Source organism: Acidovorax sp. SUPP3434 (assembly GCF_030159015.1).
In the GTDB taxonomy this organism is placed as follows: Bacteria; Pseudomonadota; Gammaproteobacteria; order Burkholderiales; family Burkholderiaceae_C; genus Paracidovorax.
The window spans coordinates 168,960-223,718 of the sequence record NZ_BQXL01000007.1 but is presented as its reverse complement, the minus strand read 5'-3'; the positions used below and the strand labels follow the sequence as shown (position 1 = coordinate 223,718).

The window sequence follows — 54,759 nt, the reverse complement described above, 5'->3', positions numbered from 1 at the left end:
CGGAACGCCTGCGATTCGCTCGTCGCGCCGAAGGCGTTGCGCGGGCTGTGGCAGGCCGCGCAATGGCCCAGCCCCTGCACGAGGTAAGCCCCCCGGTTCCACTCGGCCGACTGCTGCGGATCGGGCGCCAGCGTGCCGGGCCGGAAGAACAGCGCGCGCCAGCCGGCCAGCGCGGCCTGCGTGCTGAACGGGAACGCCAGCGCATGGGGCGTGTTGGGCCGCTGCACGGCCGGCAGGCTGCGCAGGTAGGCGTAGATCGCGTCGGAATCCTCGCGCGTGACGTGGGTGTAGTTGGGGTAGGGAAACGCGGGGTACAGCAACCGGCCGTCCCGGGACCGGCCGTGGTGCATCGCGCGCCAGAACTCCGCCGCTGTCCAGCGCCCCAGGCCGGTTTCGGCGTCGGGCGTGAGGTTGCTGGCGAACACCACGCCGAACGGCGTCTCCACGCCCCGGCCTCCGGCGAACGGCGCCCGACCCTGCGCGGTGTGGCACGACATGCAATTGCCCGCACGCGCCAGGTATTCACCGCGCTGCACGGCCTGCGGCGCAGGCTGTGCCAGGGGCACGTCCTGGGGCGGCAAGGGCGCTTCGCCGCGCAGGTTCAGGAACACCACCACGGCGCACGCCAAGGCGCCCAGCAGCACCAGGCCGACCAGCCCTTTCAGCGCGCGCTTCATTGCAAGCCCCCCGATGCGCCTGTGCCGGCGGCGGCCACGCCGCCGCAGGGCATCGGCAGCCGGCCGGGCAAGGCAGCGGCAGGCCGTGCATCGGCGGGCACGGCCTGTGCGGACAGCCAGGCAGTGACCGCGCTCACGTCTTCGGGTGCCAGTTGCCGGGCCACGTGGGCCATGCAGTCGGGCGCCTGGGCGCGCCGCTGGCCGGTCTGCCAGGCGCCGATCTGGCTGTTGAGGTAGTCACGCGGCAACCCCAGCAGGCCGGGAATGGCCGGGGCCACGCCGGTCATGGCGGCGCCATGGCACTGCACGCAGGCCGGAATGCCCAGCGCCGCATCCCCCTGGCGCACCAGCGTGCGCCCGCGATCCAGGGCCGCAGGCGTGGCCCGGGCCGGGGGCGGCGGAGCGTAGGGCAGGTCCAGCGCGGCGAAATGCGCGGCGATCTCGCGCAGGTAGTCGTCGGTCATGTGCTCCAGCAGGTAGGCCATTTGCGGATAGCTGCGGCGGCCGTCCCGGAAATTGAGCAGCTGGTGGTAGAGGTATCCCGCCGGCTTGCCGGCGATGCGCGGAAAGTAGCCCTCCTGGGTGGCGCGCCCTTCCCGGCCGTGGCAGGCGGTGCAGGCCAGCACGCGGTCGCCCAGGGCAGGAGCGGCCGGCCCGTCGGCAGGGGCCGCCGCGGCGGCCGGCCCCGCCGCCATCAGCAGCGCAAGCAGCGACACAAGGGCCGGCCAAGCCAGGCGCCCGGCCCGGCGTGCGGTTTCATTCATGGGGGATCCGTTCGGACGTGGGAAATGCAGCGGGTCTGCCATGGTGCGACTCTACGCACCCCGTGCAAAACAGTACAGATTCAGTTTGCCGCTAAAAATACGGATCAGTTGCATGCCGTCCACGCCGCCACGGTCCATCCACCACCCCTCCCCGGTCCGCTCCCGTCCATGAAACGCTACGAACGCCACGCTGACGCCCTCGCTCAGTTGATCCACAGCGGCGCCCTGCGCGCGGGCGACCGCATGCCCTCGGTGCGGGAAACCAGCCGGACCCGGGGCATCAGCCCCTCGACCGTGTTCGCGGCCTACGACCTGCTGGAAGCGCAGGGCCTGGTGCATGCCCGGCCGCGCTCGGGCTACTACGTGAGCCACCGGCAGCCGTCCGCCACGGACCGCGTCCCAGCCGAGCCCCAGCCTTCGGCGCCGAACGACGGCTCGCGCGGCGTGGAGATCAGCGATCTGGTGTTCGACGTGCTGGGTTCGGCGCGCGAGCCGCACCTGGTGCCGCTCGGGTCGGCGTTTCCGGGCCCTGAGCTCTTTCCGCTGGCGCGGCTGGCGCGCTGCCTGTCCAGCGGCATGCGCCGGCTGGACCCGGCCGCCATCGTGCAGAACCTGTCGCCGGGCGACGAGCGGCTGCGCCAGCAGATCGCGCTGCGCTACGGCCTGCACGGCATGGCGGTGGATGCGGCCGAGATCGTGACCACCAACGGCGCGATGGAGGCGCTCAACCTGTGCCTGGAGGCCACCACGCAGCCGGGCGACATCGTGGTGCTGGAGTCGCCCACCTTCTACGCGGCGCTGCAGGCGCTGGAGCGGCTTCGGCTGCGCGCGGTGGAGATCACCACCCACCCGCGCGAAGGCATCGACCTGGGCGCCCTGGAGCGCGCGCTGCACGCACACCCCGTCAAGGCCTGCTGGCTCATGCCCACGTTCCAGAACCCGCTGGGCAGCACCCTGCCCGAGGAACGCAAAGCGGCGCTGGTGGCGCTGCTGGCCCGCCACGGCGTTCCGCTGATCGAGGACGACGTGTATGGCGAGCTGCACTTCGCCCCGCGCCGCCCGCCTCCGGCCAAGGCCTTCGACACCGGGGGCCACGTGCTGCACTGCAGCTCGTTCAGCAAATGCCTGGCGCCCGGCTACCGCGTGGGCTGGGTGGCTGCGGGACGCTTTGCCGGCGCGGTGCAGCGGTTGAAGCTGATGACCACGCTCTCGACCGCCACGCCGTCGCAGCAGGCGCTGTCGGAATACCTGGACCAGGGCGGCTACGACCGGCACCTGCGCCAGTTGCGCGGCACGCTGGCGCGCCAGCAGGCGCGTGCACGGGCGCTGATTGCCGCGCACTTTCCGCCGGGCACGCGCGTGTCGCGGCCGGACGGCGGGTATTTCCTGTGGGTGGAGCTGCCCCAGTCCATGGATGCCCTGGCCCTGCACCGCGCGGCGCTGAGCCGGGGCATCAGCCTGGCACCGGGGCACCTCTTTTCCACCGACCGGCGCTTCTCGCACTGCGTGCGCATCAACTGCGGCCACCCGGCCGTGGCGCGCTTCGACGAGGCCCTGCGAACCGTGGGCGCACTGGCCGGCGCGCTGTGCCGGGGCGGGTCCCCCGACGCCGCTACCGATTGCTATTAAATCAATAGCAATGGAGGCAATGATGACTAGGGCATCGGCACTTTTTCTTTCAAACCGCCGCCCCGCCATCCTTCCGCGTCAGGGAAGCACGGAAGACGCCCTGGCCTTGGCCACCAGCGCATCCGCATCGCGCCGCAGCAGCAGGCGCCCCGCCACCAGTGCATCGGCCGCCTGGGTGACCGCGGCCACGTACCCGGCCTGCGTGCCGTACAGCTCCTCCAGCGAAGGCCGCGCATCGCCCGCCGCCAGCCGCGCGGCGCGCGTCTTGTGGAAGGGAATGAAGCTGCCGGTGAGGTTGGACAGATCGGTGATGCCCGGCGTGGCCACGTAGTTGAACTCGATGCTCGTGCCCAGCGGGGCGCGCGCTTCCACGCTCGGGATGCCGGCGCGGGCCAGCCCGGTGGACGGGTCCACCTGCGGCACCAGGATGGCGTAGTCGCGGCCCACGGCGCGCGGCGGCTGCAGCGTGGCGATGCCGGACTCGTCCTGCGGCACGTACTGCGGCCCGAAGTCCAGCAGCGAGAAGCCGTTGTAGCGCGCCAGGTAGTCGAACGCCGGGATGGCGGTCGGCGTGCCGCCCACGCTCCAGGTCAATCCCCGCATGGCCGGATACACGAGCTTCGCGGGCGGCACCAGCGTGCCGTCGGCCACCTTGGGCACCTGGCTGGCTGGCGGCTCGGTGCCGCGCACCACCCAGTCTTCCAGCGCGATGAACAGCGCGCGGAAGGTGTCGGTGAAGTGCACCACCGTGCCGGCCGGATAGACATTGCGCGTGGGCGCGTAGCTGATGCTTTCGGTGCCGCCCGTGCCGCCGTGCTGCGTGCTGGCGTAGTAGTAGATGCGCGCATTGGCGGGCTGGGCGAGGTCGCGCAGGCCGTTGGCATCCGTCAGCACCGGCGAGCCCTGCAGTTGCCAGAACTCGGTGCCCGACAGGCCCAGGAAGAACTTCGGGCAGGTGTCGGTGGCCGCGCAGCGCTTCATCACGCCGCCCTGCCGGCCGCTCACCTCGTCGCTGTAGTCCTTGTCCAGCCCGCGCGGCGCCGTCTGGCCGAAGGCCGTGTGGTCGGTGCGCAGCCCGCCGCCGCCGCCCGGCACGGCAAAGCGCGTGTTGATGTTGGTCTGGCGCGCGGCCACGTGGGCGAACATACCGTCGAACACCTTGCCGCCGCGCAGCGACTGGTTGAAGCCCAGGTGCAGGAAGGTCTTCATCGCGTTGCCCGACTGCGAGGTGCCCTGCCCCAGCGTGGACTGGATGCGGCCGGCGACCGGGTTGGCCCGGCCTTCGGCATCGGCGGCCGCGCTGCGGAAAAAGCTCACTGTGTCGCGCAGCGCCGCCAGGCCCACGCCCATGACCTTGGGGTCTTTCGCCACATAGACCAGCTCGTACAGGTACTGCGGATCGAAGCCGCCCTGCAGGCACACGCTGGCCGGGCTGGGCGTGCCCGGGAACGGGTTGGCGGCCGCATCGCAGGTGGCGAACTTCCACTGGCCCGCGGGCACGGGCTCGCGCGCATCGGTCTCGTTGCGCCGGCGGGTGAGCGAATAGCCGGGCTGGGTGTTGTCCAGGCTGGCGGGCTCGTACGGGATCATGGTGCCGTTGAACACGCCGCCCGGCAGCGCCATGGCGGGCACGGTGGCCGTGGGCACGAGTTCGGTGCGGTACGGGCCGGTGATGGTGCTGCCATCCTTGTTCCGGGCCACGGGCACCGTCACGGTCAGGCGCGCAGGCGTGCTCTTGGGCACGTCGCCCTGCCAGGCCGAATACAGCATCACGTAGCCCCGCTCGAAGTACACCGCATCGCCCGGCGTCGCGGCCGGGTTGGGCTGCGTGAGGATGTTGCCGCGGTTGGGAGCGTCGTAGCGCAGCACGCCGCTGGCGCGGGCCATGTCCTTGGGCTTGAGCATCACGAAATCGGCGCTGTACTCCACCATGCCGCGCGCATTGACGGGGGCCAGTTGCAGGTCCTGGATCACCGCATTGCGCGGGTCGGCGGGATCGACCTCGCCGCGCAGGGTGCCGGTCAGTTTCTCGTAGGCGCCCACGCTGCCGTAGGTGCCCGCGACGTCCTCGGTGGCCGTGATGGACAGGCGCATCTGCGGAGCGGTGGCCGAGGGCGGGGAATCGCTGCCGCCGCAGGCGGCCAGCAGCGCCGCGGCCAGCACGGGCGCCATGGCGCGCAGCCGGGGTCGACCCAGCGGGGAAATCGCGAAGGACGGGAATGTCATGGTCTTGTCTCCGAAGTGTTCTTGGGTGTTGTCGTCGGTACAGGGCAAGGCTGCGCCACCCCGCCGTGCGCTGCGGCGGGGACGTGCGCGCCTTCAGGGCGCGGCCCGATGGGCCGTGAGGGGCGAGAGAAAACCTATTCGGGCTGAATGCCCGCGGCCTTGATGACCTGGCCCCATTTCTGGGTCTCGGCGGCCTGGAACTTCGCGAGTTCGTCGGAGGTGGTGGTCCAGGCCTCGGAGCCCGCCATGTCGTAGAACGACTGGGCCGCCGCGCTCTTGGTGGCCTGCCCGAGCAGTTCGTTGACCCGCGCCACCACGGGGGCCGGCGTGCCAGCCGGCACGTAGGCGGCGAACCAGTAGCCCATGTCGTAGCCCTTCACGCCGGCCTCCTCGATGGTGGGCACGTCGGGCAGTTGCGCGCCGCGCTTTTTCGTCGAATAGCCCAGCGCGCGCAGCTTGCCGGCCTTGATCTGCGGCACGCCCGTGGAGGTGTCAGTGATCATCAGATCGATCTGCCCGCCCAGCAGGTCGGTGATGGCCAGGGGGTTGCTCTTGTAGGGCACGTGCAGGATGTCCACGCCGGCCAGTTGCTTGAGCATCTCCCCCGCGACGCGGCTGGACGAGCTGCCACTGCCGAAGCTGAGCTTGCCCGGGCTCTTCCTGGCCGCCGCGATCAGCTCGCCCACGTTCTTGTAGGGCGCCGCGGCGTTCACCACCAGCACCTGGCCGCCCTTGCCCAGGCCGGTGACCGGCACGAAATCCTTCACCGGGTCATAGGACAGCTTTTTGTACAGGTGCTCGTTGGCGGCGTGCGTGGTGTTGGTGGTGATGAGCACCGTGTAGCCGTCCGGCGCGGCCTTGGCCACGGCCTGCGCGGCGATCATGCCGCTGGCGCCGGCCTTGTTGTCCACCACCACCGCCTGCTTGGTGTCGGTGGTGACGGACTGGCCGATAGCGCGCGCGAGCTGGTCGGTGGCGCTACCCGCCGCGAACGGCACGACGAAGGTGATGGGCTTGGACGGATAGGCCGGGGCCTGGGCAGCGGCCGGCCCGGCCACCGCCAGGCCCAGAACCACCGCCACGGTGGCGACGAGCGCATGGCGGCGCGAGGCGCGCCGGTGCGGTTCGGGGCGAGGCTGGGGGTGGAAAAAGGGGTTCATGTCGTCTCCTGTGTGGTTATGGAAAAAGCGATGCAGGACCGCGGGCCCGGCGCATGGCCGGCTGCGGCATTCGAAAGGCGTCACCCGGGCGGTCCCGCCAGGTGCCCGGCCAGGGCGGCAGGCACCTCGACGGGCAAGTCGAGCAGCAGGAACGACAGCGCCTTGCCGTGGCTGTCGAGATTGAGCGCATCGTTCACGCCGCCGTCCAGCACGTCGTCAATGACGAAGTTCATGGCGTGCAGGTTCGGCAGCAGGTAGCGCGCAACGCGGCTGGGCCGGCGCAGCGCGAACTGGCGCGCCACGGCGGCCTCGGTGACCTGCGCGGTCAACACCTCCCACAGCGCGGGATGCCAGGCGATCACGCTGATGTTGGAGCGGTTGCCTTTGTCGCCCGTGCGGCTGTGAGCGAGGCGGTACAGGGGCACGGTCAAGGGCGCGGCGGTGGCAGTAGCGGAGGCCGAAGCGGAAGATGGCGCGGCGGCCGATGCAGGGATCGAAGGGGTGGCGGTGGTCATGGCGGGTTCCTCGGGGCTCGGCGTCAATCCAGCATCACGTGGCCCACGGCCACGGACTCGCGCGGCACCAGGCACGACACCGTGCCCAGGCGCGGTCGCATCGCGGTGCGCACGCCGCCGCCGCCCGCCGGGCCGCAGCAGTACAGGGCCGTCACCTCGCGCACCAGGCGCTGGGCGCTGGCGTGCTCCCGGTGCTGCAACGCCACGCGCAGGCGCACATCGCGGGCATCGCCGGCCGCAGCCGCGTCCCGCCAGTGCCCGGCGTCGTCGCCGAACACGCTGGTCACCCCGATCAGATCGATGCGCAGCGGCGCGACGCCGGCCAGGCGCTCGCGCAGGACCTCGCCCGCCAGCCGCGCGCGTGCTTCGGCACGGGCCCCGGCATAGGAAATCTCGCCCTCGGCGAACCAGCCGGATTCAAAGCAAACATTCACCTTGAGCGACGGCGGCCGCGCATGGCCGCTCACCCCTTCCAGCCGCACACGGTCGGTGCCGGCCGGCAGCACGCGCGCGGTGGTGATGTCGGCCACGACATCGGGCGTGAGGTAGGCGGCGGGGTCGTGCAGTTCGTACAACAGCTGCTCCTTCACCGTGCGCTCGTCGATGCGCCCGCCCGTGCCCGCGGGCTTGGCGATGGTGCAGTGGCCATCGGCGTCGATCTCGGCGATGGGGTAGCCCAGTTGCGCCATGCCCGGCACGTCCTTGTAGCCCGGGTCGGCGAAATACCCGCCGGTGACCTGCGCGCCGCATTCCAGCAGATGCCCGGCCATGGTGGCGCGCGCCAGCCGGTCCCAGTCGTCCGGAGCCCAGCCGAAATGCGCGAGGGCCGGCCCCAGCACCAGCGAGGGGTCCGCCACGCGGCCGCACACCACGATATCGGCGCCTGCGCGCAGCGCGTCGGCAATCGGCTGCGCGCCGATGTACGCATTGGCGCTCACGATGGGGTCGGTGGGCAGGGCTGCGCCCAGCGCCTGGGCCAGCACGGCACGGTGCCCGTCCCCGCTCAGGTCGTCGCCCTGCACCACGGCGATGCGGGGGCGGCGCGCACCCAGCGCTTGGGCCAATTGCTGGATGCGGTGCGCGGCACCCGTCGGATTGGCCGCGCCGAAATTGCTCACGATGCGAATGCCGTGCTGCAGGCACTGCGCCAGCACGGGGCGCAGCAGGTCGTCGAGCAGCGGCTCGTAGCCGGCATCCGGGTTCGTGCGGCGCGCCAGTTGGGCCAGGGCAAGGGTGCGCTCGGCCAGGGTTTCGAAAATCAATACCGCGGGCTGGCCGCTGGCGATCAGGGCCTGCACCACGGGTGCGGCGGCATCGGTGCGGTCGCCCGAGAAGCCGGCGGCGCAGCCGACCAGCAGGTTTTTTGGGGGGGCCATGGTTGTCTCCTGCCGGCCAATGTAGGCCCCGCGCGTTATTCTGTGAAATAGATAATCAGGATCAATTCATCCAATTCTTCAATGAATATCTCCACGCGGCAGATCGATGCCTTTATCGCCCTGGCCGGCCAGCGCAGCTTCACGCGTGCGGCCGCGCACTGCCACCTGTCGCAGCCCGCCTTCAGCGCCCTCATCCGCACGCTGGAAGATGCGATGGGGCTGCGGTTGTTCGACCGCAGCACGCGCCATGTGGCCCTGACGGCGGAAGGCGAGGATTTTCTGGAGTCCGCGCGCCGCATCCGGGCCGAAGTCGACAACGCCTTCGCCGCGGTGCACGACACCGCCACGCTGCGCCGGGGGCGCGTGGCGATCGCCCTGCTGCCCTCGCTCGCGGCGGGCTGGCTGCCCGGTGTGCTGGCGGCATACCGCGCGGCCCATCCCGGCATCGAACTGGACATCGCCGACGTGCTGTCCGAGCCCTGCATCGAGCGGGTGGCCACGGGCAAGGCCGATTTCGCGCTGGCCGCCATCCGGGCCGATACGCCGGAATTGCAGGCCGAACCATTCAGCAGCGACGGCTTTCACCTGGTGTGCCGCGCCGACCATCCGCTCGCGCGTCGCCGGCGCCATGGCGGCAAGGTCGTTGCGCTGCAATCCGCCGACCTGGCAGCATTCCCTTTCGTGCATCTGGCGCGAACCAGCAGCGTGCGCCAGTACCTGGAGGCGGCGCTGCACCCGCAGGCGATGAACACGCTCATGGAAGTGGAACAGCTCGCCACCGTGATGGGCATGGTGCGCGCGGGCCTGGGCATCAGCGTCGTGCCCACGCTCACGCTGTTCCACTTCGACCAACCCGGGCTGGTGACGCGGCCGCTGGCATTGCCGGGGTTGACCCGGCAGATCTATCTGGTGCGGCGCCGGGACCGCAGCCTGTCGGTCGCGGCCCAGGCGATGTATTCCATGGTCATGCAGCACCGGCCTTGAGCGCCATCAGACGCTACTTTTTTCATAGCAAATCATGGCGTGGACAAAGCGGTGAAGGCCGATCGGACTCGGGACCTGTACTCGGCTGCGGCGCGCAGCACCGGCTCAGTGGTGAGGCGGCGGCTCCTGCACGGGCGGCCCATCGCCCCCGGGCGGGTCTTCGACGGGGGGCACAGGCGTCCAGACGGGCTGGGGCGGCGTATCCAGCGGAGGCTGCGGGGTGGTCGGGGTCGGAATGGGGATGGAGGACGCGTGCATCGATGGCCTTTCAAGGGACGGTGAAACGTGGGAGTCGGCGGGGCCGCTGCAGCGGGCGAAACAGGCGCCTTGCAGCATGCGGCAAGCCCTATTCCGTCTTCTTTCGGTCATCGAGCTCGCCGATCAGCGCCGCCCCCTGGCGTGAGGACAACCGGGGCTCTTTGTGCGCATCGCCCCCGTAGTCCAGGCCCAGGCCGCGTGCCGAGCCGGAGGCATCGACGGCGGCGATCGGGCCGGTGGCATGCTCATGCACCGCGTCTTCCGGCGCGCGGTTGGCGTACGTGGATTCGTCACCACTGGCTCCGAAGCGCCGGGGGCCTTCGCCATCGCCGGGGTTCTCGCCGTCCACTTCGCCACGGCCGCGCGCGTCGTCGCGCATTCCATAGAGGTTGAAATGGCCCTGATCGCGCTGGCGATCCTGCTCGGGCGTCAATTTGTCGTGTGCCATTTTTTCGCTCCTGAAAAGGAAGCTGCCAGCCTATGCCGCGCATGGCCGGGCAGGTGTAGGACCAGCGCTTCCAACGGCCGGGCACTAAAAACCCGGATGAAAGTTGGGCCAAAATACTGTAAATTCATACAGCATCAACACAAGGAGCACGCCATGGAAACGGAAGAACTCACCTACACGGTCACCCTGCGCGACTATCCGGAAAACCTGCCCGAACGCGAGCGCACCAACGCGGAACGCCGCTATGCCAAGGCGATGGAAAAGGCCTTCGGCTCCGCCGCCCAGGTCGCCGCGGCACTGGACACGCTGCGCAGCCTGGAAGAGTCGCCGCCCGAAGTGGTGCCACCCGCCGATCTCGCCTTGCTGCGGCAATGGGGCAAGGCCAGTACCGCGGCGCGCCAGGCCGCGTTCCAGGGTTTGGGCGAGGCGGAAAGCGCGTACTTCGACGTTCATCTGGCGGGATGAACCGGCGTTGTTGCCCGTCCTGTCCCCAGCCATTCCCACACCCATGGGCTTCGACCAAATCGCCATCGCGTTGCTGGGCGCCGCCGCGGCATGGCTCTCTCAATCGCGCCACGAGGAACGCCGGCGCTGGGCCTGCATCTTCGGCATGCTAGGCCAGCCCTTCTGGTTCTATGCCAGCTGGACGGCGGGCCAATGGGGCATCTTCGCCGTCAGCGTCCTCTACATGGGGGCGTGGCTTCGCGGCCTGTGGATCCATTGGCTGACCGCCCGCGAGGCACCGCAGGGCATCGGTACCATTCAACTGACCCCGCAGCGCAGGCCTTGACCGCCGCCCATGGCCATCGCGGTCGATGGCATTGTCCTGCCGCAATCGTCCTACGCGAAGACCGCGAGCGGCAGAGCTAGCATGGCGCTCTCATTCCATCAGGAGCCACGCATGTCGGACGACGCCACGAAAACTGCGCAAGACCGCAAGCTCATCAGCCTGGCCGAGGACTATGAGGTGCGCGACTGGGCCCGGTCTCTGAATTGCACCGAGGACGAGTTGCGCATCGCGGTGAAAGCCGTGGGCAATTCTGCGCAGGCGGTGCGTTCCTATTTGGCGAATCGGTAGGTGACCACCATGTGGGAAGAACCGGTTGGAAAATTGGCGGATCTCCGGCAAGTGTGCATGCCGGATGCGCCGGATGATGTGCAGGGTGCCAATCCCGCGCTGCTGCCGCAGCAGGTACATCAGGCACACGAGGCCCGCGTGCAAATGAGCCATTCGGACGCGCCTTCGCGCCAGTTTTCTTGAGGGTTGGGCATTTGCAGCAACGGGGCTGGCAAGGGTGATCGACGCTAGGCAAGCGCTTGACTTTTGCGCACCGCCCCGTGCGCCGTCGAGGTCAACCCGCCATTTTGCACCAATCCACCACTTTCCATGCAGTGGGACAACAAGGGGGCCAACAGCGCCTAATATTGACCTGTCGACACTCCCTGTCGACACCTCCCTTTCTTGCTCTTGAGCAAGTTTCAGCCCGCCTTGTGCGGGCTGCCTTTTTTGTGCTGCCGCTTTCATTCGCACCGTAGCGATTCGATGCGCGAACGATTCACTTCAATGCCAAAGGAAAGCGCTGAATGCGATCGCACCCGCACTCATGCAGGGCATCGCAAACGCCGTGCAATGAATGGTCAACCGGCGTGGCGCCCCCCCCTCCGTCAAACCGGACGACGCATCTTCATTGGCATGTCCAGGCCATGCCGGCCCCGGTACACGTCTGTCCATCCGGCGCCGTCAGCACACCGTTCCCGCTTCGGCCATAAGCGGCACCCCGATCGTCGTAGCAGAACTTGGTGTCGCAGTGCGTCATGACGATCTGCCGGATCACAGGGGGGGGTGGTTCCTGAATGAGCGGTGTCTGCGTACCGCATGAGGCATTCACTCCGCTGATCGCGGCGTTCATGCGTGAACGCTTTTCTGCACCAGACAGGGTGCGGATACTGGAGACGAACTCCAACTCCTTTTGCGCGGCACGGCACTCGACGGTGGGCTGCGTTTGCGCCATGACAGTCGGCGCTGGTGAAGTCGTTGGAGTGGGACGGCGTTGCGCGTCCTGTTCGGCGCGCTGCTGTTGCGCCTTCAGCTGATGGGCCCGAGCCGCCTCCGCGCGTTCCTGCTGCAACACTTCCGCCGTTTTACGCCGTTCGATCTGTGCACCCGCCTGGCTTGCCTGGCAGGGCTGATCGGAGTAGGTGAGCTTGCCTGTGGCATCTGCGCACCGATGAACCTGCGCTGTGCTCGATAGCGTCCAGCCGCACAGCACCATGGCCACCATGGTGAGTCCCTTGATATTCATATATGACCTCCGTGCCGAGACTCTAGCAGGCGAAACGCAGCAACGTCGCGCACTAAAGGCTGAGTTCAGCACGACATTGCAACAGCAGGTTCGAGCGCGAAACGCGCAGTTTCAGTAGCCGCTATAAAGCGCACTGGTCGCCCGCTGCAGAAGAAAGCCCATCACACCCATACAAAGCAAAAAGCGCTGCAACTGGAACAGCTGCAGCGCTTCGCATGATCTGGTGGGACGTGCGGGGGTCGAACCCACGACAAACGGATTAAAAGTCCGCTGCTCTACCAACTGAGCTAACGTCCCAACCTTTGCCACATCGGCCTGGAACCCATGCAGCAAAGCCTCGGATTATAGCGTCTTTTCTATGTGGATCTACCGCTTTGGCACGGTTGCCAGCATGTCCAAGACCCATCCGGCAGCGCATTGGCCAAACGTGGCGGTCACCGCCACCACCGAGCCATAGCCATGGCAATTGAGTGAACCGTCACCATCGCCCGCGATATCACAGGACGCATGGGGAGGTGCCACCGCTTCCCGGCTGAACACGCACTGGACACCGATGCGGCGCCCTTCTTTCGCAGCACCATAGTGTTTGCGCAGCCGGTAACGCATCTGGGCGAGCAGCGGATCGTGCGTGGTGTTGGACAGATCGTCGATGTCCACCTTGTACGCCAGCCGTTTGCCGCCTGCAGCACCCACCACCACCAGCCGATGCTTACCGCGAATCGCCCAGTCAGCGATCAGCGCCTTGGTCTTGACCTGGTCGCAGGCGTCCACCACCGCATCGACTCCATGCGGCAACAAGGCCGGCCAGTTGTCGGCATCCGCAAACTCCTCGATGCACGTCACCTGGCACTCTGGATTGATCTGGCCAATGCGGTCTCGCATGGCTTCGACCTTGGCCTGGCCCACCGTGCTGGAAAGGGCATGGATTTGGCGGTTGATATTGGACTCCGCCACCTGATCCAGGTCGATCAACGTGAGGTGCCCGATACCGCTGCGCGCCAGCGCTTCCGCAGTCCAGGAGCCCACGCCGCCAATGCCCACCACGGCCACATGCGCGTTGCGAATGCGCGCGGCGCCATCCACGCCGTACAGCCGCTCCAGGCCGCCGAAGCGGCGCTGAAGATAGGCAGTGCCGGCATCCTGCATCGCGTGGACGTGCGAATGGATTTCTGCCGAAAGCTCTACCGCGCCGCTCACTTCAGGCGCGACAAGCGTTCTTTGGCCGCTCCAGCCGCTTCGGACTGGGGGTAGACGCGGATCAGGTCTTCCAGCGTCTTGCGGGCGGCGCGCGTGTCCTTCAACTCGATCTGGCAGTTAGCGATCGACAACGCAGCTTCCGGGGCACGCGCATGGTCAGGCGCAGCAGCCAGCAAGGCCTTGAAATTGTTGATGGCTTCTTTGTAATCGCGCGTAGCGTATTGGGCATTGCCCAGCCAGAACCTGGCGGAAGGCGCATAGCCGCTGCGCGGGTACTGCTTCAGGAAATTTCCGAATGCGCTCACGGCATCCGGAAATTTGCCGGTGCGAAAGACCGCCAATGCCGCATCGAAATCCCGCTTTTCGGCGGGATCGGCCTGGAACTCCTGACCATCCATCGTGACCTTGGCAGGTTCGAACTGGCGCAGCCGTTCGTCAACGCCTTGGGCGATGTCTTTCTGGCGGCGCTGCAGCTCGGAGACATCCCGAAGCAACTGCTCGTTCTGCCCACGCAGATTGGCCTGCTCAGCCCTCAGGGTTTCGATCTGCGTCTGCAGATCGAGCAGGCTTCGGCGCATCTGGGAAGTCTCGTCGCCTGAGCGACGAAGATCGTCACCCGCACGCTGATTGGCCTGCTGCAGCGTGTCCACACGCTGACGCAATTCCAGAATGGCGCGGCGTGCTTCTTCGTCCTCGAACAGCGCGGCGTGGCTTGCCGGAGCGAAAGCCGCCGACAGGGCCAAGGCCAGCAGGGCAAGTGCCTTGCGGGGAACCACCATCTGCGCGCTCATCAACGGTAAGACAGCTCAACGCGGCGATTCTGGGCGTACACGTCTTCCGTGCTGCCCTGTGCCGCAGGCTTTTCCTTGCCGAAGCTCACAGCTTCCATTTGCGCTTCCGACACGCCCAGCAAGGCGAGCGAACGGCGCACCGCTTCTGCGCGCTTTTGGCCCAGGGCCAGGTTGTATTCACGGCCGCCACGCTCGTCGGTATGGCCTTCGATCATGACCTTGCGGTTCTGGCCTGCCTTGATAAAACGGGCGTGCTGCTCGATCAGCGACTGGAACTCCGGCTTGACCGCATAGCTGTCGTAGTCGAAGTACACGATGCGGCTCACGCCGACCGGGCCCGCGCCATCGCGCGCCGACTGGCTCAGGTCCACGGGAGCGACGCCGCTTTGCGAAGCGCCGTTGGGGTTGGCGCCGGCATTGCCTGGCATCGTCGACGTGGCGCCCTTGTCTTCGACAGGCACGTCTTCCAGCTTCACGCCGGAGCTGCAGCCAGCAACGATGGCTGCAGCGATGAAGATGGCGGAAATGCGTTTGAAGGGAAAGCGGTTCATTGAAATACTCCTCAAGTCCAAATGATCAAAAAATCGAAAGATGACGGTCACTGTTTTTGGAACGGGCCCCAGTCGGGCTCGCGGATATCACCGCCCTGCCCGGCCAAGCGGGCCTTGATCTTGCCGTCCAGCGTGGTCGTCATGAGCGCTTCACGGCCTTGTTGCTGCGTCGCGTAGACGATCAGGCGGCTGTTGGGTGCAAAGCTGGGGTTTTCATCCGCAGTGGTGTCGGTCACGGCCGTGGCCGTACCCGTCGCCAGATCCATGACGTGCAGCTTGAACGCACCGCCGATGCGCGAGACGTAAGCCAACCACTTGCCATCGGGGCTGATGCTGGGGGAAATGTTGTACGAGCCAGTGAACGTCACACGCTCGGCATTGCCGCCCGAAGCGCCGACCTTGTAGATCTGCGGTGCGCCGCCCCGATCGCTCACGAAGTAGATGCTCCGGCCATCGCTCGAGAACATGGGCTCGGTATCGATGCCGGTGCTCTGCATGAGCCGACGCGGCTCGCCGCCATTGGCATCGATGGTGTAAAGCTGCGAGCCACCGTCACGGCTCAGGGTTACGGCGAGCGTACGGCCGTCGGGAGACCATGCGGGCGCACTGTTGGAGCCCCTGAAGTTGGCGATCAGGCGGCGCCGGCCTGAGGCCACATCGTGTACATAGACAACCGGCTTGCGCGACTCGAAAGACACATAGGCCAATTGCCCACCGCTGGGAGACCAGGCCGGCGAAATGATGGGTTCCGGGCTGGACAACGCCGATTGCGCGTTCTCTCCGTCAGCATCGGCCACCCAGAGGCTGTAGCGCGGGCCGGACTTGGTGACATACGCGATGCGAGTCGAGAACACCCCGCGCTGGCCCGTGAGCTTTTCGTAGATGAAATCAGCGATGCGGTGGGCCACCAGACGCAGGTCGCCCTGCGTGACCACGAAGCTCTGGCCACCGAGGTCCTGACCGCGCACCACGTCCCACAGGCGAAAGCGGATGTCGAAGCGACCATCGGGCAAGCGCGTGATGCTGCCGGTCGTGAGCGATTCCGCCCCCTTTTGCTTCCACAGGGCGACGTCGGGTCGCGACGTTTCGTCGAGCGCCGGACCGGAAGAATCGACCGCCCGGAACTGGCCACTGCGCTCCAGGTCGGCCTGGATGATGGCCGAGATCTTTTGCGGGGACTGCGCCTCGCCACGGAACGGCGAGATCGCAAAGGGAAGCTGGGTCAAACCCACGCCGGTGATCTCGACCCTGAATTGGGCCAGTGCAGGCAGTGCGGAGGAAGAAACCAGCGCGGTGATAGCGTGCCGGCGAGAGAGGTGCGGCAGGGCCGCAGCGAGAATGGAGGATGGATTTCGGTCAATAGTCATTGGCAGCCATCGGATACCGAGCAAATGCCGGTGGACAGACCGTGGATGTTACACACTGGTGGGATACCCCTGTGACAAACTGTGCGAGGTTTGGATGCGGTCCTACGTAGAATCCGCGCCTCATGCACGCCCCAGACCCCCGCCCCCTTCCGGCTCCCGAGCAAACTGCCCGCCTCACCCTGGCCGCGAGGCTCCGGCGGCTTTCCGTTTACTTCGGCAACCAGCGCTCTGCATGGACCCTCGCCGTGCTGGCCACGCTGGTCGGAGCGGTCACTGAGCCCCTCATTCCCGCCCTGCTCAAGCCTTTGCTCGACCAGGGATTCACCGAAGGCTCCTTGAAACTCTGGATGGTCCCGCTGGCCATCATGGGTGTGTTTCTGGTGCGGGGACTGGCGCAGTTCGCGGGTCAATACGCCCTCGCCCGCATTGCCAACGAAGGCATGATGAAGCTGCGCGAGGCGCTCTTCGACCGCCTGCTCGCAGCCGAAATGGCCCTGTTCACGCGGCAGTCGGCCAGCACTCTGTCTAACACGGTGGTGTACGAAGTGCAGACCGGTGCCACGCTGCTCGTGCAGGCGCTGATGGGGCTGTCTCGCGACGGATTCACCCTGATTGCGCTGCTGGGTTACCTGCTCTACCTCAATTGGCAGCTCACGCTCATCGTCGCCATCGTAGTGCCGGGCGTGGCCTGGATCATGAAGACGCTGTCCCGGCGGCTCTATCGCATCACCAAAAGCAGCCAGGAAGCGACCGACCAGTTGGCCTATGTGGTGGAAGAAAACGTGCTGGCCCATCGCATGGTTCGGCTGCACGGGGCACAACCCAGCCAGTCGCGGCGCTTCGGTGTTCTGAGCCAGAGCCTGCGCCGGCTGGCCATCAAGGCAACCATCGCCTCGGCGGCGATGACCCCCCTCACCCAGTTGCTCGCCGCCGCGGCCCTGTCGGGCGTGATTTGCGTGGCGCTCTGGCAAAGCCATGCCAGCGGCGACCGCGATGTGACCGTGGGTGGCTTTGCGGCATTCATCACCGCGATGCTCATGCTGATCGCACCGATCCGCCGCCTGGCGGACGTGGCCAATCCCGTGACCCGGGGAGTCGCGGCCCTCGAACGCGGATTGGCCCTGCTGGGGGACACCCGGGCAGAGGACGGAGGCAACCACGCGCCCGCACGCACCTCGGGAGCCATTACCCTGGAAGACGTCACCGTGGCGTTCGGCGAAGAGCAGGCCATGGCCCTGGACCGTGTGAACCTGACCGTGCACCCCGGAGAAACCGTGGCGCTCGTAGGCCCGTCCGGCGCCGGGAAAACCACTTTGGTAAACCTGTTGCCCCGCTTCATCGCGCCGAGCGCAGGCCAGGTCCTCCTGGATGGCCAGCCTGTATCGCACTGGAACCTGCAAGCCCTGCGGTCGCAATTTGCCATGGTCAGCCAGGACGTGGTGATGTTCAACGACACGGTGGCAGCCAACGTGGCGTTGGGCGGCGAAATCGATGAGCAGCGCGTGCAGGACTGTCTGGCCGCCGCGAACCTGGCCGAGCATGTGGCGGCGCTGCCTTCCGGCATGCACACCGTGGTGGGGCACAACGCGACGCAGCTGTCGGGCGGGCAGCGCCAGCGCCTGGCCATTGCCCGCGCGCTTTACAAGGATGCGCCGATCCTCATCCTGGACGAAGCCACATCGGCACTGGATACCGAATCAGAGCGTCTGGTGCAAGACGCACTGCAGCGCCTCATGCAGGGGCGCACCACGCTCGTGATCGCACACCGCCTGTCCACCATCGAACATGCCGACCGGGTGGTGGTGATGGAGCGGGGACGCATTGCCGAACAAGGCACGCACGCCGAATTGATCGCCCAAGGCGGCCTCTACGCCCGACTCCAGGCCCGCCCTGCGGGGCACTGAACCTCCGCTGCGCTCCGGGCCCGACCCAACCGCGAAACGCTTCGCCGCCCTACCACTGTCCGCGGCGGGGTTGCCGCCGACGCACGGCCTCTGCCACGAGTTCCTCCATGTCCTTGCGGTCGGCACGCCGCGCGAAGTCAGCGGCACCCAGACCGATCTGATTGCGCAGCGTGGGGTCCGCTCCTTCGTCCAGCAGCAGCTTGGCCACGTCGGCCGTGCCGTAGCTCACTGCCATCATCAAGGGCGTGGTGCCATTGGGCGACGCGGCGTCGATGTAGGCATGGTTTTCCAACAGTAGCGTGGTGATGGCCGCCTGCTGCGGCGTGGTGCCGGAGGCCGCATAGTGCAGAGGCGTCCACCCCGTCTTGTTGACATCCGCATCCTTGGCAATGAGCGCGCGCGCCGCCTCGACATTGCCCTTGATCGCGGCCAGCATCAACGGGCTTTCATCCTTGACGTTCCGCTCTTCCACCTTGATGCCCTTGGCCGCCATCAGCGCCGCAAAGGCGCGCATGGAGCCTTCTTTCAACGCAAGCGTGAGCGCGACCTCACCCTTCGGATTGCGCGTATTCGGATCGAATCCCCGGCGTACCAATGAGTTGATGCCGGAGTCGTCGTCGCGCAATACGGCGGTAAAGAAATCCTCATACGCACCGGCGTGGGCACATGCGCCGCACAGCGCCGCGGCGGCCAAAGCAAGGGAAGCGAGCACTCGGCGACGGACCATCATGATGGGGTGGCTCCAGAAAAGAACAGTGTGTCGAAATTGCGGCTCGTGGCCAGCGCCACCTCCTGCACGGGCATCCCCCTGACGTCGGCCAGTTGCTGCGCCACGAAGGGAACGTAGGACGGGTTGTTGGTCTTGCCACGGTAGGGCACCGGCGCAAGGTAGGGGCTGTCCGTTTCGATCAGCATCCGGTCCAAGGGCACGAAAGCCGCCACATCCCGCAAATGCTGAGCGCTCTTGAACGTCACGATGCCGGAAAACGAAATGTAGTAGCCCAGATCGAGGGCTGCGCGAGCCACTTCGGCGGTCTCGGTGAAACAGTGGAACACCCCGCCCGCACGGTTACCGACTCCGTTCTCGCCCTCTTCGCGCAGAATGGCCAGGGTATCGTCCGAGGCGCTTCTCGTGTGGATGACCAAGGGCTTGCCGCACGCGCGGGCAGCACGGATGTGCGTTCGGAAACGATCACGCTGCCATTCCAGATCGGCGATGCTGCGTCCCCCCTTGCGGTCTTCCATGCCGTAGTAATCGAGGCCGGTCTCGCCGATGGCAATCACCCTCGGCAAGGCAGCACGATCGAGCAGATCCTGCTCGGAAGGTTCGGCAACGCCCTCGTTGTCGGGATGCACGCCCACACTGCTCCAGAAGTTGTCGTAGGCCATGGCCAGCCCATGCACATCGGAGAACTCCTCCAGGGTGGTGCAGATGCAGAGCGCACGATCCACGCTGGCATCGGCCATGGCCTGGCGAATGGCTGGCAGTTGGGAGACCAAATCCGGAAAGGTGAGATGGCAGTGGGAATCTGTGAACATGCGCAATCCAAACAAAAATGCCGACCGGCAGTCGGTCGGCATGGCAACGGCGCCGGGCGCTCAGAGGGTCTGCGTCGGCCGATCCGATCCCAGGCTGGTCCCCAGCAACTCTTCGATCTTGAGCTTGAGAATGCGGGATTTTTCGTCCCTCGGAAACTGAATGCCGACCCCCTGTGTCCGATTCCCGGCCGCCCGAGCGGGGGTCACCCAGGCCACTCGCCCCGCGACAGGATAGCGCTGCGTGTCTTCCGGCAACGTCAGCAGCACGTAGACATCATCGCCCAGCTTGTATTCGCGCTGCGTCGGTACAAAGATGCCGCCTTCGGCGAACAAGGGGATGTAGGCCGCATACAGAGCCGCCTTCTCCTTGATAGCCAGCTGCATGACGCTGGGACGGGGCGCGGTAGAGGGGCTGCTCATGGTCTTGGGGACGTCTTCTTCAATGGCGCGAGTGTAGGGTGTTTCGCGCCTGGGCAACAAGCGCTTCCAGCATGAGCCCCGCATTGAAGGGGTGATCGGCGGTACGTGCCTCTTTTGCCAAAGCCTTCGCCCAACGGCTCAATGGCCCGAGGCCCGGCGGCGCCGGCAGGTCCGCCACTGCAAAGTAGCGTGGCGCCGCGCCGACCCGGCACGCCATCAGGTCATGGCAAAGTTTCTGCAACGCGTCCACCGCCTGGGCAGGAGACGCATCGGCCAACACCGTGACATCACCCCTGGCGACCGCCTTGGGCAGTTGCGACCACGATTGCGGGCTGCGCCCGGCACGGGCCAAGCTCAGTGCGTCATCGGGACGACCACCACACGCCCGCAAAAATGCGCTGGCGGCTTCGGATTCCAAACCTTGATGAACCAGCCAATTCACCATGTCGAATTCGGCGGGCCATTGCATCGTGTGCCCCAGGCAGCGGCTTCGGATGGTGGGCAGCAATTGGTGCGCCGCCTCGGTGGCCAGCACAAATCGCACGTCGCCTGCCGGCTCCTCCAGCGTCTTGAGCAACGCATTGGCCGTGACGTTATTCATCTGCTCTGCGGGGTACACGAGCACAGCCTTGCCACGCCCGCGGGCAGAAGTACGCTGCGCGAACTGCACGGCGTCTCGCATGGCATCCACTCGAATCTCGCGGCTGGCCTTGCGCTTCTTGTCGTCGATTTCAGACTGCGCCTTCTCCGGCAATGGCCAGCCGCGCTCCATCATCTGCGTTTCGGGCATGAGTACGCAAAGATCCGCATGCGTTCTCACCTCGACCGCATGGCAACTGCCGCAGTGACCACATGCGCCATCATTTTTGGGCGTATCGCACAACCAGGCCCGTACCAACTCCATGGCCAACGCATATTGGCCCAGTCCAGACGGGCCACTCAGCAGCCACGCATGACCCCGCTGTGCCAGCAGCGTCTGGCGTTGTGCGGCGATCCACGGAGCGATGAATGAAGGATGGCTCATGATGCACTCGCGCCAACGTCTGAAGTGCCCGCCTGCAGCCAGCCTCGCTGAACAAGCGAGCCCGTCAATTGCGACCACACCGCATCCCGGGGCTGTCCTGCGTCCAGGCGCACGAAGCGCTGCGGCGCCGCCGAGGCGCGCTCGGCATAACCCTGCCGCACCCGGCCAAAAAACTCGGCAGGCTGCGATTCGAAGCGATCGGGAGCACGCGCATCGGCCAGGCGTGCAGCGGCCATCTCCGGAGGAAGATCGAACCAGATCGTTAGATCAGGATCGCGCATTTTTTCAGGCTCCAGCGCAATACCTGATTGAGTGATGCGCTCCAAAATAGATAGCACCTTCGCATCGAAGCCGCGTCCGCCGCCCTGATACGCGAAAGTGGCATCCGTGAAGCGGTCGCACAGCACCACCTCGCCCCTTGCCAATGCAGGCTCGATCACGCAGCGCAGGTGGTCGCGGCGACCCGCGAACACCAGCAGCGACTCCGTGAGAGCGTCCATGGCGTCATTCAGCAAAAGCGCGCGAATCTTTTCCGCCAGCGGCGTGCCACCGGGTTCCCGGGTGACCGTGACGGTCTCGCCCAGGCGCCGAAAGGCCGCAGCCAAGGTGTCGATGTGCGATGACTTGCCCGCACCGTCGATGCCTTCGAATGTGATGAACCGGCCCGCGGGCTCCATGGTGGACTTTCTGCCGTGTTGGGGCATGGTCAAGGCTGCCCCCGCTGGTAGCGGTTGACGGCACGGTTGTGCTCATCGAGGGTCGGGCTGAACTGGCTGGTCCCATCGCCTCGGGCAACGAAATACAAGGCGCTGGTCTTCTCGGGCTGGACTGCAGCGATGAGCGAGGCTTTGCCCGGCATCGCGATGGGCGTCGGGGGAAGGCCGGGACGGGTGTAGGTGTTCCAGGGCGTGTCCGCAAGCAGGTCACGCCGGCGCAGGTTGCCGTCGAATTTTTCACCCAGGCCGTAAATCACGGTGGGATCGGTTTGAAGCAGCATGCCCGCCTTCAGTCGGTTGCTGAAGACGCCCGCGATCTGTGCGCGGTCCGAAGAACGGCCTGTTTCCTTTTCCACGATGCTCGCCAGGGTGAGGGCTTCGTCGGCGCTTCGCAAAGGGGTGTCCGCCGCACGTTGCGCCCAAGCCGCCTCCAGGCGCCGGTCCATGGCATGCATCGCCCGGCGAAGCACGGACAAATCGCTGCTGCCTTTGGCATAGGTATAGGTATCGGGGAAAAAGCGGCCCTCCGCAGGCACGCCGGGGCGCTCGAGGCGCGCCATGATGGCGTCGTCAGCGAGGCCTTTGGTATCGGGCTTCAACTGGTCTTCCCGTGCCAGCGCCTGGCGGACCTGCCGAAAGGTCCATCCCTCTACCAGGGTCACGGCGCGCAGAGCCTCTTCCCCACGCACGAGTTTTTGCAGCAGCTCGCGTGGGGTGGTACCTGTCGGAATTTCGTAGTTCCCGGCTTTGATCAGGCGGTCCTGGCCGGACAGGCGAAACCAAGCGTAGAGCAGACGGGGATCGGCGTCGACACCGGCGGCGACCACATCACGCACGACACCGCGGGGCGTGGTGCCCGGCTCGATCGCCAACTCCAGCGGTTGCGCGGAGGACACGCCGCTGCGAACGGACATGGGCTGGTGCAACCACCACACCGCTGCCGCAGCCGCGGAGCAAACAATGACTAGCAACAACGCGAAAAAACGACGCACAACCTTGGCAGCCTGTAGGAAAGGAACCGGGCATCATAATTCAGCCATGACTTATCCCTTGAATGGCATAGCCCCCCTGCCCCACCTCGGCGTGATTCGCGTGGAAGGGGAAGATGCAGCGAAATTCCTGCATGGCCAGCTCACCCAGGATTTCGCGCTGCTGGGCATGGATCAGGCCCGATTGGCCGCATTCCTTTCCGCCAAGGGACGGGTGCAGGCCAGCTTCATCGGCTTCAAGCGCAGCGCCACGGAAGTGCTGTTGATTTGCAGTGGCGACTTGCTCGCTCCCACGCTCAAACGGCTGTCCATGTTCGTGCTGCGTGCCAAGGCCCGGTTGAGCGATGCCACGGCAGATTTCGCCCTGTATGGCTTGGCAGGGGATGCGGTGACTACGCTGACAGCGGGTGAGCCACCTTTACCGTGGTCCAAAGCCGAGCGGGACGTCGCCACTGTGGTGCATCTGTATCCGGCAGTGGGTCAGCCGCGCGCACTGTGGGTGGCACCGTCCACCGCACCTGCGCCGGTCGGGAATTTTCTCGCGCCCGGATTGTGGGAGTGGAGCGAAGTCCAGAGCGGCGTGACAACCCTGACAGCGCCCCTCGTGGATTTGTTCGTGCCTCAAATGTTGAACTACGAATCCATCGGGGGCGTGAATTTCAAGAAGGGCTGCTATCCCGGCCAGGAGATCGTGGCTCGCAGTCAATTCCGTGGCACGTTGAAACGACGCACGTATCTCGCCCACGCAGCCCAACCCATTGCCGTCGGATTGGAGGTGTTCGCCGCCAGCGACAGCGAACAACCTTGCGGTGTGGTGGTGCAAACAGCAGCGTCTCCAGATGGAGGCGTGGATGCCCTGGTGTCCCTCCAAATCGCCTCCACAGGCGAATCGCTGCGCGCAGGCGGCGCTGAGGGAGTGCCCCTTGCGTTAGGCACGCTGCCTTATGCTTTGCTGGAAGACATCTGAACTGAAGACCTGCATGAAGATTCGTGCAGGCCTCTTGCATGCTTGATTTCGCCCCTTCGGCGAGCTAAATCACCTTCTCGTAGTACTTTCCACCTGCGGTTAATCCGGCTTGCGCGCACCGGAAGCAAAATCGGAGAGTGCGACCATGGCTTCGTCGCGGTTAGGCCAATGGCCATCGGGTAGAGGCAAGTTATGGCCGTCTACTTGGATCTGCGCGAAGTAGTAACGCCCTGCCTTGCTCAGGCACAACTCGGCCGTGTAAGTGGCTCCGTCGGCCACCCCAAAAACTGTCTCTTGCGCGTGCTTCTCATGCATTTCCAGCCCTTTCAGAATTTTTCCCATTCTGAGCAGGTGGCCTCATTGTTCTTGTAGGCGGCTTGGCCTTGTACAACGCCAAGCCGTGCTCAATTCATGATCTAACTGAAATTAGTAAACACCACGCGCATAAGAAAAAAGCGCTGCAATCTTTCGATTGCAGCGCTTTTGATGACTTGGGGTGGCTGATGGGGCTCGAACCCACGACAACAGGAATCACAATCCTGGACTCTACCAACTGAGCTACAGCCACCGCAGACTCAAATTATACCCATAAATCAATCGCTATCTGAAGAAACGCCCATCAATTTTCCAGAACAGGCGCAGCCACCGGGCGAGGCACCTTGAACTGCACCTTGAAACGGTCTTTCAGCACTTCGTAATAGGCCAAGGCTTCTGCAGAACCGGCCGCCTGCGCATACTGCTGGTGCTGTTGACGGCTTGCTGCTTCATCAGGCGCAGGACGTGGCATCAAGCGGTTGACCTTCACCACGGCATAGCCCTGGGCACCCAGGCTAACGCCAGTCCATGAAGGCAAAGCATCCACATTGGACTGCAGCGCGGCATCGATCACAGGCCGAGGCAGATTCTGCGGCTGGTCTCGAGAGATGGTGAGCGCAGGCGCGAGGCCTGTGGCCGATGCAGGCGCAGACTTCCAGGCCGCAAGCTTGGCTTCGCCTTCCTTGCGAGCCATTTCCGCAGACTTCTCAGCCACGTACAAATCCTTCACGCGGGCACGAACATCTTGCAGCGGCAATGCACGCGCAGGCGTATACGACGTGATTCGCCCTGCCACCAGGGCGCTGGGCCCGGTTTCGATGGCTTCCGTGTTCCGCTTGTGCTCGAGCGAATCCGGGGAGAACAGCGCTTCCAGGAAGCGCTGATTGGCCAAAGGCCCCTGCGCCCCGGGAGCGGGCGTGCGCGTCACGCCGTTGGCGGTCTGCACCTTGAGCTTGAGCTTGTCTGCGACGGATTGCAAACCGTCTGCCTGTTCGTACACTCCATTGGTGAAGGCTTCGGCCACTTCCGCAAACTTGCGTTGGGCTTGCTGCTGCTTCAGCTCTGTCTCCAGCGTGGGGCGCAATTGCTCGAAGCTGGGTTGCTTGGGTGCCTTGATGTCGGTCAACAAAATGATGTGATAGCCGAAGTCAGACTCCACCACGTTGCTGATTTCGCCCTTCTTCATGGAGAAGGCGACATCCTCGAAAGGTTTGACCATCGCACCGCGGGCGAAGAAATCCAGATCTCCGCCGGAGGCTGCGGAGCCGGTATCTTGCGAGTATTTCTTGGCCAATTCCGCGAACGTGCCAGGGGCCTTGCGAACCTGCTCCAGCAGTTCGGTGGCACGTGCCTTGGCTTTTTCGCGATCGGCAGCAGGGGCATCCTTGCTCGCATTGATCAGGATGTGGCTGGCGCGGCGCTCTTCCTTGCCAGCCAAGCGTTCCAGATTTTGCTTGTAGTAGGTGCGCAGGTCTTCTTCGTTCACGACGATGCTGGACTGCACTGCATTCGTGTCCAGCACCACATACTCGATGTTGGCCTGCTCGGACTGCTGGAAAGATGCTGCGTGCGATGTGTAATAAGCCTCCAGATCGGCATCCGAAGGCGTGACCTTGGTGGCGAAGTCAGCGGCATTGAAGCGCGCGATCTGGATTTCGCGCCGCTGATACAACGCATCCAGCGCCAGCTGAGATTGCGCGTTGCTGCTGAAAGCCGAACCCAGCACACCCGACATCACCTGATTCACGGAGATGTCACGGCGCACATTGGCTTCAAAACCTTCCGGCGTCAGTCCCTGCGCTCCCACGATGGCGCGATAGGCCTCCGCATCCAGCGTGCCATCCGGGCGCCTGAGATTCGCGATGGCGGGAATGCCCTGCAAAGTGCGGGCCAGCTGCGCGTCACTGGCGATCAGGTGCATCTTCTGCGCGGCGGTCTGCAAAACACGATCCCGCACCATCCGCTCCAAGGTCGCATAACGCGCCTGAGGCGTGTCGAGCAGCTTGGCATCCACCGTGGGAGATTGCGCGCGAATGCGGTCCGTTTCAGCGCGATGGGCGTTGTCCCATTCGTCCTGCGTGATGTCGTGGCCATCGACGCGTGAGACCACCGGGCTCTTGCTGGAGAAGTAGCTGCGGTCGATGCCGACAAGGACAAAAGACGGAATGATCAGCAAGAACAGCAAGAACATCACGATCTTGGAGTGCTTGCGGATGGATTCGAACATGTGCGATCTTTCAGTGGCGACAAAAGAAAAGGCGAACTCGCGTTCGCCTTTTTGTTCGGTGGTGGGTGCTGACGGGGTCGAACCGCCGACCTACGCCTTGTAAGGGCGCCGCTCTACCAACTGAGCTAAGCACCCCACCTTAAACAGAAACCATCAGTTCAGAGCATCCTTCAATGCCTTGCCTGGACGGAACTTCGGGACTTTAGCAGCCTTGATCTTAATCGTATCGCCCGTACGGGGATTACGGCCGGTGCGCGCAGCGCGCTTGCCCACGGCAAAAGTACCAAAACCGACGAGAGACACCGTACCGCCCTTCTTCAGGGTCTTCTTGACCGCCTCGATCGTGGACTCCAGCGCTCGCGCTGCTGCAGCCTTGGAGATGTCGGCGTTGTTAGCAATGTGCTCAATCAGTTCGGTTTTATTCACAAGAAGCCTCTCGGGAAAAGAGTGGATGGAATGTCTTTTGCAAATCTGGCCCTCCGACACGCGCCGTGCCCGACCGCAACGAAACGGCACATCAAGCAGGCGGGGAAGGGCTGACACTGGGGCAGATTCTGCTGTGTCAGATTAAAGCCATCGACTTTCCGGGTGTCAATACAGTGCGCCGTTTTACGGCAGCGTAGCAGCGAATTCTAGACGCATTTGTGAAGCGGGCCGGGGCTTCCAAAGGCTTTTTCTCAGGGGCGTTGCGCCCATAGGCACATCCCGTATTGACAATCTGCTGGGCGGAATTTCAATGCTCGCACCACCCGTCGATGCGCGCTGCGATGTCCCATCATTTCTTGACCCGAGCGCGAATTTCCGGAAGCGCCTTTTGAAGGTAATACACCATCGACCACACGGTGAGCACCGCGGCAATCCAGATCAGCCATGTGCCCCAGACGCCCGTGTCCACAACGCCGAACAGCCGCCCGTCGTACAACAGAAAAGGAATCGCGATCATCTGCACCGTGGTCTTGACCTTGCCGAGCATGTGCACGGCCACGCTGCGCGACGCGCCGATTTGCGCCATCCACTCGCGCAGTGCCGAGATCGCGATTTCTCGCCCGATGATGATCATGGCAACGAAGACATCGGCCCGCTGCAGATGCACGAGCACGAGCAAGGAAGCACAGACCAGGAACTTGTCTGCCACCGGGTCGAGGAAGGCGCCGAACGACGAGGTCTGGTTGAGCTTGCGCGCCAGATAGCCATCCAGCCAGTCCGTCGCGGCGAAGATCACGAACATCACCGTCGCGATGAGGTTGCGCGTGGTCGGCTCCAGTGGCGCGTAGAACACCCCCACGATCAAAGGTATCGCGACGATGCGCGTCCAGGTCATGATGGTGGGGATGGTCAGGAACATGCGGCGATTGTGTCATGTCCGTTCGGCCACCATCGCCGAACGAGGCCAATCCAGTCAACGCAGCGCGCGATAGATCTCCTCGGCCAGATCGCGCGAAATGCCCTCCACCGTGATCAGGTCCTCCACGCTGGCCGCTGCGACCCCGCGCACGCCGCCGAACCGCTGAAGCAGCCGCGCCCGCTTCTTCGGCCCCACGCCCGGAATCTCTTCCAGTTGCCCCCCGCCCACACGCACCTTGGCCCGCGCCGCCCGCATGCCGGTAATGGCGAAGCGGTGCGCCTCGTCGCGGATCTGAGCGACCAGCATCAAGGCAGCAGAGTCCCGGCCCAGGTAGACCTTTTCACGCCCATCGGCAAACACCAGTTCTTCCAGCCCCACCTTTCGGCCCTCGCCTTTTTCAACGCCGACGATGCGGCTGAGGTCCAGGCCGAGTTCGGTGAACACCTCGCGCGCCATGCTCACCTGCCCCTTGCCGCCGTCCACCAGCACCAGGTCGGGCAACCGGGCCTGACCTGGCGCGGGCTCCGCGCCCCCGGCCTCGCGCTGTGCTTCCGCGACCTTGCTGTAGCGGCGCATGAGCACCTGCCGCATGGCCGCATAGTCGTCTCCGCCCGTGATGCCTTCGATCTTGAAACGCCGGTACTCGCTGCTCTGCATTTTGTGGTGGTGGAACACCACGCAAGACGCCTGGGTGGACTCGCCTGCCGTGTGCGAGATGTCGAAGCACTCGATCGTGAGGGTATCGAGCTCCTCTTCGCTCAGGTCCAGCGCCTCGGCAAGGGCCCGGGTGCGTGCCTGCTGCGAGCCCTCTTCGGCGAGCAGGCGGGCCAGCTGGATGTCTGCATTTTTCTGGGCCATGTCCAGCCAGGCGCGGCGCTGCTCCCGCGGCTGGTGCACCGCCGTCACACGCACACCGGTCTGTTGAGACAGCGCATCGATCAGTGCGCGATCGACCGGCTGGCTCACGATGAGCGCAGGGGGCACCGGCACGCCGATGTAATGCTGCGCGATGAAGGCCTCCAGCACCTGCGCCTCGACGGAACGCGCCAGCGCAGGACGCACGGCCTGAGCCGACTTTCCTTCATCCACCGCGGCGCCAGCCAATTCCCCCCCCTGCCCGCCTTCAATGGAGGCGGCCTCACCTGGGGGCTCGGCGTCGTCCGCGCCCTCCTCTGCCTGGAACACGGCCGCAGCGTCTTCCACGTGCACGGGAAAGTACGCCCGGTCGCCCAGGTGCCGACCTCCCCGCACCATGGCGAGATTCACGCAGGCGCGCCCGCCCAGCACCTTCACGGCCAGAATGTCCACATCCTTGTCGGACACGGTTTCGATGGCCTGCTGGTGCAGCACGCGCGACAGCGCGGTGATCTGGTTGCGTACATCGGCTGCCTGCTCGAACTCGAGGCGGCCGGAATGCTCCATCATGCGGGCCTCCATCGATCTCAGCAGCTCTTGCGTCTCGCCCCGCAGCATGGCTTCCGCATGCGCGAGATCGCTCGCGTAGGCCTGGGGTGAGATCAAATCCACGCAGGGCCCTGTACAGCGCTTGATCTGGTACAGCAGGCAGGGCCGGGTGCGGTTGGCAAACACCGTGTCTTCGCAGGTGCGCAGGCGAAACACCTTCTGCAACAGCAAGATGGTTTCCTTGACTGCCCATGCCCCCGGGTAGGGACCGAAGTAGCGGTGACGCTTGTCGATGGCGCCGCGGTAGTAGGCCATGCGCGGGAAAAGCTGGCTTGGCGCCTCGCCGGTGCCGTCCTTGCCAGCCACACCGGTGATCTTGAGATAGGGATAGCTCTTGTCGTCCCGAAACAGAATGTTGTATTTCGGATTCAGCGACTTGATGAGGTTGTTTTCCAGCAGCAGTGCCTCGGCCTCGGAGCGCACCACCGTGGTTTCCAGCCGGACGATCCGGCCCACCATGTGGCCGATCCGTGTACCGCCATGGGTCTTGGTGAAGTAGCTGGAGACGCGCTTCTTGAGGTTGCGTGCCTTGCCCACGTAGAGCAAGGCGCCTTGCGCATCAAAGTAACGGTAGACACCCGGCAGGGGCGGCAGCGCGGCCACCTGCGCGAGGAGTTCGGGGGAATGCACATCGGACATGGCGCTATTGTGGCCAGTCTCTGCGCCCCATCGCATGCCGCAACGGCCAAGCCCTGCCGGATCAGTGCCCGGCGTGCCCTTCGTAGGCCTTGCGGGCCAGCGCCATGGCCAGGATTTCGGAAGGATCGATCAATGTCCAACCTTGCGCTTCCGGAGCCTGGGGCAAGGCCAGCGGAATTTCGGTGCAGGCCATGATCAGGGCGATGCCATCGCCATGGCGCCCACGCAATTGCCTGCCCACGCGCGTGAAACATGCCTGCGCCAACGCCAGGTTGCCGGCCTTGACCCCTTGGTAGATGCCCTGCATGAGTTCTTCACGCTCGGAGGGATCGGGAATCACGCATTCGATGCCATGGGCCGCCATGACGGTGTCGTACAGGCCCATGCCGTAGGTGCCTTGCGTGGCCAGCAGCGCCACTTGGCGGATGCCCCGCCGCTGCAATTCGGCGGCAGTCTCCCGCGCGATGTGCAGCAGGTCCACGGACGGCACCCGCTCCTGCAGCGCAGCGTGCCAGGCGTGCGCGGTATTGCACGAGATGGCCACGGCGCGGGCGCCCACGGCCGAAAGTTGCTGCAGCACCCGCGCCATTTCGTCCAATGGCTGCGGTGCGTTTGCATCGCTGAGCGCGCGGGACCGGTCCGCCACCGGGACCTGTGCCATCCAGTGCTCGGGGAATGCCTGGTCCTGAACCGCCAGGCCATGGTCCTGCAACCAGCGCTCGGACGCCTTGAGAAACAGGCGGGCGAAATCCACGCCTGCCGCCGGTCCCATGCCGGCCAGGATGCCGACCTTCGCGGGCGTGCCAAAAGAATGCGGTTCGCCGGTCATCGCAGCATGCTCGACATGGCCGACAGGCAATTGACCATTCGCACGGCCGACTCGGTGTCGGGTGCCTGAAAGCGCACGGCATCGGAGGCCACGCGCTCCAGCGTGGGCCACTGGCAAAACAGATCGGCCAGGGCAGGCGTCTGGGCCTGCACGTCCACCAGAATCTCGCCCTCGATGCGAAAAGGCGGAACGGCAGCGCAATCCTGCACCGCTGCCGCCACGCCCGCCCGGATGGCCACGCAGGACTGCGCCGGCGACAGGCTGATGCCGCTCGTCTGGCCCGTCGCCCGCTTGGTCTGCACGAACCGGGCCTGGGGAAACAGCGGCTGGGTTTCCGCGATGAACACGTCGTCACCCGATCCCATGATCACCGGTGCCCCATAGGCGCCTGCCAGGGCGCCATAGATCCCCGCCTCGCCCAGTTCCTGGCCGTTGAAGGCGATGCGCGCGAAGGCGAAGCTGTTGATGGTGTGGGCCAGAATGCCGCGCCCCTGGGCTCGGGAGTGATAGCCGATGAGGCACACGCCGTCCATGCCCAGTTCCACGCCCGCCACCATGCTCAGGTAGCGGGGCTTGCCCTGGATAGCCTGCGCCCGCTCGTCCAGCAGATCCGGCGGCATGTTCCGGAAACCGCCGTGCGAATCGTTCACGTAGACCTCGGAGGCCCCGGCATCGAAGGCGCCTGCGATCGCCGCGTTGGCCTCGGCCGCCATCAGGCGCCGCGCGCGCTCGTATTCGGGATTGCCGGGCCGCACCTGCTCGGGGTGGTAGACGCCCGCGACGCCTTCGATATCGACGGAAATGAGAATTTTCATGGAGGGGTCTTCAAGAAATCGATGCGGGCAGACAGGGCAGCAACCCGCGCAATGCGGGGCGGTGGTGCCCATTCCGGCCGGTGACGGGCGTGGCATGCCACAGGGCATGGACGATGGCCTGCTCCACGCTGTCGGCCGCTGCCTGGAACAGGCCGTCCAGCAAGGTTTCGTGCAGCATCGGCGTGGCCGGCATGGGTTGGTCCGCCAGATGCGGCACGGTGTAGCCCGTGGAGAACGCCAGGGCGATGTCGCCGCTGCCATGGCCGTAGACCGAGCCGGTGCGGGCCAGTCCTGCGCCCGCGCGCAGGGCTAGGCGGTTCAGTTGGCGGGCATCCAGAGGCGCATCGGTGGCGAGCACCATGATGATGGAGCCGCGTTCGGTCTCCGCAGACTGCGCGCGCGCTCTGTCGTCCAGCAGGGTGGCCACTTCGGCACCGATGGCCTTGCCGCCCCACACCAGGTTCGGAAGCAGCCCGTAGTTGGCCAGCACCAGTGCGCCGACCGTGCAGATGCCCCCCTGGCGCAGCGGCACCCGGCGCGACGCCGTGCCGATGCCGCCTTTCAGCTGGAAACTCGACATACCCCGCCCCGCGCCCACCGAACCCTGTGCAAAGCGCGCGCCGGCGTTGCTGCACGCCGCCAGGTAGTCGCCTCCGTCCAGGGCCATGCGCTGGATGTCGTTCAAAAAACCGTCATTGCACTCCAGCACCAGCGGATTGACCGTGGGCAACGCCCTGCCCGTCTCCGGATTGGCCTCGATGCATTGGCGGATCTGCGCCTGGGCCATGGCACTGACGGAGAAGGTGTTGGTCAACGCGATGGGCGTCTCCAGTTGCCCCAGCTCCGCCAACTGCACCAGGCCCACGCTCTTGCCGAAGCCATTGATCACCGCCGCACCGGCCGGCACCTTGTGGCGATAGGGGTCCAACCCATGCGGATGGATCACGGTGACGCCGGTCTGCACCGGACCGTCATCGCGCGTCGCATGCCCCACGGTCACGCCCGCCACGTCGGTGATGGCATCGAGCGGCCCGGCCAGCAGGTTGCCGATGCGTGGCGGCACCAATGCCGCCGTGATGCCTGTCGAAGACGGTCTCATGACTGCCGGTCGATCTTCGGGTCGAGGGCATCGCGCAAGCCGTCCCCCAGCAGATTGAAGGCGAGCACGGTCAGGAAAATGGCCAGGCTAGGGAACAGCGCCACGTGCGGTGCGTTCACCATGTCCGCACGGGCCTCGTTGAGCATGGCGCCCCATTCCGGCGTGGGCGGCTGCGCGCCCATGCCCAGAAACGACAGGCTGGCAGCCGTGATGATCGAGGTGCCCACGCGCATCGTGAAGTACACGACGATCGAAGAGATCGTGCCCGGCAGGATGTGCCGCACGATGATGGTCCAGTCCGACGCACCGATGCTGCGCGCCGATTCGATGTAGGTCATCTGCTTGAGCACCAGCGTGTTGCCGCGCACCAGCCGCGCGAAGGCCGGCACGCTGAACACCGCCACGGCCACGATGACGTTTGTCATGTTGCTGCCCAGGATGGCCACCACGCCGAGCGCCAGCAAGATGCCGGGGAAGGCGAACAGCACGTCCGAGATGCGCATCACCACGCGGTCCCACCATCCCTCGTAGTACCCGGCCAGCAGACCGAGGGTCGTGCCGATCAGGCAGCCGATGAGCACCGACAGGAATCCCGCCGCCAGCGAGATTCGCGCGCCCATCAGGATGCGGCTGAAGATGTCGCGCCCCAGCGGGTCCACGCCGAACCAGTGGACGGCCGATGGCAGTTCGTTCAGCCTTTCGTAATCGAAAAAGCCTTCGGGGTCGTAAGGCACCAGGACCGGTGCCAGCACGGCCACCAGCACCAGCAGCAGCACGAAAGCCAGCGCCACCATGGCCACGCGCTGCTTCTTGAACTTGCGCCAGAACTCGCGCCAGGGCGTGCGGACCGCGCCGGAACTGGCAGCGGCAGGCGCCACCGAGGCGGCCGCCAGTTGCGCGGCATCGGGGAGCGTGGGAATGGAAGGCGTGGTCATACCGTCTCTTCGTGTTCGTGGAATGGGATGCAGGCCGCCGTGGTCACTTGTAGCGGATGGTGGGATTGATGAAGCCGTAGAGCATGTCCACCACGAGATTGATGAGGATGAACTCCAGCGAGAACAGCAGCACCAGCGTCTGGATCACGGGGTAGTCCCGCATGGTCACGGCATCCACCAGCAGGCGACCCAGGCCCGGCCAGTTGAAGACGGCCTCCACCACGATGGAGCCGCCCAGCAAGAAGCCGAACTGCAGCCCCATCATGGTGATGACGGGAATGAGCGCATTGCGCAGGCAATGCTTCAGGATCACGAGGCGCTCGTTGAGCCCCTTGGCGCGCGCCGTGCGCACGAAGTCTTCCTGCACCACCTCGACGAACGAGGCCCGGGTGAAGCGCGCCATCACCGCGGCGACGGCGGCCCCCAGCGTGATGGAGGGCAGGATGTAGTGCTGCCAGCTTGTCGCCCCCACCGTGGGCAGCCAGCCCAGGTTGACCGAGAACACCTGCATCAGCACCATGCCCAGCGCGAACGCGGGAAACGAGATGCCCGACACCGCCAGCGTCATGCCCAGCCGGTCGGGCCATTGATTGCGATACACGGCCGAGATGATGCCGATGCCCATGCCGAAGATGACTGCCCAGACCATGCTGGTGACCGTGAGCGCCAGCGTGGGCATGAAGCGCTCGCCGATCTCGGCCGCCACCGTGCGGCCAGTGCGGATGGACTTGCCGAAGTCGCCCTGCACCATGCGCGTGAAGAAGTGCACGAACTGCTCGGGCAGCGGCCTGTCCAGGCCCAGGTCGTGGCGCACTACCGCGACGGCGGCCTCGTCGGCGTCCTGCCCCGCCGCCAGGCGCGCGGGGTCGCCGGGCAGCATGTGGACGAACAGGAACACCAGCACAGCCACGATCAGCAGCGTGGGCAAGAGTCCCAGCAGTCGTTTGAGAAAGTAGTTCAGCATGGGTGCAGCGCTGCGCGTGCAGCAATGTGTTTGTTATGAAAACAACAGCAGCCCACGCACACCAGATCAGCGTGCGGGGCTCTTTTCGCCTGTTACTTCAGGTCGATCTCGTCGCTGTTGATGTTGCCGTCGGGCATCACGTGCACGCCGGACAGGCGCTTGGCGTGGGCGTACAGCACGTCCTCCGTCACCAGCGGGATGCGCGGCAGGTCCTTGGCGAGCTGCTCCTGCGCGGTCTTGTAGAGCGCTTCGCGCTCGGCGCCGTTGGTGGTCAGCAGCGCCTTGGCGATGGACTCGTCCACCACGGGGTTGCTATAGAAGGCGTAGTTCGCCAGCTTCGGCGCCCAGGACTCCGTGGAGAACAGGGGGCGCAGCGCCCAGTCGGCCTCGCCGGTGGAGGAAGACCAGCCGATGTAGTACAGGCGCACCTTGGCGGTCTTGGGATCGGGCCATGAATCCACCTGCTCGGCGCGCTGGCCGGGCTCCAGCGCCTGCACCGACACCTTGATGCCGACCTGCTGCAACTGCTGCTGGATGAACTGGATCACCTTCTGGCTGGTGGTGTTGTTGTAGCCGCTCCACAGCACGGATTCGAAACCGTTGGGGTAGCCCGCTTCCTTTAGCAGTTCCTTGGCCTTGGCCACGTTGTAGGGAATGGGCTGCATCTTCACCGCGTATTCCACACCCTGCGGCACGAAGCCCTGGGCCGGGAAGGCATGGCCGTTGAAGGCCACCTTGGCCAGCGCTTCCTTGTTGATGGCGTAGCCGATGGCTTCGCGCACCTTGGGGTTGTCATACGGCTTTTGCAGCATGTTGAAGGTGAGGAAGCGCTGGATGATCGACGGCGCGGACACCACCGTGACCTTGTCGCTTTTCTTGAGCGTGGCGATCTGCTCATAGGGCAGCGTGAAGGCGAAGTCGGCCTCGCCCGTCTGCAGCATGGCGGCGCGGGTGTTGTTCTCGATCACAGGCTTCCAGGTGACCTGATCGACCTTGGGATAGCCCTTCTTCCAGTAGCCCGCGAACTTCTTGCCCACGATGGCCTCGGTCTGCTTCCATTCGACGAACTCGAACGGGCCGGTGCCCACGGGGTGGAAGGCGATGTCCTTGCTGCCCCACTTGGCCAGCGCGGCGGGCGAGATCATCGCGGCCGAGGCATGGGCCAGCGCATTGATGAAGGGGCCGAAGGGCTCCTTGAGCGTGATGCGCAGCGTGGTCGGGTTCACGGCCTCGACCTTGGCGACGCGGTTGAACTGGTTGGCGCGCAGCAGGCGATTCTCGGGGTTCATCACGCGGTCGAGGGTGGCCTTGGCCGCGGCGGCGTTGAAGTCGGTGCCGTCGTGGAACTTGACGCCCGAGCGCAGCTTGAAGGTATAGACGAGGCCGTCGTTCGACACTTCGTAGCTCTCGGCCAGCACGTTCTTGACCTTCATGTCCTTGTCGAACGCGAACAGGCCTTCGTAGAAACTCTTGGTCACGGCCGTGGTGATGGTCGTGTTGGTGTTGTAGGGGTCGAGCGTCTCGGGCTGCTGGTAGATGGCCAGCACGGCGTTGCCGGCGGCCAGTGCGGGGCCGGACATGGCCAGGGCCAGCAGGCTGAAGGCGATGCGGCGGGTGGAAGCTTTCTTCATGGGTGAACTCCGGTGTGGAAAAGATCAGGGGTTTTCAAAATGGATAGCTGCTTTCGCTTGTCAGGCAAGCGCTGAAGGTCGATCTGAGTTGGAAACGTCACCCCCCTTGCGGCGCCACGAAATGGCCGGGTCCCACCTGCACCATCGGCAGCACCACGGGCTCGTCGCCCACCGCGCGGATGGGGCTGGGAATGTCCCCCTCCAGCAGCGTGCGCCTGAGGTGCCGGCGCGCCGGGTCGGCGACGGGCACGGCGGACATGAGCTTTTTGGTATAGGCGTGCTGCGGGTTCTCGAAGATCGCGCGGCGCGGTCCGATCTCCACGATCTGGCCGAGGAACATCACCGCCACGCGGTGGCTGATGCGCTCGACGACGGCCATGTCGTGCGAGATGAAAAGAAACGCCACCCCCAGTTCGCGCTGCAGGTCCAGCATCAGGTTGACGATCTGCGCCTGGATGGACACATCCAGTGCCGACACGGATTCGTCCGCCACCACCACCTTGGGGTTGAGGGCCAGCGCCCGTGCGATGGCGATGCGCTGGCGCTGGCCGCCCGAGAACTCGTGCGGGTAGCGCTGCGCGTAGTCGCGCGGCAGCCCCACCTTTTCCAGCAGCCAGTCCACGCGCTCCTGCGCCTGCCGGCCGCTGGCCACCTTGTGCACCAGCAGCGGCTCCATGATCGAAAAGCCGACGGTCAGGCGCGGGTCGAGGGAGGCGAACGGGTCTTGGAAAATGAACTGGATGTCGCGGCGCAGCGCCTGGACCTCGCTCGTGGGCAGGTCCAGGATGTTGCGCCCACCGAACTCGATGGCACCGCTCTGGCTGTCCACCAGACGCAGCAGCGAGCGGCCCGTGGTGGACTTGCCGCAGCCGGATTCGCCCACCAGCGCCAGCGTCTCGCCCGGATAGAGATCGAAGCTCACCTTCTCCACCGCGTGCACCCGGCGCTTGACGCGGTTGAACAGCCCCGAGCGCAGGTCGAAACGCGTCACCAGGTCTTTCACGCGCAGGATGGGCTGGGCCCCTGCGGGGCGCGTATCCACCGGGGTGGATTGCAGGACTGGCGCCGTGGCGGCATCGCCGGAAGGTCGCAGCAGTTCGAAATGCCGCGGCAGGTCGGTGCCCTGCATGGCGCCCAGCTTGGGCACGGCCGACAGCAGCGCCTGCGTGTAGGCATGCTGCGGGGCGGCGAAGATCTGGGCGGAAGGGCCCTCTTCCACCTTGTCGCCGCGGTACATGACCAGCACGCGGTCGGCCACCTCGGCCACCACGCCCATGTCGTGGGTGATGAAGATCACGCCCATGCGCATCTCTTCCTGCAGCTGGCGGATCAACTGCAGGATCTGCGCCTGGATGGTCACGTCCAGCGCGGTGGTGGGCTCGTCGGCGATCAGCAGTTGCGGCTTGCACGACAGCGCCATGGCGATCATCACGCGCTGGCGCATGCCGCCGGACAGCTGGTGCGGAAACCGGTCGAGCACGTTGCGCGCCTCGGGAATGCGCACCAGCTCCAGCATGCGCAGGGCCTCGGCGCGCGCCGCCGCCCGGTCCTTGCCCTGGTGGTAGCGAATGGACTCCGCGATCTGCTCGCCGGCAGTGAAGACGGGGTTCAGCGAGGTCATGGGCTCCTGGAAGATCATGGCCACGTCGGCGCCGCGCACCGACTGCAGGGTGGCGTTGCTGGCGCGGCGCATGTCCAGCACCTGGCCGCTGCTGCGGCGCAGCGCGATGGAGCCGCCCACGATCTTTCCGCCGCCATGCTCGACCAGCCGCATCAGCGCCAGCGAAGTGACGGACTTGCCCGAGCCCGACTCGCCCACGATGGCCAGCGTTTCGCCCCGGTCCACGTGGAAGGACAGGTTGCGCACGGCGTCCACCGTGCGCTCGGAATTGGCAAAGCGGACCGTCAGATCGTCCACGGCCAGCACGCGCTGCTCTGCAAGGGCCAGGGAGGTCGTCGCGCTCGAAGGGGTTGGGGTCATGGCAGGACAGGGATAGGAAATTCGGTCAGGCGATCAGGCGGCCAGTCGGTCGGTCGGTCGATGCATCGGCCCGTGGGCTTCAGGCATCCGGCGTGCGGAAGATGAAGGACTCGGCCGCGTGGCCGACGCGGGCCACGCCGCGGTACATGCCCTCGGTGTTGAACGGCAGGCACACGTTGCCGTGGCGGTCCACCGCAATCAGGCCACCGGTGCCGCCCACGGCGGGCAGCGCGCCATGCACCACGGCATCGACAGCCGCCTCCAGCGAGGCGCCGCCGTAGGCCATGCGCGCGCAGATGTCGTGCGCCGCGCTCACGCGGATGAAGGCTTCGCCATGGCCCGTGCACGAAACCGCAGCCGTGCGGTCGTCCGCATAGGTGCCTGCGCCGATGAGCGGGCTGTCGCCCACGCGGCCGGGACGCTTGTTGGTCATGCCGCCCGTGGAGGTGGCCGCTGCGAGGTGGCCCTGGGCATCCAGCGCCACCGCGCCCACGGTGCCCATCTTGCGGTCTTCGTCCAGCGCGCGGCCCGAGAGGCCGGCCAGTGCGGCGGCGCCGTCGTGGTCCAGCACCGCGCCCGACTGGCGGGCCTGCGCAGCCAGCAACTGGGCGCGCCGGGCTTCGGTCGAAAAGTAGTGGGGCTCGACCATGGCCAGCCCCGCATCGCGCGCCAAGCGCTCGGCGCCCTCGCCCGCCATGAGGACATGCTGGCCCTGGCGCAGCACCGCGCGGGCCGCCAGGATGGGATTGCGCACGTGGCGCACGCCGGCCACCGCGCCGGCCGCCAGCGTGGCGCCCTCCATCAGCGCGGCATCCAGTTCATGGGTCGCGTCGGCGGTGAACACCGCGCCATGCCCGGCGTTGAAGAGCGGGCAATCTTCCAGCAACTGCACGGCCGTGCATACCGCATCGGCGGCCGACCCGCCCTGCTCCAGCACCACCTGTCCGGCGCGCAGCACGTCCTGCAGCACACCGTGGTAGGCCCGCTCCTGCCGGGCGTCGATCTGCGCGCGGCTCAGCGTGCCGGCACCGCCGTGGATGGCGATCACCGGAACGGGACGGCCGGGAGGAGACGGAAAAACGGTCATGGAAGAAGCGGCAAAACCGGTCAGCGAAGTGGATGGAAACGAATCAATCGGCCAGGCGAAAGGCAGTCGGGGGGCGATGGATGCGGCCGCCGTTCAGGCGCGGCCATTGCCCTTGGCAGCGGGCTTCCTGGCAGTGGTGTCGGCCGAGCGTGGCGCCAGCCGCGTGCGCGAGCTGTCGTGCAGCCAGGGCAGCACCGCCTCGGTCATGCGCGCCGCGGTCTTCACCGACTCCTTGGCCTGGTGCGCCACGGCACTGGTGAGCGCCTCGATCATGGCCAGCGCCGACGATTCGGAATTGGCCGCGTACTGGTTTTCGGTCTGCGCGAACAGGCAGCCGTGGGCGAAGGGCACCAGGGGCGACTGCAGCCCGTCGGTCAGTGCCAGCACGCGCACGCCGCGCTCGAAGGCGCCCTGCGCCAGCACGACGGTATCGGTCAGGTAGCGGGGGTAGCTGATGGCGATGAACAGGTCTTCCTCGCCCATGCGCGGCAGCAGCCGCGCGCCGTAGGACGCACCCGCCACACCGGCCAGCAGGTGCACGCCGTCGCAATGCGCATCCAGCCCGCGCTGCAGCAGACCGGCGAGCCAGCCGCTGGCGCCGAAGCCAGCCAGGTAGATGCGCCGCGCCCCCACGATGGCCTGCACCGCGGCCTCGCACGCGGCCGGGTCCAGGGCCTCGCGCGTGGCGGCGATGTTGCGCTGGCTTTCCTCCAGCGCGGCGGCGAACACGTCGCCGATGCTGCTGGGTTTTTCCAGCTTGATGCGCATCTTCTCGATGGGCGCCAGCATGGCTTCGAAACCGCGCACCAGCTCGGCCCGCAGCATGGGATAGCCGTCCAGACCGATGGCCCGGGCGAAGCGGTTGGCCGTTGCGATGGAAACGCCCACCGCCGCCGCGAGTTCGTCGATGGGCATGGTGGCCGCCTGCAGCGGGTGGGCCAGCACGTAATCCGCCATCTGCTGGTGCGACCGGGTGAGCGTGGGACGCACCCGGCCGATGCGGATGGCGATCGTCGGGGCTTCGGTGCTCGGGTCGGGAATGGCGGACATGGGCGGGTGCCGGGTGGAGAAAGCGTTAGAGCGCTTTTGATAAAAAATTTACAACACCGTCATATTAAAGAAAAAATTCAATCATTCAAAGAATTTTTACAAGCGCATGATGGGTCCCTTCACGGCAGCCCCTCCCGTTGTCTCGGCGCACAAAGCAAGAAGCCCTGCGCACTGCGCAGGGCTTCGATGGCTGGAGGGCCCTCAGCGGGCGGCCCGAGGGGCGAGGGGCGAGGGGCGAGGAACGATCAGTCCGCCTCGATCTTGGAGGCCTTCACCACCTGTGCCCAGTTGGCCAAGTCGGCCTTCACCCGCTCGGCGAGCGGTTGCGGCCCCTGGTAGTCGGCGGTGGCGCCCTGCTCCAGGGCCTTTTGCTGGAATGCGGGGTTTTGCACCACGGTGCGCACATCGGCCACCAGCTTGTCCACCACCGCCTTGGGCACGTGGGCCGGGGCGAACAGCGCGAACCACGACGTGGCATCCACCTTGGGGTAGCCCGCCTCGGCGGTGGTGGGCACGTCCGGCAGGCTGGCCAGGCGCTGCTTTCCGGTGACCGCCAGCACGCGCAGCTTGCCGGCCTGGATGTGGGGCATGAACGGTGGCGCGGTGCCGAAGGTCAGGTCCACCTGCCCGCCCAGCAGATCCTGCAGCGCCGGGCCGGTGCCTTTGTACGGCACGTGCACCATCTTCACGCCGCCCTGCTGCTCCAGCATGGCACCGGTCACGTGCTGCAGCGAGCCGTTGCCGGAAGAGGCGTAGTTGAGCTTGCCGGGATGCGCCTTGGCGTAGGCGATCAGATCGGCCAGCGTCTTCACGGGCAGCCCGTCGCGCACGACGATGATCTGCGGCGCCGACAGCACGTTAGCAATGGGCTGGAAATCCCCCGGCTCCCACTGCTTTTGCCGGGTGAGCAGTGGCGAGATCACGTGATAGCCCGAGTACTGCATGAGCAGCGTGTACCCATCGGGCTCGGCCCGCTTGACGGCACCGGCGGCAATGTTGCCGTTGCCGCCGCCCTTGTTGTCCACCACCACCGACTGGCCCAGCACCGGGCCCAGGGCCTGCGCGAGCATGCGCGCGGACAGGTCCGTGGTGCCGCCCGCGGCGGTGGGCACCACCAGGGTGACCGGCTTGTTCGGATAGCCGCCCTGCGCCCCGGCGGTGCCGGCGAAGGCCGCAGCCAGCGCGACGGCCACCGTTGCCAGGCGGCGGGATGCGCAAGGGTTGGTCGGGGTGACCGTTGTCGCTGTCGCTGTCGCTGTCGCTGTCGTTCTCATGCCATGTCTCCTTGGTTTTTTGAAATTCAAAAGAAAGACGGCCCTGCGGCGGCGGGTCAGGCCCCGCCATCGGTCCGCACGGGCCGGTCGGCCTGCCGTCAATCCAGCTTGGCCCCGGTGTCCTTCACCGCCCGGCCCCAGCGCGCGAGGTCGTCCCGCACCAGCGCAGCCAGCTGGGCCGAGTTGCCCTTGTAGGGCTCGCACCCCACGGCGGCGAGCCGCTCGGCCACGTCTTTCTGCTCCAGCGCCTTGGCCACCTCGGCCTGCAGCCGCGCGACCACGGCGGGCGGGGTGCCGGCCGGCGCGAAAAGCCCGTACCACGGTGTCTGGCCGAAACCCGCCAGCGTCTCGCCGATGGTGGGCACGTCCGGCAAGGCCGCCACGCGCCGCGTGTTCACCACGCCCAGCACCTTGAGCTTGCCGGCCTTGATGAAGGCGATGGAGGACGGCAGGCTCTGCACCGACAGCGGCACCTGCCCACCCACCACGTCCGTGGCCGCCGCGGCGGAGCCCTTGTAGGGCACGTGCTGCAGCGTGATGCCGGCGGTCTTTTGCAGCATCTCGCCGATCAGGTGGTTGAGCGTGCCGTTGCCCGCCGAGGCGATGGCGTACTGGCCCGGGTGGGCCTTGGCCAGCGCCACCAGCTCGGCCACGTTGGACGCGGGAAACGCCGGGTTCGCCACCAGCACATAGCCCGCCGTGGCCAGCGGCGCCACCGGCTCGAAATCCTTCACCGGATCGAACCCGGTGTGCTGGTAGAGCCAGGGGTTGATGACCTGCGCGCTGTCCGCCGTGAGCAGCAGGGTGTAGCCGTCCGGCCGGGCCTTGGCCGCCGCGGCCGTGCCCACGTTGCCGCCCGCACCGGGGCGGTTGTCCACCACCACCGGCTGCCCCAGCTGTTCCGACAGCTTTTGCGCCACCACGCGGGCGATCGCGTCGTTGGCGCCACCGGCCTGCTGCGGCACCACGAGGGTGATCGCGCGCTGGGGGTAGCCCGCCTGCGCCAGGGCCGTGCCCGCCATGCCGCACAGCAGCATGCCCAGCGCCGCGCGGCGCGAGAGTGAATGCGTATCCATCCTTTTTGTCTCCTTGGGTGTTGATCGATGCACCGCGCCGCGCCGGCACGCGGACCTTCCCGCAGGAAAGCCGCTGCCGCCCGGCGTTCAGGCGGCTTCGCGCGCCCGTGCCCGTTCGCGGATCGCCTCGAAGCCGTCCGGCACCGGGTGCAGGTCCAGCCGCCGCCCCGCCTTCACGATCTGGCTGGGAATGTCGTGGCCGATCAGCCCGGGCAACCGGGCCGCCGCGGCGATCAGCTGCGAAAGATCCACGCCCGTGTCGTAGCCCATCCATTGCAGCGCGTGCGCGATCTCCTCGCTGCACACGTTGCCCGACGCACCCGGCGCATAGGGGCAGCCACCCAGGCCGCCGAGCGACGCGTCGAAACGGTCCGCCCCCGCATCGATGGCGGCGAGCACGTTCGCCAACCCCATGCCGCGCGTGTTGTGAAAGTGCAGCGTGAAATCCACCTCCGGCCAGCGCGCCCGGGCGGCAGCGGTGAGATGCGCCACCTGGGTCGGATACGCCATGCCGGTCGTGTCGCACAGGGTGATGCCGCGCACGCCCAGGTCGGCGAAGCGCTGCACCCAGCCGAACACCTGCGCCTGCGCCACCTCGCCTTCCATGGGGCAGCCGAACACGCACGACAGCGACACGTTCACCGCCACGCCCGCGGCCTGGGCGGTGGCCACCACCTGCGACAGCGCCGCGAACGATTGCGCGCGCGCCATGCGCAGGTTGGCCAGGTTGTGCGTCTCGCTGGCGGACATGACCAGGTTCAGCTCGTCGGTGTGCGCCTCGATGGCGCGCTCGGCGCCGCGCACGTTGGGCACCAGCGCGCTGTACACCGTGCCGGGGCGCCGCACGATCTCGCGCATCACGATCTCGGCATCGCGCAGCGCCGGTATCGCCGTGGGCGAGACGAACGCCGTCACCTCGATCTTCGACAGGCCCGCCGCCGACAGCGCATCGACCAGCGCGATCTTGTCTTCCGTGGGCACGAAGGCCTGCTCCATCTGCAGGCCGTCGCGCGTTCCCACTTCCTGCAGGTGGATGCGGCGGCCGTTGCCGCTCCACAAGCCGGCCCGGGCTTCGCGCGTTTCATCCGCCCCGTTCGACGGGTTGCGAGTCGCGGTCATTGGATCACCCCCTTGCTGCGCAGCAGCGCGATCTGTTGGGCGGTCAGGCCCGCCTCGGCCAGCACCGCATCGGTGTCGTCGCCCAGGTGAGGCGCACTGGAGCGAATCGTGCCCGGCGTGCCCGACAGCTTGGGCACGATGCCCGGCACCTCGACCACATAGCCGTCGCGCGTGGTCTGCGGCAGCAGCATGTCGCGGGCGCGGTAGTGCGGGTCTTCGGCGATGTCCTGCGCCGTGTACACCTTGCCGGCGGGCACGCGGGCAGCGCCCAGGCCCTCCAGCACCGCCTGCACGGTGCGCCCGGCCGTCCATTCGCCGATGGCCGCGTCGATCTCCGCCACCCGGGCCACCCGCCCGGCATTGCTGCCCAGGTCGGGCGCCGCCGCCAGATCGGGCCGGCCGATGGCCTCCATCAGCCGCTTGAAGATGCTGTCGCCATTGCCCGCCACCAGCACCCAGCCATCGGTGCACGGATACGCGTTGGACGGCGCGATGCCCGGCAGCGCGCTGCCCGCTGCGCCGCGCACGGCACCGAAGGCGCTGTACTCGGGAATGAGGCTCTCCATCACGTTGAATACGGCTTCGTGCAGCGCCACGTCGATCACCTGGCCTTTGCCGCCGTTCACCTTGCGGTGGTAGAGCGCCGTCAGCACGCCCACGGCGCCGTGCAGCGCCGCCAGCGTGTCGCCGATGGAGACGCCCACGCGCACCGGCACGCGGCCGGGCTCGCCCGTCAGGTGGCGCAGGCCGCCCATGGCCTCGCCGATCATTCCGAAGCCCGGCAGGTCGCGGTAGGGGCCGGTCTGCCCATAGCCCGAGATGCGCAGGATCACCAGCCCGGGGTTGAGCGCATGCAGCGCCTCGGGCGACATGCCCCAGTCCTCCAGCGTGCCGGGGCGAAAGTTCTCGATCAGCACATCGGCCTCGGCGATGAGCCGGCGCGCGATGTCCTGCCCTTCGGGCTGGCGCAGGTCCAGCGCCAGCGAACGCTTGTTGCGCGACTGCACCTGCCACCACACCGAGGTGCCTTCCTTGATCAGCCGCCAGTTGCGCAGCGGATCGCCCGCGCCGGGCGCCTCGATCTTCACCACGTCGGCGCCGAACTCGCCCAGCGTCTTGCCGCAGAACGGCCCGGCGATCAGCTGGCCCATCTCGATCACCCGCACCCCGGCCAGCGCGGCGGGGGCTGCTGTCGTATCCATCATCGTCGTCATTCCTGTCGCGTCCCTTCGTTCGAATGGCGCGGATCATGCCCCGGCCCCCGCCCGCCGCAAAACCCCGATGCGCGACGCCGCCATCGCAAACCGGCATGGCCGGCTCGCCGGCGGCAGTACCATCGGCGCCCATGAAGCTCGACCCGGTTTCCCTGCGCCTGTTCGTGGCGGTGATGGAAGAAAACGCCATCGCCCGCGCCGCGGCGCGCGAGCACATCGCCCCGTCGGCCGCCAGCCGGCGCCTGGCCGAGCTGGAGGGCACGCTGCAGGTGGAGCTTTTCAGCCGCAGCAACCGGGGTACCGAGCCCACCGACGCAGCGTATGCACTGCTGAACATGGCGCGCGGCGTGCTCAATGAACTCGATGGCATCGCCCTGCAGATGCGCGACTTCCGCGCGGGGGTGCGGGGCCACGTGCGCGTGGTGGCCAACATCTCGGCCATCACCCAGTTCCTGCCGGCCGAGCTGCCCGCCTTCATGGCCGCGCACCCGCAGGTCCAGGTGCGGCTGCAGGAGCAGATCAGCAGCGCCATCGCCCATTCGGTGGCCGAGAACGCCGCAGACGTGGGCATCCTCAACCACGGCAGCTACGGCGAGCGCGTCGCCCTGCTGCCCTACCGCACCGACGAACTGGTGCTGATCGCCCCCGCCGGCCATCCGCTGGCCCGGCGGCGCTCGGTGCGGCTGGCCGATGCGCTGCCGTTTGACTTCGTGGGCGTGCACCCGGGCAGCGCCATCAACAACCAGCTCACCCGCGCGGCGGCCGAAGCGGGCCTGCCGCTCAAGCTGCGCATCCAGGTCACCAGCTACGACGCGCTGTGCCTCATGGTGTCCGCGGGCCTGGGCGTGGGCGTGCTGCCCCGCGGCAGCGCCCAGCTGTACCACGCCACCCTGGCCCTGCGGCCCATCACCCTGGCCGAGCCGTGGGCGCACCGGCAGCTGTCGCTGTGCGTTCGGTCCGGGGAGCCGCTGTCGCGCGTGGCGCAGCTGCTGGTGGAGCATCTGCGGGCGCCGGCCGGGGGCGGCGCATGAGCCCTGCGCACCCCATGGCCTCCCCCCTGCGCTGGGACCTGTTCTGCCAGGTCATCGACAACTACGGCGACATCGGCGTGTGCTGGCGCCTCGCCGCCGACCTGGCCGGGCGGGGCCACGCCGTCCGCCTGTGGACGGACGACGCCACCGCGCTGGGCTGGATGGCCCCTGCCGGCGCACCGGGCGTGCAGGTCCTGCCCTGGCCTGCCAAGGCCCCGCCCGACGGCGCGGGCGACGTGGTCATCGAGGCGTTCGGCTGCGAGATTGCTCCTGATTTCATAGCATCCATGGCATATTCCACTAGGGCATCAGGCCAAAAACGCCTTTGGATCAACCTGGAGTACCTCAGCGCCGAAAGCTATGTGGAGCGCAGCCACCGCCTGCCCTCCCTGCTGATGTCCGGCCCCGGCGCGGGCTGCACGCGCTGGTTCTTCTACCCGGGGTTCACCCGCCGCACGGGCGGGCTGCTGCGCGAGCCGGGGTTGATGGACCGACAGGCCGCCTTCGACCGCGCCGGCTGGCGTGCCCGCCACGGCGTGGCGGCCGGGGCCTTCGCTGTTTCGCTGTTTTGCTACGAGCCACTCGCCTTGCCTTCGCTGCTCGACCGGCTGCGGCAGCATGCCGGCGCCCATTTGCTCGTCACCCCCGGCCGCGCAACGGCAGCCGTCCAGGCACTGGAGAATCAGAGCCAAAATGGCCTTCAGCGCAATCAGGACGACGGCAGCCTGCTATCGATTTCATACCTCGCGCCCTGCCCCCAGCCGGCGTTCGACGAGATGCTGTGGGCCTGCGATTTCAACTGCGTGCGCGGCGAGGACTCGCTGGTGCGCGCCCTGTGGGCCGGCCAGCCCTTCGTGTGGCATATCTACCCCCAGGACGACCAGGCCCACCATGCCAAGCTGCACGCGTTCCTCGACTGGCTCCAGGCGCCTCCTTCGCTGCGGCGTTTCCACGCGCTGTGGAACGGGCTCGAACAGGACGGTCCCCTGCCCGCGCTGGACGCCGCCACGCTGCAGGAATGGCGCGCGACCGTGCAGGCGGCCCGCGCACGGTTGCTCGCGCAGGACGACCTGTTGACCCAACTGCTGGGGTTCGTGGCCGAAAAAAGCTAAAATCCATGGTTTTGCGCCAACCCAAGGCGGCACTTTCTGACGAAGTGACCGGCCGGCGCATCCCGCCGCGGAACATGCGCTGGCGCTCGGACCTTGCGCTGCACCTCTCAGGCAGCGCCCGCAGCGCCCCGGCGCGTAGAGCGGCTTCAACCCCAGCCCAGCAATCTGCTATGAAAATCGCTCAAGAAATCCGCGCCGGCAATGTGATCATGCACGGCAAGGACCCGATGGTCGTCCTGAAGACCGAATACGCACGCGGCGGCCGCGGCGCCGCCACGGTCCGCATGAAGCTCAAGAGCCTGATCGGCAACTTCGGTACCGAAAACGTGTTCAAGGCCGACGACAAGATCGACAACGTCATCCTGGACAAGAAGGAGTGCACCTACTCCTACTTTGCCGACCCGATGTACGTCTGCATGGACACCGAGTTCAACCAGTACGAAGTCGAAGCCGAGAACATGGGCGACGCGCTGAACTACCTGGAAGACGGCATGACCGTCGAAGTGGTGTTCTACGACGGCAAGGCCATCTCGGTCGAACTGCCCACCAGCGTGGAACGTGAAGTCACCTGGACGGAACCCGCCGTCAAGGGCGACACGTCCGGCAAGGTGCTCAAGCCCGCCAAGATCGCCACCGGCTTCGAAGTGCCCGTGCCGCTGTTCGTGAGCCAGGGCGACAAGATCGAAATCGACACCCGCACGGGCGAATACCGCAAGCGCGTCTGATCGATCCGGATCGACTTTCGATCCCCCAAGGGCACCCGCTTCGGCCGGTGCCCTTTTTCATTTCCGCTGGGCCAGTCCATGTCATGTGTGCTCGATCAGCATGACCGCCGTCGTCTGAGGCTCCAGCGCTTCGAACACATGCGTTTCATCCGCCGAGTAGCTGGCATAGTCCCCCGGGCCAAGTTCCACCAGATGGCCGACCGGCCCCAGCCTGGCGCGTCCGCTGCACAGGACGACGTGCTCCACCGTGCCCGGCAAGTGGCGCTCGGAAGTCCTGGGTGCGCCGGGCTGAACCGACAGGCGGTAGAGATCGCGCTGCACGCCGGCAGGGCACACCGCCAGCAAGGTCGCCGCGTAGTTCGCCTGCTCCGAAGCCAGCGCCACCCCCTCATGGGCCCGGATGACCTGCACATGGGTTCTGGGCTGGGCGATCAATTGCGTCACCTGCACATCCAGCGCCGTGGCGAGCGCCCAGAGCGTCTCCAGGCTCGGATTGCCGACGCCCGCCTCCAGCTGGGAGATCGTCGATTTGGCGATGGCCGCCCGTTTGGCGAGTTCCGACACGGACAGGCCGAGGCGCTCGCGCTCGCGGCGCACGGCCGCGGCCAACAGGCGGATGGGTGAAGGACTGGTGGTCAAGGGATGGTCATCCTATCTCATCAAAAAGAACAATCGTTCGACTTGACGAACAAATGAAGCAAGTTCATCATACCGCTCGTTCGTTCTTTTTAAAGAACGAACCGCTTCCTTCCGATCCCTTGCCCAGGCGACTGGGCAATCCACACAGGCAACGATCCATGCATCCGAAAACGGCAGGGACGCTGGAGATGACCACCGCCATGGTCATCGCCGGCACGGTGGGCTGGCTGGTGCTGCAGACCGGAATGCCTGCCGGCGCAGTGGTCTTCTGGCGCTGCGCGTTCGGTGCCGTGGCGCTGCTGATGCTCTGTCTCCGTCCGGGCCAGCCAGAGCGATGGAACATCGGCCGCAGGCAAGCCGGCATGGCCGCACTCGGCGGCATCGCCCTGGCGGCCAGCTGGGGCCTGCTGTTTGCCGCCTACTCGCACGCATCCATCGCGATTGCCACGGTGACCTACCACACCCAGCCCTTCATGCTCGTGGCGCTGGGGGCGCTGTTCTTCGGAGAAAAGCTGACCGCGTCGCAGGCAGGATGGCTGGGCATCGCGTTCGGCGGCCTCGTGCTCATCGTCGTCGGCGGTGGACAGTGGGGCGCGCTGCCCTCCGGCTACCTGGAAGGCGTCGGACTGGCACTGGCCGCCGCGTTCTTCTACGCCATGGCGGCCGCAATCACCAAAAGGCTGAGCGGCGTGCCGCCCCGGCTGATCGTCCTGATCCAGCTGATCGTCGGCACCCTGCTTTTGCTGCCGTTCGCCCAGGCCCCGACGGGCGGATCGACGCTACCCACCTGGGGTTTGCTGCTGGTGATCGGATTCATTCACACGGGCCTGATGTCCACGCTCCTGTACAGCGCCATACAGAAGTTATCGACGTCGATGGTGGGCGTTCTGTCGTTCATCTATCCCATCGTGGCCATCGGGGTGGACGCGTGGGCCTTCGGCCATCGGCTGAGCCCGATGCAGGTCGGTGGCGCCGTCGCCATCCTCATGGCCGTGGCAGGGATGAACTTTGGATGGCGCATGGCCGCACGCCACCCAGCGCCGCGATAGCCACGCGCACGAAGCGTGCGCTTTCGCGCTTCAGCCCATTTCAGGACGATTCACGCAATCTTCAGAGCGCTGCAAGGGGAGTCTTTCCAGAATGGAGCCACCGGAAGGCCGACAGGCGCTCACCCCTTGCCAGCATCCAGGCCCGCCATGGCACAGGGGCGTCGGGTGGGCAATTGCCAGGCCTTCCGGCAATGATTTCATTACATAACACCAGGGAGCCCGCATGCATTCGATCCGCTTTTTTTCGTCCACCGCCCCCTTCGCGCTGTCCGCCATGGCCGCGCTGCTCATGGCACCGGGCCTCAGCCGAACTGCCCACGCCGTGGAATGCCGCGCCATCGCGACCGTGCAGCACAGCGCCGTCTCGGCCAACAACAACGCCGATGGCGGCCACCTCAACCAGCACGTCTTCGGCGCGACGCCGCCCAAGGGCTCCAGCCAGAAGGACAAGACGCTGTTCTCCAGCGTGGGGGAATACAGCGGCTTCTGGAACAACTACCAGGACCCGAAAAAATACAAGGGCACGGCCGTCGACTGCTCCGGCACGCATGCACGGCAGAAGGTGACGGTCTACAGCGTGCTGAAAAAAGACCTGATCGGCGGCTTCAACTGCACCGCTGCCAACGCCAACGGCGAATGCACCACCAAGACGAAATCGCAGTTCTCCAACATCCAGCTCGACTTCGAAGTGGTCGGCGGCAAATGGATCCTGCTGACGGCCTATCCCACCAACTGAGCCGACCAATCAAGCAGGGGGCCGCAGCGGCAGCTTCTGGCGGAAGCGGCCTTTCTCAGCCGAACACCGCCGTCACCAGCCAGAGGTTCGCCAGCGAGATCACGGCGAACAGCCCCCAGGCCGCCAGCCGGAGGGTCCGTCCGGTGGCAAAGCGGCCCATCACCTCGGGGCTGCTGCTGAACCGGATCAGCGGCCACATCGCGAAGGGCAGCTGAAAGCTCAGCACCACCTGGCTGAGCACCAGCATCTTGCCCACACCCGCATCGCCCAGCCACCACACGCCCACGAAAGCCGGCACCAGCGCCAGGCCCCGCGTGATGAGGCGCCGCTGCCAGCAGGGAATCTTGAGATCCAGGAATCCTTCCATCACGATCTGCCCGGCGATGGTGCCCGTGAAGGTCGAACTCTGGCCCGAGGCCAGCAGCGCGATGCCGAAGAGCGCGGCCGCGAGGGCGCTGCCCACCAGGGGTTCGATGAGGTGGTAGGCGTCGGCGATGTCGGCCACGTCGCGGTGGCCGCTATGGTGGAAGGCACTGGCGGCCAGCACCATGATGGCCGCGTTCACCAGCAGCGCGAGCGACAGCGACACCACGGCATCCCAGGTGCAGAAACGAATGGCCTCGCGCCGCGCCGCATCGGTGTCGGCCACCAGCCGGGTCTGCACGATGGACGAGTGCAGGTACAGGTTGTGCGGCATGACCGTGGCGCCCACGATGCCGATGGCCAGGTACAGCGCCCCGGGCTGCTGCAGCCGCTCCAGACTGGGCACGAAGCCCATCGCCACCTGCGACCAGATCGGCTGCGAGAACGCCAGCTCCACCGCAAAGCATGCGGCGATGGTGGCCACCAGCGCCAGCACGATGGCCTCCACCCGCCGGAACCCCGCGCCCTGCAAGCCCAGCACCAGCACAGTGTCGAAGGCGGTGATGGCGATACCCACCGGAATCGACACGCCGAACAGCAGGTGCAGCGCAAGCGCGCTGCCCAGCACCTCGGCCAAATCGCAGGCCACGATCGCCAGTTCCGCCCCCAGCCAGAGGCACCGGTTCACGGCGGGGGAATAGCGCTCGCGGCACAGCTGGGCCAGGTCCCGGCGCGCCACCAGCCCCAGACGCACGCACAGGGTCTGCAGCAGCATGGCGGCGAGGCTCGCCAGCAGCACGACGAAGAGCAGCCCGTAGCCGAAGCGCGAGCCGGCCTCGATGTCCGTCGCCCAATTGCCCGGGTCCATGTAGCCCACCGAGACCAGCAGGCCCGGCCCTGCGTAGCGCAGCAGCTTTTTGGAAAACGGGAGGCCGGGGTCCACCTGGACGCTGCCCTTGACTTCGGACGGGCAGAAAGGCGCGGTGGCGGTGCGCGGCAAGGGGAACATGGGCATGGGAGGTCGATGATACGTAGCCCGGCCCGGCAACAGACACGCGACGGGATGGCGCCGCGCCTATTGCGCAGATAGACGGCGTGGGGTTGCCATGGCGGCGCGCTCGGGCTATGCGGCGAGCGATCAATCGCCGCCATGGCACGGCGCGATGGGCGGTATCTGCCGTCAGGCCTGCGCCCGCCGCGGCGACCCGCCCGCGCGGGCTCCGCGCCGCCTCCGGTCAAATCGGCAGTGCGACCAGATCGTGTCCCTGCGTGCCGACGATGCGGGCCCGGGTGAACTCGCCCACCTTCATCGTCTTGCTGATCTTCTCGGGCGGCAGCAGGTGCACCACGCCGTCGATCTCGGGCGCATCGGCATAGGTGCGGCCGGTGCCGCCCTTTCTGCCCAGCGCGGGGGCGGAGTCGACCAGCACCTGCATGGTGGCGCCCACGCGGCTGCGCAGCTTGGCGGCGGACACTTCCTCGGCCACGGCCATGAAGCGCGCGCGGCGCTCTTCGCGCAATTCCATCGGCAGCATGCCGGGCAGTTCATTGGCCACCGCGCCGTTCACGTCGCTGTAGGCAAAGCAGCCTGCACGATCGATCTGCGCCTCGCGCACGAAGTCCAGGAGGTGCTGGAACTCTTCTTCGGTCTCGCCCGGAAAGCCGGCGATGAAGGTGCTGCGGATGACGATTTCGGGGCAGGTCTCGCGCCAGCGCTGGATGCGCTCCAGATTGCGCTCGCCGCTGGCGGGGCGCTTCATGCGCTTGAGCACGTCCGGGTGGCTGTGCTGGAACGGCACGTCCAGGTACGGCAGCACCTTGCCCGTGGCCATGAGGGGGATGACCTCATCGACGCTCGGGTAGGGGTACACGTAGTGCAGGCGCACCCAGGCGCCGTAGGGTTCGGCGATCTCGCCCAGGGTCTGCACCAGCTCCAGCATGCGGGTCTTGACGGGCTTGCCGTCCCAGAAACCCGTGCGGTACTTCACATCGACGCCGAACGCCGAGGTGTCCTGGCTGATGACCAGCAGTTCCTTGACGCCGCCTTCGAACAAAGCCTTGGCCTCGCTCAGCACATCGCCGATGGGACGCGAGACGAGGTCGCCGCGCATGGAGGGGATGATGCAGAAGGTGCAGCGGTGGTTGCAGCCCTCGCTGATCTTGAGGTATGCGTAGTGCTTGGGCGTGAGCTTGATGCCCGCCACGCCGAAGCTGCCCGGCACCAGGTCGATGAACGGGTCGTGCGGTTTGGGCAGGTTCAGGTGGACGGCATCCATCACCTCCTGCGTGGCATGGGGGCCGGTGACGGCCAGCACGCTGGGGTGCATTTGCCGCACCAGGTTCCCGCCACCGTCGCCGGACCGTGCACCCAGGCAGCCGGTGACGATGACCTTGCCGTTCTCGGCCAGCGCCTCGCCGATGGTGTCCAGGCTTTCCTTGACGGCATCGTCAATGAAGCCGCAGGTGTTGACGATGACGAGATCGGCACCTTCGAAAGTCTTGGAGGTCTGGTAGCCCTCGGCACTGAGCTGCGTGAGGATCAGTTCGGAGTCGGTCAAGGCTTTGGGACACCCTAGTGATACCATACCTATACTCGGCGCGCGCTTCTTCGGGACTGCCGCCAGGGCGTCTTCGGTTGTCGTGGTCATAGTTCTTCTCTATCTAAAAATGTCTGGTCTTGTATACAGCTTCAGGCGCTTCTCAGGCCCTCGCAGGGCACTCAGCAACCAGCGGCGAACGGCCTACGCAGCCCAATGGGCCGCAAAGCACGGTCTAGCGTTGGATGGAAGCCTGACGATGCGAGACGAAGCTCTGTCCGCACACCATCAGCAGCACATCAAGTCGGGCGCCCTCGGGGTATTTTTGGCCGTGGTCAAAGACGGCAAGACCCCGCCAGGTTCGATCCTGGTAGTGGAAGAGCTGGATCGGCGATCACGGGCCAATCTGATGGTCGCGCTGGCGCAATTAGTCGAGATTGTAAGCGCCGGCCTGATTGTCGTCACCGCGTTAGATGGACAAGCCCACGACAGCGAGTCCATCAAGAAAGATCCTTCCAAATTACTCATTTCGCTGTCGATCACGATTCGCGCCCAAACGGAGAACTAAAAATGTCTGGTCTTGTTTACAGCTACATGCGATTCTCCGACCCCCGTCAATCGACTGGTCACAGCAGCGAACGGCAAACAGCCTATGCAGCCAAATGGGCTGCCGAACACGGTCTTGCCTTGGATGAACGCCTGACGATGCGAGACGAGGGCCTGTCCGCATACCATCAACGGCACATCAAATCGGGCGCCCTCGGGGTGTTTCTGGCCGCAGTCGAAGACGGCAAGATCCCGCCCGGTTCAGTGCTGGTGGTGGAAGGGCTTGATCGGCTGTCACGGGCCGAACCGATGGTTGCGCAGGCGCAATTGACCTCGATCGTCAGCGCCGGGCTGACTGTGGTCACCGCCTCAGATGGGCAAGCCTACAGCCGTGAGACCCTCAAGAAGGATCCGATGAAGCTGATCTATTCGCTTCTGGTCATGATCCGCGCGCATGAGGAGAGTGAGACCAAGTCGGTTCGTGTGACCGCATCGATCGTCAAGTTGTGCAGCGCTTGGGAAGCCGGGACGTACCTCGGCAAGATCCGGCAAGGCCAAGATCCACAATGGCTGAAGGAGACCGATACAGGCTGGGAAGCAATTCCGGAACGAGTCGATGCTCTTCGCAGAGCGATCGCCCTCTACCAGGCTGGGCATTCTGGACAAGGAATCGCGCGGCAACTGGCCGAAAACGGCGAGAGTCCCTTCGATCTTCCACTGAGTGCCACCCACTTTTACAAGGTGATCAAGAACCCCACTTTGATCGGCACCAAGACCGTCAGTGCCGGAGGACAGGAGTTCGCCCTCAAGAACTATTACCCCCCAGTCCTGAGTGCCCAAGAGTGGGATGACATCCAGGCAGTTGGCGGCGAGCGAGGGCGTCGCGGTGCCAAATCGACCATTCCGCACATCATCACAGGCTTGAAGATCACCTACTGCGGTTACTGCGGGAGGGCGATGTCAGGCCAACACCTGTTCGGCAAGATCAAGAAACACGGCGACAAGCTCAAAGACGGCTATCGACGGCTGCTGTGCGCTGCCAAGCAGTACGGTGGCCCGCCCTGCCCTCACCCTGTTTCGCGATCTGTAGCGCCCATCGAGCGCGCAATCATGAGCTACTGCTCTGACATCATCAATCTACGGGCACTGTAC

Annotated in this window: 55 protein-coding genes and 3 tRNA genes (2 of these 58 running past the window's edge); 15 read left to right on the top strand and 43 right to left on the bottom strand. The window is 66.2% G+C overall.

Translation table 11 applies throughout. The annotated features are described in order from the left end of the window. Together AVKW3434_RS13715 and AVKW3434_RS13710 are read right to left on the bottom strand one after the other, a co-directional pair. Positions 1 to 677, bottom strand: the 5' portion of a protein-coding gene (locus AVKW3434_RS13715) for a cytochrome c (RefSeq protein ID WP_284406281.1). It extends 607 nt beyond the left edge of the window; 677 of the gene's 1,284 nt are visible here — the first part of the coding sequence; it begins with the start codon at positions 675 to 677; its stop codon lies beyond the left edge, outside the window. Then, entirely contained in the window at positions 674 to 1,441 is a 768-nt protein-coding gene (locus AVKW3434_RS13710) for a c-type cytochrome (RefSeq protein WP_284406280.1), read from the bottom strand. The genes AVKW3434_RS13715 and AVKW3434_RS13710 overlap by 4 nt, the downstream gene beginning before the upstream one ends. Positions 1,442 to 1,609: 168 nt before the next feature. On the opposite strand from AVKW3434_RS13710, the gene AVKW3434_RS13705 reads away from it, so the two are divergent. Then, positions 1,610 to 3,070 carry an aminotransferase-like domain-containing protein gene (locus AVKW3434_RS13705; protein ID WP_284406279.1) on the top strand — a complete coding sequence of 487 codons (1,461 nt, stop codon included), beginning with the start codon at positions 1,610 to 1,612 and terminating at the stop codon, positions 3,068 to 3,070. 78 nt (positions 3,071 to 3,148) lie between these two features. Here the strand turns inward: AVKW3434_RS13705 and AVKW3434_RS13700 are convergent, their stop codons facing one another. From AVKW3434_RS13700 to AVKW3434_RS13685, 4 genes are all read right to left on the bottom strand, one after another. Continuing rightward, complete coding sequence (locus tag AVKW3434_RS13700; RefSeq protein WP_284406295.1) at positions 3,149 to 5,242, bottom strand: alpha/beta hydrolase domain-containing protein; 2,094 nt, start codon at positions 5,240 to 5,242, stop codon at positions 3,149 to 3,151. A 188-nt stretch (positions 5,243 to 5,430) separates the two neighbouring features. Continuing rightward, entirely contained in the window at positions 5,431 to 6,456 is a 1,026-nt protein-coding gene (locus AVKW3434_RS13695; protein WP_284406278.1) for a Bug family tripartite tricarboxylate transporter substrate binding protein, read from the bottom strand. Between the two features lie 80 nt (positions 6,457 to 6,536). Next, positions 6,537 to 6,971 (bottom strand): AtuA-related protein, encoded by a 435-nt coding sequence (locus AVKW3434_RS13690; protein ID WP_284406277.1) that lies wholly within the window; start codon positions 6,969 to 6,971, stop codon positions 6,537 to 6,539. 23 nt (positions 6,972 to 6,994) lie between these two features. Then, positions 6,995 to 8,347, bottom strand: coding sequence for an acyclic terpene utilization AtuA family protein (locus tag AVKW3434_RS13685; RefSeq protein ID WP_284406276.1), 1,353 nt, complete (start codon positions 8,345 to 8,347; stop codon positions 6,995 to 6,997). Between the two features lie 81 nt (positions 8,348 to 8,428). Here AVKW3434_RS13685 and AVKW3434_RS13680 point away from each other — a divergent pair, with 81 nt between their 5' ends. After that, a complete protein-coding gene (locus tag AVKW3434_RS13680; protein ID WP_284406275.1) occupies positions 8,429 to 9,331 on the top strand; it encodes a LysR family transcriptional regulator in 903 nt (300 codons plus the stop codon). Between the two features lie 105 nt (positions 9,332 to 9,436). Here AVKW3434_RS13680 and AVKW3434_RS13675 read toward each other — a convergent pair whose 3' ends face one another. Together AVKW3434_RS13675 and AVKW3434_RS13670 are read right to left on the bottom strand one after the other, a co-directional pair. Further along, positions 9,437 to 9,589: a hypothetical protein gene (locus AVKW3434_RS13675; RefSeq protein WP_284406274.1), complete on the bottom strand. Its 153-nt coding sequence runs from the start codon at positions 9,587 to 9,589 to the stop codon at positions 9,437 to 9,439. Between the two features lie 88 nt (positions 9,590 to 9,677). Continuing rightward, positions 9,678 to 10,037, bottom strand: coding sequence for a hypothetical protein (locus tag AVKW3434_RS13670; RefSeq protein ID WP_284406273.1), 360 nt, complete (start codon positions 10,035 to 10,037; stop codon positions 9,678 to 9,680). A gap of 153 nt (positions 10,038 to 10,190) precedes the next feature. Between AVKW3434_RS13670 and AVKW3434_RS13665 the strand changes: the two genes are divergently transcribed. From AVKW3434_RS13665 to AVKW3434_RS13650, 4 genes are all read left to right on the top strand, one after another. After that, positions 10,191 to 10,502, top strand: a complete 312-nt coding sequence (locus AVKW3434_RS13665) for a hypothetical protein (protein WP_284406272.1) — start codon at positions 10,191 to 10,193, stop codon at positions 10,500 to 10,502. Positions 10,503 to 10,545: 43 nt separating this feature from the next. Next, the gene (locus AVKW3434_RS13660; RefSeq protein WP_272568689.1) at positions 10,546 to 10,827 is read left to right on the top strand and encodes a hypothetical protein; all 282 of its coding nucleotides are present in this window, start codon (positions 10,546 to 10,548) and stop codon (positions 10,825 to 10,827) included. Between the two features lie 111 nt (positions 10,828 to 10,938). Then, on the top strand, positions 10,939 to 11,115 hold the full coding sequence (locus tag AVKW3434_RS13655; protein ID WP_284406271.1) for a DUF3606 domain-containing protein: 177 nt from the start codon (positions 10,939 to 10,941) through the stop codon (positions 11,113 to 11,115). A gap of 9 nt (positions 11,116 to 11,124) precedes the next feature. Next, entirely contained in the window at positions 11,125 to 11,298 is a 174-nt protein-coding gene (locus AVKW3434_RS13650) for a hypothetical protein (protein WP_284406270.1), read from the top strand. A 424-nt stretch (positions 11,299 to 11,722) separates the two neighbouring features. Here the strand turns inward: AVKW3434_RS13650 and AVKW3434_RS13645 are convergent, their stop codons facing one another. The 6 genes from AVKW3434_RS13645 to tolB all read right to left on the bottom strand — a co-directional run bounded on the left by AVKW3434_RS13645 (position 11,723) and on the right by tolB (position 16,246). Beyond that, the gene (locus AVKW3434_RS13645) at positions 11,723 to 12,340 is read right to left on the bottom strand and encodes a DUF4124 domain-containing protein (RefSeq protein WP_284406269.1); all 618 of its coding nucleotides are present in this window, start codon (positions 12,338 to 12,340) and stop codon (positions 11,723 to 11,725) included. 221 nt (positions 12,341 to 12,561) lie between these two features. After that, positions 12,562 to 12,637, bottom strand: a tRNA-Lys gene (locus AVKW3434_RS13640). Between the two features lie 69 nt (positions 12,638 to 12,706). Then, positions 12,707 to 13,486 (bottom strand): tRNA threonylcarbamoyladenosine dehydratase, encoded by a 780-nt coding sequence (locus AVKW3434_RS13635; protein ID WP_284406294.1) that lies wholly within the window; start codon positions 13,484 to 13,486, stop codon positions 12,707 to 12,709. Between the two features lie 47 nt (positions 13,487 to 13,533). Further along, positions 13,534 to 14,328 carry a tol-pal system protein YbgF gene (gene ybgF / locus AVKW3434_RS13630; protein WP_284406268.1) on the bottom strand — a complete coding sequence of 265 codons (795 nt, stop codon included), beginning with the start codon at positions 14,326 to 14,328 and terminating at the stop codon, positions 13,534 to 13,536. Then, the gene (pal, locus tag AVKW3434_RS13625) at positions 14,328 to 14,879 is read right to left on the bottom strand and encodes a peptidoglycan-associated lipoprotein Pal (protein ID WP_284402253.1); all 552 of its coding nucleotides are present in this window, start codon (positions 14,877 to 14,879) and stop codon (positions 14,328 to 14,330) included. The genes ybgF and pal overlap by 1 nt, the downstream gene beginning before the upstream one ends. Before the next feature lie 47 nt (positions 14,880 to 14,926). Beyond that, positions 14,927 to 16,246, bottom strand: a complete 1,320-nt coding sequence (gene tolB / locus AVKW3434_RS13620) for a Tol-Pal system beta propeller repeat protein TolB (protein WP_272569667.1) — start codon at positions 16,244 to 16,246, stop codon at positions 14,927 to 14,929. Positions 16,247 to 16,368: 122 nt separating this feature from the next. Between tolB and msbA the strand changes: the two genes are divergently transcribed. Beyond that, positions 16,369 to 18,150, top strand: a complete 1,782-nt coding sequence (msbA, locus tag AVKW3434_RS13615; protein ID WP_284406267.1) for a lipid A export permease/ATP-binding protein MsbA — start codon at positions 16,369 to 16,371, stop codon at positions 18,148 to 18,150. A gap of 49 nt (positions 18,151 to 18,199) precedes the next feature. Here the strand turns inward: msbA and AVKW3434_RS13610 are convergent, their stop codons facing one another. The 6 genes from AVKW3434_RS13610 to mltG are packed head-to-tail and all read right to left on the bottom strand — an operon-like array spanning position 18,200 to position 22,841. Continuing rightward, complete coding sequence (locus tag AVKW3434_RS13610; protein WP_284406266.1) at positions 18,200 to 18,880, bottom strand: ankyrin repeat domain-containing protein; 681 nt, start codon at positions 18,878 to 18,880, stop codon at positions 18,200 to 18,202. Beyond that, positions 18,877 to 19,689, bottom strand: coding sequence for a TatD family hydrolase (locus AVKW3434_RS13605; protein WP_284406265.1), 813 nt, complete (start codon positions 19,687 to 19,689; stop codon positions 18,877 to 18,879). The genes AVKW3434_RS13610 and AVKW3434_RS13605 overlap by 4 nt, the downstream gene beginning before the upstream one ends. A 60-nt stretch (positions 19,690 to 19,749) precedes the next feature. Continuing rightward, positions 19,750 to 20,109: a PilZ domain-containing protein gene (locus tag AVKW3434_RS13600; protein ID WP_272568678.1), complete on the bottom strand. Its 360-nt coding sequence runs from the start codon at positions 20,107 to 20,109 to the stop codon at positions 19,750 to 19,752. Between the two features lie 19 nt (positions 20,110 to 20,128). After that, entirely contained in the window at positions 20,129 to 21,133 is a 1,005-nt protein-coding gene (locus AVKW3434_RS13595; protein WP_284406264.1) for a DNA polymerase III delta subunit-related protein, read from the bottom strand. After that, a complete protein-coding gene (gene tmk, locus AVKW3434_RS13590; protein ID WP_284406263.1) occupies positions 21,130 to 21,810 on the bottom strand; it encodes a dTMP kinase in 681 nt (226 codons plus the stop codon). The genes AVKW3434_RS13595 and tmk overlap by 4 nt, the downstream gene beginning before the upstream one ends. A gap of 29 nt (positions 21,811 to 21,839) precedes the next feature. Continuing rightward, positions 21,840 to 22,841, bottom strand: a complete 1,002-nt coding sequence (gene mltG / locus AVKW3434_RS13585; RefSeq protein WP_284406262.1) for an endolytic transglycosylase MltG — start codon at positions 22,839 to 22,841, stop codon at positions 21,840 to 21,842. Positions 22,842 to 22,887: 46 nt separating this feature from the next. Between mltG and ygfZ the strand changes: the two genes are divergently transcribed. Beyond that, a complete protein-coding gene (gene ygfZ, locus AVKW3434_RS13580; protein ID WP_284406261.1) occupies positions 22,888 to 23,805 on the top strand; it encodes a CAF17-like 4Fe-4S cluster assembly/insertion protein YgfZ in 918 nt (305 codons plus the stop codon). Positions 23,806 to 23,904: 99 nt separating this feature from the next. On the opposite strand, the gene AVKW3434_RS13575 is transcribed toward ygfZ, so the two are convergent. The 20 genes from AVKW3434_RS13575 to AVKW3434_RS13480 all read right to left on the bottom strand — a co-directional run bounded on the left by AVKW3434_RS13575 (position 23,905) and on the right by AVKW3434_RS13480 (position 44,857). Next, a complete protein-coding gene (locus AVKW3434_RS13575; RefSeq protein ID WP_284406260.1) occupies positions 23,905 to 24,147 on the bottom strand; it encodes a hypothetical protein in 243 nt (80 codons plus the stop codon). A gap of 150 nt (positions 24,148 to 24,297) precedes the next feature. Then, a tRNA-His gene (locus AVKW3434_RS13570) sits at positions 24,298 to 24,373 on the bottom strand. Positions 24,374 to 24,424: 51 nt separating this feature from the next. After that, positions 24,425 to 26,347, bottom strand: coding sequence for a SurA N-terminal domain-containing protein (locus AVKW3434_RS13565; RefSeq protein WP_284406259.1), 1,923 nt, complete (start codon positions 26,345 to 26,347; stop codon positions 24,425 to 24,427). Positions 26,348 to 26,406: 59 nt separating this feature from the next. Further along, a tRNA-Val gene (locus AVKW3434_RS13560) sits at positions 26,407 to 26,482 on the bottom strand. Positions 26,483 to 26,500: 18 nt separating this feature from the next. After that, positions 26,501 to 26,773 (bottom strand): HU family DNA-binding protein, encoded by a 273-nt coding sequence (locus AVKW3434_RS13555; protein WP_007858657.1) that lies wholly within the window; start codon positions 26,771 to 26,773, stop codon positions 26,501 to 26,503. A gap of 349 nt (positions 26,774 to 27,122) precedes the next feature. Continuing rightward, entirely contained in the window at positions 27,123 to 27,692 is a 570-nt protein-coding gene (gene pgsA, locus AVKW3434_RS13550) for a CDP-diacylglycerol--glycerol-3-phosphate 3-phosphatidyltransferase (RefSeq protein WP_284406258.1), read from the bottom strand. A gap of 54 nt (positions 27,693 to 27,746) precedes the next feature. Beyond that, positions 27,747 to 29,795 (bottom strand): excinuclease ABC subunit UvrC, encoded by a 2,049-nt coding sequence (gene uvrC / locus AVKW3434_RS13545; protein WP_284406257.1) that lies wholly within the window; start codon positions 29,793 to 29,795, stop codon positions 27,747 to 27,749. Positions 29,796 to 29,856: 61 nt separating this feature from the next. Further along, positions 29,857 to 30,624, bottom strand: a complete 768-nt coding sequence (locus tag AVKW3434_RS13540) for an aspartate/glutamate racemase family protein (RefSeq protein ID WP_284406256.1) — start codon at positions 30,622 to 30,624, stop codon at positions 29,857 to 29,859. Then, entirely contained in the window at positions 30,621 to 31,439 is an 819-nt protein-coding gene (locus AVKW3434_RS13535; RefSeq protein WP_284406255.1) for a M55 family metallopeptidase, read from the bottom strand. Before AVKW3434_RS13535 ends, AVKW3434_RS13540 begins: the two co-directional genes overlap by 4 nt. Positions 31,440 to 31,449: 10 nt before the next feature. Next, the gene (locus AVKW3434_RS13530; protein WP_284406254.1) at positions 31,450 to 32,538 is read right to left on the bottom strand and encodes a P1 family peptidase; all 1,089 of its coding nucleotides are present in this window, start codon (positions 32,536 to 32,538) and stop codon (positions 31,450 to 31,452) included. Continuing rightward, on the bottom strand, positions 32,535 to 33,473 hold the full coding sequence (gsiD, locus tag AVKW3434_RS13525) for a glutathione ABC transporter permease GsiD (protein ID WP_284406253.1): 939 nt from the start codon (positions 33,471 to 33,473) through the stop codon (positions 32,535 to 32,537). Before gsiD ends, AVKW3434_RS13530 begins: the two co-directional genes overlap by 4 nt. 43 nt (positions 33,474 to 33,516) lie before the next feature. Continuing rightward, positions 33,517 to 34,437, bottom strand: coding sequence for a glutathione ABC transporter permease GsiC (gene gsiC / locus AVKW3434_RS13520; protein WP_272568664.1), 921 nt, complete (start codon positions 34,435 to 34,437; stop codon positions 33,517 to 33,519). A gap of 92 nt (positions 34,438 to 34,529) precedes the next feature. After that, complete coding sequence (gene gsiB / locus AVKW3434_RS13515) at positions 34,530 to 36,068, bottom strand: glutathione ABC transporter substrate-binding protein GsiB (RefSeq protein ID WP_284406252.1); 1,539 nt, start codon at positions 36,066 to 36,068, stop codon at positions 34,530 to 34,532. Positions 36,069 to 36,165: 97 nt separating this feature from the next. After that, positions 36,166 to 38,049, bottom strand: a complete 1,884-nt coding sequence (locus AVKW3434_RS13510; RefSeq protein ID WP_284406251.1) for a dipeptide ABC transporter ATP-binding protein — start codon at positions 38,047 to 38,049, stop codon at positions 36,166 to 36,168. A gap of 79 nt (positions 38,050 to 38,128) precedes the next feature. Then, entirely contained in the window at positions 38,129 to 39,136 is a 1,008-nt protein-coding gene (locus tag AVKW3434_RS13505) for an isoaspartyl peptidase/L-asparaginase family protein (protein ID WP_284406250.1), read from the bottom strand. A 93-nt stretch (positions 39,137 to 39,229) separates the two neighbouring features. Then, positions 39,230 to 40,186, bottom strand: coding sequence for a MurR/RpiR family transcriptional regulator (locus AVKW3434_RS13500; RefSeq protein WP_284406249.1), 957 nt, complete (start codon positions 40,184 to 40,186; stop codon positions 39,230 to 39,232). Positions 40,187 to 40,431: 245 nt separating this feature from the next. Continuing rightward, the gene (locus AVKW3434_RS13495) at positions 40,432 to 41,460 is read right to left on the bottom strand and encodes a Bug family tripartite tricarboxylate transporter substrate binding protein (protein WP_284406248.1); all 1,029 of its coding nucleotides are present in this window, start codon (positions 41,458 to 41,460) and stop codon (positions 40,432 to 40,434) included. Between the two features lie 98 nt (positions 41,461 to 41,558). Continuing rightward, positions 41,559 to 42,536, bottom strand: coding sequence for a Bug family tripartite tricarboxylate transporter substrate binding protein (locus AVKW3434_RS13490; RefSeq protein WP_502869080.1), 978 nt, complete (start codon positions 42,534 to 42,536; stop codon positions 41,559 to 41,561). A gap of 87 nt (positions 42,537 to 42,623) precedes the next feature. Further along, on the bottom strand, positions 42,624 to 43,655 hold the full coding sequence (locus AVKW3434_RS13485; RefSeq protein ID WP_284406247.1) for a hydroxymethylglutaryl-CoA lyase: 1,032 nt from the start codon (positions 43,653 to 43,655) through the stop codon (positions 42,624 to 42,626). After that, positions 43,652 to 44,857: a CaiB/BaiF CoA transferase family protein gene (locus AVKW3434_RS13480; protein WP_284406292.1), complete on the bottom strand. Its 1,206-nt coding sequence runs from the start codon at positions 44,855 to 44,857 to the stop codon at positions 43,652 to 43,654. Before AVKW3434_RS13480 ends, AVKW3434_RS13485 begins: the two co-directional genes overlap by 4 nt. A gap of 143 nt (positions 44,858 to 45,000) precedes the next feature. Between AVKW3434_RS13480 and AVKW3434_RS13475 the strand changes: the two genes are divergently transcribed. The 3 genes from AVKW3434_RS13475 to efp all read left to right on the top strand — a co-directional run bounded on the left by AVKW3434_RS13475 (position 45,001) and on the right by efp (position 47,737). Continuing rightward, a complete protein-coding gene (locus tag AVKW3434_RS13475; protein WP_284406246.1) occupies positions 45,001 to 45,900 on the top strand; it encodes a LysR family transcriptional regulator in 900 nt (299 codons plus the stop codon). A gap of 14 nt (positions 45,901 to 45,914) precedes the next feature. Next, positions 45,915 to 47,012 (top strand): elongation factor P maturation arginine rhamnosyltransferase EarP, encoded by a 1,098-nt coding sequence (gene earP / locus AVKW3434_RS13470; protein ID WP_284406245.1) that lies wholly within the window; start codon positions 45,915 to 45,917, stop codon positions 47,010 to 47,012. A 170-nt stretch (positions 47,013 to 47,182) separates the two neighbouring features. After that, a complete protein-coding gene (gene efp, locus AVKW3434_RS13465) occupies positions 47,183 to 47,737 on the top strand; it encodes an elongation factor P (RefSeq protein ID WP_272552191.1) in 555 nt (184 codons plus the stop codon). 81 nt (positions 47,738 to 47,818) lie between these two features. On the opposite strand, the gene AVKW3434_RS13460 is transcribed toward efp, so the two are convergent. Further along, complete coding sequence (locus tag AVKW3434_RS13460; RefSeq protein WP_284406244.1) at positions 47,819 to 48,376, bottom strand: helix-turn-helix domain-containing protein; 558 nt, start codon at positions 48,374 to 48,376, stop codon at positions 47,819 to 47,821. Positions 48,377 to 48,534: 158 nt separating this feature from the next. Here AVKW3434_RS13460 and AVKW3434_RS13455 point away from each other — a divergent pair, with 158 nt between their 5' ends. Together AVKW3434_RS13455 and AVKW3434_RS13450 are read left to right on the top strand one after the other, a co-directional pair. Beyond that, positions 48,535 to 49,425: a DMT family transporter gene (locus tag AVKW3434_RS13455; protein ID WP_284406243.1), complete on the top strand. Its 891-nt coding sequence runs from the start codon at positions 48,535 to 48,537 to the stop codon at positions 49,423 to 49,425. A gap of 223 nt (positions 49,426 to 49,648) precedes the next feature. Then, a complete protein-coding gene (locus AVKW3434_RS13450) occupies positions 49,649 to 50,161 on the top strand; it encodes a hypothetical protein (protein WP_284406242.1) in 513 nt (170 codons plus the stop codon). A 55-nt stretch (positions 50,162 to 50,216) separates the two neighbouring features. On the opposite strand, the gene AVKW3434_RS13445 is transcribed toward AVKW3434_RS13450, so the two are convergent. Together AVKW3434_RS13445 and rimO are read right to left on the bottom strand one after the other, a co-directional pair. After that, positions 50,217 to 51,533, bottom strand: coding sequence for an Nramp family divalent metal transporter (locus AVKW3434_RS13445; protein ID WP_284406291.1), 1,317 nt, complete (start codon positions 51,531 to 51,533; stop codon positions 50,217 to 50,219). A 226-nt stretch (positions 51,534 to 51,759) separates the two neighbouring features. Then, the gene (gene rimO / locus AVKW3434_RS13440) at positions 51,760 to 53,172 is read right to left on the bottom strand and encodes a 30S ribosomal protein S12 methylthiotransferase RimO (protein WP_284406240.1); all 1,413 of its coding nucleotides are present in this window, start codon (positions 53,170 to 53,172) and stop codon (positions 51,760 to 51,762) included. A 148-nt stretch (positions 53,173 to 53,320) separates the two neighbouring features. Between rimO and AVKW3434_RS13435 the strand changes: the two genes are divergently transcribed. Continuing rightward, positions 53,321 to 53,629, top strand: a complete 309-nt coding sequence (locus AVKW3434_RS13435; protein ID WP_284406238.1) for a recombinase family protein — start codon at positions 53,321 to 53,323, stop codon at positions 53,627 to 53,629. A gap of 2 nt (positions 53,630 to 53,631) precedes the next feature. Beyond that, positions 53,632 to 54,759, top strand: partial view of a recombinase family protein gene (locus tag AVKW3434_RS13430; RefSeq protein ID WP_284406237.1) — the 5' portion only. It continues 498 nt past the right edge of the window; 1,128 of the gene's 1,626 nt are visible here — the first part of the coding sequence; it begins with the start codon at positions 53,632 to 53,634; the stop codon falls past the right edge of the window.

Excerpts from the sequence above, each read along its gene's own strand:
- AVKW3434_RS13710 (WP_284406280.1), bottom strand. The coding sequence starts at position 1,441 with ATGAATGAAACCGCACGCCGGGCCGGGCGCCTGGCTTGGCCGGCCCTT.
- AVKW3434_RS13705 (WP_284406279.1), top strand. The coding sequence starts at position 1,610 with ATGAAACGCTACGAACGCCACGCTGACGCCCTCGCTCAGTTGATCCAC.
- AVKW3434_RS13700 (WP_284406295.1), bottom strand. The coding sequence starts at position 5,242 with ATGGCGCCCGTGCTGGCCGCGGCGCTGCTGGCCGCCTGCGGCGGCAGC.
- AVKW3434_RS13695 (WP_284406278.1), bottom strand. The coding sequence starts at position 6,456 with ATGAACCCCTTTTTCCACCCCCAGCCTCGCCCCGAACCGCACCGGCGC.
- AVKW3434_RS13690 (WP_284406277.1), bottom strand. The coding sequence starts at position 6,971 with ATGACCACCGCCACCCCTTCGATCCCTGCATCGGCCGCCGCGCCATCT.
- AVKW3434_RS13685 (WP_284406276.1), bottom strand. The coding sequence starts at position 8,347 with ATGGCCCCCCCAAAAAACCTGCTGGTCGGCTGCGCCGCCGGCTTCTCG.
- AVKW3434_RS13680 (WP_284406275.1), top strand. The coding sequence starts at position 8,429 with ATGAATATCTCCACGCGGCAGATCGATGCCTTTATCGCCCTGGCCGGC.
- AVKW3434_RS13675 (WP_284406274.1), bottom strand. The coding sequence starts at position 9,589 with ATGCACGCGTCCTCCATCCCCATTCCGACCCCGACCACCCCGCAGCCT.
- AVKW3434_RS13670 (WP_284406273.1), bottom strand. The coding sequence starts at position 10,037 with ATGGCACACGACAAATTGACGCCCGAGCAGGATCGCCAGCGCGATCAG.
- AVKW3434_RS13665 (WP_284406272.1), top strand. The coding sequence starts at position 10,191 with ATGGAAACGGAAGAACTCACCTACACGGTCACCCTGCGCGACTATCCG.
- AVKW3434_RS13660 (WP_272568689.1), top strand. The coding sequence starts at position 10,546 with ATGGGCTTCGACCAAATCGCCATCGCGTTGCTGGGCGCCGCCGCGGCA.
- AVKW3434_RS13655 (WP_284406271.1), top strand. The coding sequence starts at position 10,939 with ATGTCGGACGACGCCACGAAAACTGCGCAAGACCGCAAGCTCATCAGC.
- AVKW3434_RS13650 (WP_284406270.1), top strand. The coding sequence starts at position 11,125 with ATGTGGGAAGAACCGGTTGGAAAATTGGCGGATCTCCGGCAAGTGTGC.
- AVKW3434_RS13645 (WP_284406269.1), bottom strand. The coding sequence starts at position 12,340 with ATGAATATCAAGGGACTCACCATGGTGGCCATGGTGCTGTGCGGCTGG.
- AVKW3434_RS13635 (WP_284406294.1), bottom strand. The coding sequence starts at position 13,486 with ATGCAGGATGCCGGCACTGCCTATCTTCAGCGCCGCTTCGGCGGCCTG.
- ybgF (WP_284406268.1), bottom strand. The coding sequence starts at position 14,328 with ATGAGCGCGCAGATGGTGGTTCCCCGCAAGGCACTTGCCCTGCTGGCC.
- pal (WP_284402253.1), bottom strand. The coding sequence starts at position 14,879 with ATGAACCGCTTTCCCTTCAAACGCATTTCCGCCATCTTCATCGCTGCA.
- tolB (WP_272569667.1), bottom strand. The coding sequence starts at position 16,246 with ATGACTATTGACCGAAATCCATCCTCCATTCTCGCTGCGGCCCTGCCG.
- msbA (WP_284406267.1), top strand. The coding sequence starts at position 16,369 with ATGCACGCCCCAGACCCCCGCCCCCTTCCGGCTCCCGAGCAAACTGCC.
- AVKW3434_RS13610 (WP_284406266.1), bottom strand. The coding sequence starts at position 18,880 with ATGATGGTCCGTCGCCGAGTGCTCGCTTCCCTTGCTTTGGCCGCCGCG.
- AVKW3434_RS13605 (WP_284406265.1), bottom strand. The coding sequence starts at position 19,689 with ATGTTCACAGATTCCCACTGCCATCTCACCTTTCCGGATTTGGTCTCC.
- AVKW3434_RS13600 (WP_272568678.1), bottom strand. The coding sequence starts at position 20,109 with ATGAGCAGCCCCTCTACCGCGCCCCGTCCCAGCGTCATGCAGCTGGCT.
- AVKW3434_RS13595 (WP_284406264.1), bottom strand. The coding sequence starts at position 21,133 with ATGAGCCATCCTTCATTCATCGCTCCGTGGATCGCCGCACAACGCCAG.
- tmk (WP_284406263.1), bottom strand. The coding sequence starts at position 21,810 with ATGGAGCCCGCGGGCCGGTTCATCACATTCGAAGGCATCGACGGTGCG.
- ygfZ (WP_284406261.1), top strand. The coding sequence starts at position 22,888 with ATGACTTATCCCTTGAATGGCATAGCCCCCCTGCCCCACCTCGGCGTG.
- AVKW3434_RS13575 (WP_284406260.1), bottom strand. The coding sequence starts at position 24,147 with ATGGGAAAAATTCTGAAAGGGCTGGAAATGCATGAGAAGCACGCGCAA.
- AVKW3434_RS13565 (WP_284406259.1), bottom strand. The coding sequence starts at position 26,347 with ATGTTCGAATCCATCCGCAAGCACTCCAAGATCGTGATGTTCTTGCTG.
- pgsA (WP_284406258.1), bottom strand. The coding sequence starts at position 27,692 with ATGTTCCTGACCATCCCCACCATCATGACCTGGACGCGCATCGTCGCG.
- uvrC (WP_284406257.1), bottom strand. The coding sequence starts at position 29,795 with ATGTCCGATGTGCATTCCCCCGAACTCCTCGCGCAGGTGGCCGCGCTG.
- AVKW3434_RS13540 (WP_284406256.1), bottom strand. The coding sequence starts at position 30,624 with ATGACCGGCGAACCGCATTCTTTTGGCACGCCCGCGAAGGTCGGCATC.
- AVKW3434_RS13535 (WP_284406255.1), bottom strand. The coding sequence starts at position 31,439 with ATGAAAATTCTCATTTCCGTCGATATCGAAGGCGTCGCGGGCGTCTAC.
- AVKW3434_RS13530 (WP_284406254.1), bottom strand. The coding sequence starts at position 32,538 with ATGAGACCGTCTTCGACAGGCATCACGGCGGCATTGGTGCCGCCACGC.
- gsiD (WP_284406253.1), bottom strand. The coding sequence starts at position 33,473 with ATGACCACGCCTTCCATTCCCACGCTCCCCGATGCCGCGCAACTGGCG.
- gsiC (WP_272568664.1), bottom strand. The coding sequence starts at position 34,437 with ATGCTGAACTACTTTCTCAAACGACTGCTGGGACTCTTGCCCACGCTG.
- gsiB (WP_284406252.1), bottom strand. The coding sequence starts at position 36,068 with ATGAAGAAAGCTTCCACCCGCCGCATCGCCTTCAGCCTGCTGGCCCTG.
- AVKW3434_RS13510 (WP_284406251.1), bottom strand. The coding sequence starts at position 38,049 with ATGACCCCAACCCCTTCGAGCGCGACGACCTCCCTGGCCCTTGCAGAG.
- AVKW3434_RS13505 (WP_284406250.1), bottom strand. The coding sequence starts at position 39,136 with ATGACCGTTTTTCCGTCTCCTCCCGGCCGTCCCGTTCCGGTGATCGCC.
- AVKW3434_RS13500 (WP_284406249.1), bottom strand. The coding sequence starts at position 40,186 with ATGTCCGCCATTCCCGACCCGAGCACCGAAGCCCCGACGATCGCCATC.
- AVKW3434_RS13495 (WP_284406248.1), bottom strand. The coding sequence starts at position 41,460 with ATGAGAACGACAGCGACAGCGACAGCGACAGCGACAACGGTCACCCCG.
- AVKW3434_RS13490 (WP_502869080.1), bottom strand. The coding sequence starts at position 42,536 with ATGGATACGCATTCACTCTCGCGCCGCGCGGCGCTGGGCATGCTGCTG.
- AVKW3434_RS13485 (WP_284406247.1), bottom strand. The coding sequence starts at position 43,655 with ATGACCGCGACTCGCAACCCGTCGAACGGGGCGGATGAAACGCGCGAA.
- AVKW3434_RS13480 (WP_284406292.1), bottom strand. The coding sequence starts at position 44,857 with ATGGATACGACAGCAGCCCCCGCCGCGCTGGCCGGGGTGCGGGTGATC.
- AVKW3434_RS13475 (WP_284406246.1), top strand. The coding sequence starts at position 45,001 with ATGAAGCTCGACCCGGTTTCCCTGCGCCTGTTCGTGGCGGTGATGGAA.
- earP (WP_284406245.1), top strand. The coding sequence starts at position 45,915 with ATGGCCTCCCCCCTGCGCTGGGACCTGTTCTGCCAGGTCATCGACAAC.
- efp (WP_272552191.1), top strand. The coding sequence starts at position 47,183 with ATGAAAATCGCTCAAGAAATCCGCGCCGGCAATGTGATCATGCACGGC.
- AVKW3434_RS13455 (WP_284406243.1), top strand. The coding sequence starts at position 48,535 with ATGCATCCGAAAACGGCAGGGACGCTGGAGATGACCACCGCCATGGTC.
- AVKW3434_RS13450 (WP_284406242.1), top strand. The coding sequence starts at position 49,649 with ATGCATTCGATCCGCTTTTTTTCGTCCACCGCCCCCTTCGCGCTGTCC.
- AVKW3434_RS13445 (WP_284406291.1), bottom strand. The coding sequence starts at position 51,533 with ATGTTCCCCTTGCCGCGCACCGCCACCGCGCCTTTCTGCCCGTCCGAA.
- rimO (WP_284406240.1), bottom strand. The coding sequence starts at position 53,172 with ATGACCACGACAACCGAAGACGCCCTGGCGGCAGTCCCGAAGAAGCGC.
- AVKW3434_RS13435 (WP_284406238.1), top strand. The coding sequence starts at position 53,321 with ATGCGAGACGAAGCTCTGTCCGCACACCATCAGCAGCACATCAAGTCG.